The organism is Pseudomonas sp. FDAARGOS_380 (genome assembly GCF_002591235.1).
GTDB classification, from domain to species: domain Bacteria; phylum Pseudomonadota; class Gammaproteobacteria; order Pseudomonadales; family Pseudomonadaceae; genus Aquipseudomonas; species Aquipseudomonas salmasensis.
The window spans coordinates 3540001-3597303 of sequence record NZ_CP023969.1 but is presented as its reverse complement, the minus strand read 5'-3'; the positions used below and the strand labels follow the sequence as shown (position 1 = coordinate 3597303).

Annotated in this window: 49 protein-coding genes, 2 tRNA genes and 3 rRNA genes (2 of these 54 cut by a window edge); 24 read left to right on the top strand and 30 right to left on the bottom strand. The window is 59.3% G+C overall.

Going from position 1 to position 57303, the window contains the following annotated elements:
- From CRN80_RS16830 to CRN80_RS31245, 7 genes are all read right to left on the bottom strand, one after another.
- Nucleotides 1-160, bottom strand: the beginning of a protein-coding gene (locus CRN80_RS16830) for a cytosine permease (RefSeq protein WP_098950628.1). The gene continues 1307 nt to the left of window position 1, outside the view; the window shows 160 of its 1467 coding nt (coding positions 1-160); it begins with the start codon at nt 158-160; its stop codon lies beyond the left edge, outside the window.
- Nucleotides 161-348: 188 nt separating this feature from the next.
- The gene (locus CRN80_RS16825; protein ID WP_098950627.1) at nt 349-1350 is read right to left on the bottom strand and encodes an ADP-ribosylglycohydrolase family protein; all 1002 of its coding nucleotides are present in this window, start codon (nt 1348-1350) and stop codon (nt 349-351) included.
- Complete coding sequence (locus CRN80_RS16820) at nt 1347-2060, bottom strand: GntR family transcriptional regulator (protein ID WP_098950626.1); 714 nt, start codon at nt 2058-2060, stop codon at nt 1347-1349. The genes CRN80_RS16825 and CRN80_RS16820 overlap by 4 nt, the downstream gene beginning before the upstream one ends.
- A gap of 70 nt (nt 2061-2130) precedes the next feature.
- A complete protein-coding gene (locus CRN80_RS16815) occupies nt 2131-2691 on the bottom strand; it encodes a DUF1285 domain-containing protein (protein ID WP_003193512.1) in 561 nt (186 codons plus the stop codon).
- Between the two features lie 15 nt (nt 2692-2706).
- A complete protein-coding gene (locus CRN80_RS16810) occupies nt 2707-3312 on the bottom strand; it encodes a DUF4823 domain-containing protein (protein ID WP_003193513.1) in 606 nt (201 codons plus the stop codon).
- A gap of 242 nt (nt 3313-3554) precedes the next feature.
- On the bottom strand, nt 3555-3671 hold the full coding sequence (gene ccoM / locus CRN80_RS31985) for a cytochrome c oxidase subunit CcoM (protein WP_019817835.1): 117 nt from the start codon (nt 3669-3671) through the stop codon (nt 3555-3557).
- A gap of 143 nt (nt 3672-3814) precedes the next feature.
- Nucleotides 3815-3976 carry a hypothetical protein gene (locus CRN80_RS31245; protein ID WP_003193515.1) on the bottom strand — a complete coding sequence of 54 codons (162 nt, stop codon included), beginning with the start codon at nt 3974-3976 and terminating at the stop codon, nt 3815-3817.
- Between the two features lie 133 nt (nt 3977-4109).
- Here CRN80_RS31245 and CRN80_RS16800 point away from each other — a divergent pair, with 133 nt between their 5' ends.
- The 3 genes from CRN80_RS16800 to CRN80_RS16790 all read left to right on the top strand — a co-directional run bounded on the left by CRN80_RS16800 (nt 4110) and on the right by CRN80_RS16790 (nt 6722).
- Nucleotides 4110-4982: a LysR substrate-binding domain-containing protein gene (locus CRN80_RS16800; RefSeq protein WP_098950625.1), complete on the top strand. Its 873-nt coding sequence runs from the start codon at nt 4110-4112 to the stop codon at nt 4980-4982.
- Nucleotides 4983-5073: 91 nt separating this feature from the next.
- Nucleotides 5074-5544, top strand: coding sequence for a RidA family protein (locus CRN80_RS16795; RefSeq protein WP_098950624.1), 471 nt, complete (start codon nt 5074-5076; stop codon nt 5542-5544).
- On the top strand, nt 5541-6722 hold the full coding sequence (locus CRN80_RS16790; protein ID WP_098950623.1) for an aminotransferase class V-fold PLP-dependent enzyme: 1182 nt from the start codon (nt 5541-5543) through the stop codon (nt 6720-6722). The genes CRN80_RS16795 and CRN80_RS16790 overlap by 4 nt, the downstream gene beginning before the upstream one ends.
- Here the strand turns inward: CRN80_RS16790 and CRN80_RS16785 are convergent.
- A complete protein-coding gene (locus CRN80_RS16785; RefSeq protein ID WP_032895681.1) occupies nt 6719-7060 on the bottom strand; it encodes a hypothetical protein in 342 nt (113 codons plus the stop codon). The genes CRN80_RS16790 and CRN80_RS16785 overlap by 4 nt on opposite strands.
- Nucleotides 7061-7279: 219 nt before the next feature.
- Here CRN80_RS16785 and rapA point away from each other — a divergent pair, with 219 nt between their 5' ends.
- Nucleotides 7280-10126: an RNA polymerase-associated protein RapA gene (gene rapA, locus CRN80_RS16780; RefSeq protein WP_098950622.1), complete on the top strand. Its 2847-nt coding sequence runs from the start codon at nt 7280-7282 to the stop codon at nt 10124-10126.
- Between the two features lie 977 nt (nt 10127-11103).
- Here the strand turns inward: rapA and CRN80_RS16770 are convergent.
- Nucleotides 11104-12450: an MFS transporter gene (locus CRN80_RS16770; RefSeq protein WP_032895679.1), complete on the bottom strand. Its 1347-nt coding sequence runs from the start codon at nt 12448-12450 to the stop codon at nt 11104-11106.
- A 253-nt stretch (nt 12451-12703) separates the two neighbouring features.
- Here CRN80_RS16770 and CRN80_RS16765 point away from each other — a divergent pair, with 253 nt between their 5' ends.
- The gene (locus CRN80_RS16765; RefSeq protein ID WP_098950621.1) at nt 12704-13072 is read left to right on the top strand and encodes a YkgJ family cysteine cluster protein; all 369 of its coding nucleotides are present in this window, start codon (nt 12704-12706) and stop codon (nt 13070-13072) included.
- A gap of 139 nt (nt 13073-13211) precedes the next feature.
- Nucleotides 13212-15476 carry a bifunctional diguanylate cyclase/phosphodiesterase gene (locus tag CRN80_RS16760; protein WP_098950620.1) on the top strand — a complete coding sequence of 755 codons (2265 nt, stop codon included), beginning with the start codon at nt 13212-13214 and terminating at the stop codon, nt 15474-15476.
- Nucleotides 15477-15531: 55 nt separating this feature from the next.
- Here CRN80_RS16760 and CRN80_RS16755 read toward each other — a convergent pair whose 3' ends face one another.
- Together CRN80_RS16755 and CRN80_RS16750 are read right to left on the bottom strand one after the other, a co-directional pair.
- Nucleotides 15532-19749, bottom strand: a complete 4218-nt coding sequence (locus CRN80_RS16755; protein WP_098950619.1) for a dermonecrotic toxin domain-containing protein — start codon at nt 19747-19749, stop codon at nt 15532-15534.
- A gap of 250 nt (nt 19750-19999) precedes the next feature.
- On the bottom strand, nt 20000-20305 hold the full coding sequence (locus CRN80_RS16750) for a DUF2288 domain-containing protein (RefSeq protein ID WP_032895676.1): 306 nt from the start codon (nt 20303-20305) through the stop codon (nt 20000-20002).
- A 341-nt stretch (nt 20306-20646) separates the two neighbouring features.
- Here CRN80_RS16750 and CRN80_RS16745 point away from each other — a divergent pair, with 341 nt between their 5' ends.
- The 9 genes from CRN80_RS16745 (at nt 20647) to CRN80_RS16705 (ending at nt 28342) form a co-directional block, all read left to right on the top strand.
- Nucleotides 20647-21774, top strand: a complete 1128-nt coding sequence (locus tag CRN80_RS16745) for a branched-chain amino acid ABC transporter substrate-binding protein (protein ID WP_032895675.1) — start codon at nt 20647-20649, stop codon at nt 21772-21774.
- Between the two features lie 227 nt (nt 21775-22001).
- Complete coding sequence (livH, locus tag CRN80_RS16740; RefSeq protein WP_003193535.1) at nt 22002-22925, top strand: high-affinity branched-chain amino acid ABC transporter permease LivH; 924 nt, start codon at nt 22002-22004, stop codon at nt 22923-22925.
- Nucleotides 22922-24175, top strand: coding sequence for a high-affinity branched-chain amino acid ABC transporter permease LivM (locus CRN80_RS16735; RefSeq protein WP_003193536.1), 1254 nt, complete (start codon nt 22922-22924; stop codon nt 24173-24175). Before livH ends, CRN80_RS16735 begins: the two co-directional genes overlap by 4 nt.
- Complete coding sequence (livG, locus tag CRN80_RS16730; protein WP_003193538.1) at nt 24172-24939, top strand: high-affinity branched-chain amino acid ABC transporter ATP-binding protein LivG; 768 nt, start codon at nt 24172-24174, stop codon at nt 24937-24939. The genes CRN80_RS16735 and livG overlap by 4 nt, the downstream gene beginning before the upstream one ends.
- 1 nt (nt 24940) lies before the next feature.
- Nucleotides 24941-25642: an ABC transporter ATP-binding protein gene (locus CRN80_RS16725; RefSeq protein WP_003193540.1), complete on the top strand. Its 702-nt coding sequence runs from the start codon at nt 24941-24943 to the stop codon at nt 25640-25642.
- 247 nt (nt 25643-25889) lie between these two features.
- Nucleotides 25890-26186: a DUF2282 domain-containing protein gene (locus CRN80_RS16720; RefSeq protein WP_014717277.1), complete on the top strand. Its 297-nt coding sequence runs from the start codon at nt 25890-25892 to the stop codon at nt 26184-26186.
- Between the two features lie 22 nt (nt 26187-26208).
- Nucleotides 26209-27087: a DUF692 domain-containing protein gene (locus CRN80_RS16715; protein WP_098950618.1), complete on the top strand. Its 879-nt coding sequence runs from the start codon at nt 26209-26211 to the stop codon at nt 27085-27087.
- Nucleotides 27084-27860, top strand: coding sequence for a DUF2063 domain-containing protein (locus tag CRN80_RS16710; RefSeq protein WP_098950617.1), 777 nt, complete (start codon nt 27084-27086; stop codon nt 27858-27860). The genes CRN80_RS16715 and CRN80_RS16710 overlap by 4 nt, the downstream gene beginning before the upstream one ends.
- Entirely contained in the window at nt 27857-28342 is a 486-nt protein-coding gene (locus tag CRN80_RS16705) for a DoxX family protein (RefSeq protein WP_032895670.1), read from the top strand. The genes CRN80_RS16710 and CRN80_RS16705 overlap by 4 nt, the downstream gene beginning before the upstream one ends.
- Here CRN80_RS16705 and CRN80_RS16700 read toward each other — a convergent pair.
- Nucleotides 28333-29247: a LysR family transcriptional regulator gene (locus CRN80_RS16700; RefSeq protein ID WP_098950616.1), complete on the bottom strand. Its 915-nt coding sequence runs from the start codon at nt 29245-29247 to the stop codon at nt 28333-28335. The two genes, CRN80_RS16705 and CRN80_RS16700, sit on opposite strands and share 10 nt — an antisense overlap.
- A gap of 217 nt (nt 29248-29464) precedes the next feature.
- On the opposite strand from CRN80_RS16700, the gene CRN80_RS16695 reads away from it, so the two are divergent.
- The 3 genes from CRN80_RS16695 (at nt 29465) to CRN80_RS16685 (ending at nt 32531) form a co-directional block, all read left to right on the top strand.
- Nucleotides 29465-30064, top strand: a complete 600-nt coding sequence (locus CRN80_RS16695; protein WP_032895667.1) for a short chain dehydrogenase — start codon at nt 29465-29467, stop codon at nt 30062-30064.
- A gap of 96 nt (nt 30065-30160) precedes the next feature.
- On the top strand, nt 30161-30832 hold the full coding sequence (locus CRN80_RS16690) for a COG3650 family protein (protein ID WP_032895666.1): 672 nt from the start codon (nt 30161-30163) through the stop codon (nt 30830-30832).
- An 85-nt stretch (nt 30833-30917) separates the two neighbouring features.
- Nucleotides 30918-32531 carry an NAD(P)/FAD-dependent oxidoreductase gene (locus CRN80_RS16685; RefSeq protein WP_019817841.1) on the top strand — a complete coding sequence of 538 codons (1614 nt, stop codon included), beginning with the start codon at nt 30918-30920 and terminating at the stop codon, nt 32529-32531.
- Nucleotides 32532-33137: 606 nt separating this feature from the next.
- Here CRN80_RS16685 and CRN80_RS16680 read toward each other — a convergent pair.
- Genes CRN80_RS16680 through CRN80_RS16670 form a run of 3 tightly spaced genes read right to left on the bottom strand, consistent with a single transcriptional unit; the run spans nt 33138 to nt 35485 of the window.
- Entirely contained in the window at nt 33138-34484 is a 1347-nt protein-coding gene (locus tag CRN80_RS16680) for an ATP-binding protein (protein ID WP_098950615.1), read from the bottom strand.
- A complete protein-coding gene (locus CRN80_RS16675; protein WP_003193559.1) occupies nt 34481-35158 on the bottom strand; it encodes a response regulator in 678 nt (225 codons plus the stop codon). Before CRN80_RS16675 ends, CRN80_RS16680 begins: the two co-directional genes overlap by 4 nt.
- A gap of 18 nt (nt 35159-35176) precedes the next feature.
- The gene (locus tag CRN80_RS16670) at nt 35177-35485 is read right to left on the bottom strand and encodes a hypothetical protein (protein WP_032895663.1); all 309 of its coding nucleotides are present in this window, start codon (nt 35483-35485) and stop codon (nt 35177-35179) included.
- A gap of 138 nt (nt 35486-35623) precedes the next feature.
- Here CRN80_RS16670 and CRN80_RS16665 point away from each other — a divergent pair, with 138 nt between their 5' ends.
- A complete protein-coding gene (locus CRN80_RS16665; protein ID WP_098950614.1) occupies nt 35624-36340 on the top strand; it encodes a 4'-phosphopantetheinyl transferase in 717 nt (238 codons plus the stop codon).
- 103 nt (nt 36341-36443) lie between these two features.
- Here the strand turns inward: CRN80_RS16665 and CRN80_RS16660 are convergent, their stop codons facing one another.
- Entirely contained in the window at nt 36444-38054 is a 1611-nt protein-coding gene (locus tag CRN80_RS16660; protein WP_098950613.1) for an ATP-binding protein, read from the bottom strand.
- Entirely contained in the window at nt 38051-38776 is a 726-nt protein-coding gene (locus CRN80_RS16655; RefSeq protein WP_032895658.1) for a response regulator, read from the bottom strand. Before CRN80_RS16655 ends, CRN80_RS16660 begins: the two co-directional genes overlap by 4 nt.
- A gap of 779 nt (nt 38777-39555) precedes the next feature.
- Between CRN80_RS16655 and CRN80_RS16645 the strand changes: the two genes are divergently transcribed.
- Nucleotides 39556-42450: a ribonucleoside-diphosphate reductase subunit alpha gene (locus CRN80_RS16645; protein ID WP_032879843.1), complete on the top strand. Its 2895-nt coding sequence runs from the start codon at nt 39556-39558 to the stop codon at nt 42448-42450.
- A gap of 92 nt (nt 42451-42542) precedes the next feature.
- Here CRN80_RS16645 and CRN80_RS16640 read toward each other — a convergent pair whose 3' ends face one another.
- The 7 genes from CRN80_RS16640 to CRN80_RS16610 form a co-directional block, all read right to left on the bottom strand.
- Nucleotides 42543-43643: a hypothetical protein gene (locus CRN80_RS16640; protein WP_169918221.1), complete on the bottom strand. Its 1101-nt coding sequence runs from the start codon at nt 43641-43643 to the stop codon at nt 42543-42545.
- 177 nt (nt 43644-43820) lie between these two features.
- A complete protein-coding gene (gene flgE / locus CRN80_RS16635; RefSeq protein ID WP_047711608.1) occupies nt 43821-45131 on the bottom strand; it encodes a flagellar hook protein FlgE in 1311 nt (436 codons plus the stop codon).
- A gap of 31 nt (nt 45132-45162) precedes the next feature.
- Nucleotides 45163-45888 carry a flagellar hook assembly protein FlgD gene (gene flgD / locus CRN80_RS16630; RefSeq protein ID WP_032895651.1) on the bottom strand — a complete coding sequence of 242 codons (726 nt, stop codon included), beginning with the start codon at nt 45886-45888 and terminating at the stop codon, nt 45163-45165.
- 16 nt (nt 45889-45904) lie between these two features.
- Nucleotides 45905-46348 (bottom strand): flagellar basal body rod protein FlgC, encoded by a 444-nt coding sequence (gene flgC, locus CRN80_RS16625; RefSeq protein WP_044267590.1) that lies wholly within the window; start codon nt 46346-46348, stop codon nt 45905-45907.
- Nucleotides 46349-46351: 3 nt separating this feature from the next.
- Nucleotides 46352-46759, bottom strand: coding sequence for a flagellar basal body rod protein FlgB (gene flgB, locus CRN80_RS16620; RefSeq protein ID WP_003193573.1), 408 nt, complete (start codon nt 46757-46759; stop codon nt 46352-46354).
- 308 nt (nt 46760-47067) lie between these two features.
- Nucleotides 47068-47895 (bottom strand): protein-glutamate O-methyltransferase CheR, encoded by an 828-nt coding sequence (cheR, locus tag CRN80_RS16615; RefSeq protein WP_014719581.1) that lies wholly within the window; start codon nt 47893-47895, stop codon nt 47068-47070.
- 42 nt (nt 47896-47937) lie between these two features.
- The gene (locus CRN80_RS16610; protein WP_003193578.1) at nt 47938-48870 is read right to left on the bottom strand and encodes a chemotaxis protein CheV; all 933 of its coding nucleotides are present in this window, start codon (nt 48868-48870) and stop codon (nt 47938-47940) included.
- 74 nt (nt 48871-48944) lie between these two features.
- Here CRN80_RS16610 and flgA point away from each other — a divergent pair, with 74 nt between their 5' ends.
- The 4 genes from flgA to CRN80_RS16590 all read left to right on the top strand — a co-directional run bounded on the left by flgA (nt 48945) and on the right by CRN80_RS16590 (nt 51539).
- A complete protein-coding gene (flgA, locus tag CRN80_RS16605; protein WP_032895647.1) occupies nt 48945-49709 on the top strand; it encodes a flagellar basal body P-ring formation chaperone FlgA in 765 nt (254 codons plus the stop codon).
- A gap of 141 nt (nt 49710-49850) precedes the next feature.
- Nucleotides 49851-50174, top strand: a complete 324-nt coding sequence (gene flgM / locus CRN80_RS16600) for a flagellar biosynthesis anti-sigma factor FlgM (RefSeq protein WP_098950612.1) — start codon at nt 49851-49853, stop codon at nt 50172-50174.
- Between the two features lie 48 nt (nt 50175-50222).
- The gene (locus CRN80_RS16595) at nt 50223-50693 is read left to right on the top strand and encodes a flagella synthesis protein FlgN (protein ID WP_014719584.1); all 471 of its coding nucleotides are present in this window, start codon (nt 50223-50225) and stop codon (nt 50691-50693) included.
- A 96-nt stretch (nt 50694-50789) separates the two neighbouring features.
- Nucleotides 50790-51539 (top strand): flagellar brake protein, encoded by a 750-nt coding sequence (locus CRN80_RS16590; RefSeq protein WP_014719585.1) that lies wholly within the window; start codon nt 50790-50792, stop codon nt 51537-51539.
- Between the two features lie 58 nt (nt 51540-51597).
- On the opposite strand, the gene CRN80_RS16585 is transcribed toward CRN80_RS16590, so the two are convergent.
- The 6 genes from CRN80_RS16585 to CRN80_RS16560 all read right to left on the bottom strand — a co-directional run.
- On the bottom strand, nt 51598-52971 hold the full coding sequence (locus CRN80_RS16585) for an MFS transporter (protein ID WP_098950611.1): 1374 nt from the start codon (nt 52969-52971) through the stop codon (nt 51598-51600).
- Between the two features lie 334 nt (nt 52972-53305).
- Nucleotides 53306-53421 (bottom strand): 5S ribosomal RNA (rrf, locus tag CRN80_RS16580).
- Nucleotides 53422-53579: 158 nt separating this feature from the next.
- Nucleotides 53580-56469: ribosomal RNA gene (locus CRN80_RS16575) — 23S ribosomal RNA — on the bottom strand.
- A gap of 247 nt (nt 56470-56716) precedes the next feature.
- Nucleotides 56717-56792: transfer RNA gene (locus tag CRN80_RS16570), tRNA-Ala, on the bottom strand.
- Nucleotides 56793-56822: 30 nt separating this feature from the next.
- Nucleotides 56823-56899, bottom strand: a tRNA-Ile gene (locus CRN80_RS16565).
- Between the two features lie 160 nt (nt 56900-57059).
- Nucleotides 57060-57303: ribosomal RNA gene (locus CRN80_RS16560) — 16S ribosomal RNA — on the bottom strand (it continues 1293 nt past the right edge of the window).
- The 16S, 23S and 5S rRNA genes sit together here with 2 tRNA genes alongside, the layout of an rRNA operon.

Below are 57303 nucleotides of genomic sequence, written 5' to 3'. Positions count from 1 at the left end.
CCAGCGTCGCACCAAGGGGCAAGCCGAGGATGCTGATATTGGCGGCGAACCATACCCAGAACAGTTGCAGCGGATGGCCGTTGCACTCGCCTTCCGGGACCGGCTCGATGCCGCGTGTTTCCAATTGCCCAGCGCTTTGGCCGGAAGAAGGGCTGCTCATGAAAGGGTGCTCCTGGTGCCTGTATTGTTGTGGTTGTGGCAGCGAGTCGAATCTTTATCCGGTCTTCCTGACCCAACGCTTTTTAATGTGGGAGCTGGCTTGCCTGCGATTGCGGTGGGTCAACCAGCCCCGCAGCCACTGGAAAACCGCTATCGCAGGCAAGCCAGCTCCCACAGTTAGTCCCGTATTTATCGCAAGGCCAATAACCCCTGGACCAGCGGCTGCAAGTCCAGGCCATTGACCCGTTTGATCTGTTCAACCATCACCTCAGGCCAGCACTGCATGCCAAGGCACGCCCCCAGCATAGCGCCGAGGATCGCGGCAATGGTGTCGGTGTCGCCGCCCAGACTGGCTGCCAGGCACAGGGCTTCGAAGGCGTTCATGTCGCCCGATGCCACTTGCTGCGCCAGGGCAAACGACACCACTACCGATTCCTGGGAAGCCACCGAAGTACCAATCAACTCGTAAAGCAGGTCGGCAAACAACGCTTTATCGCCGCTGCCGACGCTTAGAGTGCGAGCCCAACTGATGCGGGTAGAAATGCGCCCGCCCGCGATCCAGTGACCATGGCTTTCGGCCTGTCGGGCAATCTGAGTGCCGATATTCAGGGCTTCCCCCAGGTCCACGCCATTGATGCCAGCCGAGACCACTGCCGCCACGGCCGCAGCGCTGGAAATGCCCAGGCTGGTGTTATGGGTGACCTGGCACGCCTGGATCACTGCCTGGATAAACCGCATCGGGTCACTGACATCGGCGGCGATGCCCACCGGGGTGATGCGCATGGCCGCGCCATTGGTGGTGCCGTAGCGCCCGGATTCTTCCGGGGTATGGCCGGCGAGGATCATGTCGATCGCGCGTTTGGTGGACGGCCCGAGCAAGTCCTGGGAGCCCTTGGCGCGCATCTCCGCTTCCCAATCGATCAAGCGTTGGGCAAGCACGGTGGGCTCGATCTGGCCCTGGCCTTGCACCAGTAACTCGGCGACCAGGATGGCTTGCTCGGTGTCATCGGTGATGGAACCGGCAGGCATGTTCGGTGCAATAGGCTGGTCGTCGTCGGCGTCTTCCAGAGCGGTGATGGCACCGAAGCGCTTTTGTACCTGCTCGCGGCTCAAGGATTGGGTGGGCATGCCCAAAGCATCGCCCAGGGCCAGGCCATAGAAGGCGCCAAGGGCGCGATTTTCGCGGGTCATTTCGACGCTCCAAACTGCAGATGCAGGCGAAAGTGCAGCGGGTCGAGCAGGCTTTCGACATGCTCCATGAAACGCTCGCGACGATCATAGGTGGTGCGCGACGCCTTGAGAAATACCGTGCCGCTAGGGCGCCCGAGTAACTCGGCGTCTTCATCACTCAGGGGTTCGGCACCGATCCACTGATCGCCGTCGGCCCCGACGTAGCCGTAGGCGGCCAGGGTGATGGTCAGGGAGTTGTCGATCAGGCCAATGCGCGGCAGGCTTTCCAGGTCGCCAACGGCCGGCATCAGCGAGCGTTCCAGGGACACCGCTGTGCCGTCTGCGGTGCGCCGGAGGCGGTCGAGGGTAATGAACTGGTCGGTGCCGAAACGGCTGAACAAATCCGGGCGCGTGACGGCCTCGAAACGCAGGATGTCGGTGCTTACCTGGGCGCCCGTATCGGCCAAGGCCTGGGCCCAACCGCTGCGTTGGTCCAACACCATGCCGTCAAAGGTGACAATCGAGCCGACCCCACTCTGGGTGGCGATGTAGTTGCGACGCTTGAGCTCGGCCAGCGCCTCGCGCAGCGTACCGCGGCTGACCGCAAACTCCTCGGCCAGTTGATGCTCGCCCGGCAACAGGAAGCCGTCGGCCATGACCCCACCCTCGATACGGCGGATGAGCTCGTCGACGACGCGTTTTTTCTTATCAAATCGAACATGTCTAATCATGTACAAATTGATAACCGAAAGCGGGCGTTTACCGCAAGAGGATTATTTCAGGCTGAAGACAAAAACCGCCTCAGGGCTCCAGGCCGATGGGGAAAAACTCCCCGCTGCTCCATACGCCAAGCCAGTTCTGACCGTTGATCGGACGGCTCACGGCCAGCTCCACCAACTGGTAAAAAGCGTTGCGATGCACGAGGGCTTCAAGATTGGTGCGAACGCGCACGTAGGGTGCGGGTTCCTGGGTGACGGGGTCGATCACCACCCGCAGCGGGTGTTCGAGGCCTGCCTCGACCTGTTCATCGACGTTGGTGGTAAAGCGCAAAACCTGGCTTTCGCCCTGCCCTTGCACGTCCAGGGTCACGGCGACAAAGGGCGCATCATCGACCTGGATGCCGACCTTCTCCACGGGTGTCACCAGGAAATAATCATCGCCATCGCGGCGGATGATGTTGGAGAACAGCTTGACCATCGGCTTTCGCCCGATGGGCGTGCCCTGATAAAACCAGGTGCCATCGCGGGCGATGCGCATGTCGATATTGCCGCAGAAAGCCGGGTTCCACAGATGCACCGGTGCCGGCCCCTTGCCCTTGGGCAGTTGGGCCAATAAATCATTGGCCTTGGCGGAATCGGTCATGACGGGCTCCTCTGTTTACTGATTGCTCATACCCAGCAAACCTCGGGCATATTGCGCCAGGGGGCGGGCAATCAAATCTTGTGGCGATGTGTCGTGGAACGTCAGTAAACCGCCACGACTGCGAATACGTGCAGTATCGATCAAATACTGGGTGCTGGTCTCGATCAACATGACTTGGATTACGCCGCTGTCCAGGCCAAGGCGGTCCAGAGCTTGTTGGTCGGTCCACTCGTCGGCGTTGCCGATACGGTCATCGGCTGCCGCAAAGCGGCAATACAGCAGGTAGTGGGCACCGGCGTCGCGGGCTTCGGCCATGGCCTGTTCCAGCCCTTCCGGCTGACGGGCGCGACGCACCATGGGGAAATATTCGACGAAGCCATTGAATGCTTCCTCGGCCACCACATTGGGCCGCGGGTAAGCGCTGCCCGGCGGCACGAAGGCGCCTTGGGCGATAAACACAAAGGAGTCCGGCTGTATGCGCACCGAGGCAGTACGCCGCGTATCGCTGTGGTCGAGCAGCCCGGCATCGCTCATCTGATAGCGGGTGCCTTCGGCCATATCGCTGACGGTCATGCAACCGCCCAGGGCCAATGACGCCAGCAGCAAAACCAGACTACGCATCCTAATCCTCCAGAAGCCGGTGACAGGAAACCGGCGAATGGGGCGTGGGATGCAGGTTCTACGCCAGTTCGAGCAGCGCATGACAAATGTGGGGCTTGCCTGCGATGCGCATAGGTATCTTCACAACGTCGCTACGACGCTGGACCTGTGGCGAGGGCTCTTCATCCTTCAATTGACAGCCAAAAAAAAGGGCGACCGAAGTCGCCCAAAATGCCTTGCGTGCTCATGTAACCCGGAAAAACTTAAGGTTTTTTACGCTTGTTCGCGTCTTTCCAGATAAAAAATCCAAACCCTACAAAAAACAGCACCATGAGGCTAACAGTCAGCACTCCGGCAAAAACCACATTATCGAAAAACATGACCGGCCTCCTGCACTTGCCCTGTTGCGATAGGGCTAAGTTAATGGAGAAGGCGCGGTGGGAAATTGACCAGGATCAATGTCGCCCACAACGGGGCGTAAAGAAGGGGAATAACTGACCTGCATCAACGGATGCAGGGCGTTTCAACGCTTTTTCGGCTTGTTCTTGGGCTTTTTCTTGGGTTTGCCCAGGGGCATGGCTTGTTCGAAGGCTTGGCGCACTTCATTCAGGCGTTTGTCATTGAGGTCGTGCACGCGCTTGGCGCGTTCGGCGTTCAGGTCGATCAGCTTGTCGTCATCACTCATGGCTTGGCTTACGTCGTGGCGGTAATGCCTCAATAATGCGGCCTGCCTCGCCCGACGGCAATTAAGCGGGCGACAAAATGCAGGCCATCGACCAGAATCGGCGCTTTCTACCCTGCCCAGGAGGCGCATCCAGGTGGCCTTGCACAACGACCTTCCGCCACTGCTGGCCCTGCGCGCCTTCGAAGCCGTGGCGCGGCACTTGAGTTTTATCAAGGCGGCCAACGAGTTGTCGGTGACCCAAAGTGCGCTGAGCCACCAGGTGCATAAGCTCGAACACCACTTGGGCAAGCCGCTGTTTATCCGGCGAACCCGTGCGATTGACCTGACGTTGGCCGGGCAAGCGTACTACGAGCAGATCCGCCCTGCCCTGGACGCTATCGCCGCTGCAACGCGCAACCAACGGGGTGCGCCCAGCGCCAATGTGTTGCGTATCGGCTTGCTGGCGTCCTTTGCCACGCTGTGGCTGGCGCCGCGCCTGGCCGAGTTTCTACAGCGCTACCCGCATATCCAGGTGGAGTTGCTGCCCGCGATTCAATTGGCCAATGTCGCCACAGCCGAGGTTGACCTGGCTATCCGCTACGGCAAGGGCGACTGGCCGGACGTGCACGCCACGCGCCTGATGGCCGAAACCCTGTCACCGGTGTGCAGCCCCGCGTTCAAAGCCCGGCAGGTCGCCAGTGGCCCGCTGTTGATGGCAACTTCGCACCGCCCTTTCGAGTGGACCGATTGGTCGGCCCATTACCAAGTCAACCTCGAGCCCCACCCCCGCGTGATGCTGCATGACTACAACATCGTGGTCGAAGCGACCGTGGCCGGCCAGGGGATCGCCATGGGCCGCCACCGCCTGATCGAACGCAGGCTCCAGGACGGCAGCCTGGTGGAGGCTTTTGACTGGCCGCCCTATCACAGCGACATCGGCTATTGGCTGATCGCCCCCCAGGGCCCGCTCAATGAGGCGGCGGAATGCTTCAGCCAGTGGTTGAAGCAGGCGTGTGCCGACGCGTGAGTTTTTTCGATACGTCGAGTGAGATCTATCCGTTTGTCGCCCCTCGCCACCGCCAACATGCTGGAACCTTCTGACACCAGAGGGTTTCACCATGACCGACTCCATCCGCCAGCGCGTACACGCCCTCGGCCTGACACTGCCCACGCCCAGCCAACCCGCGGCCAACTACATCAATCATGTGAGCAGCCAGCATCAACTGTTCATCTCCGGGCAAATTCCCCTGCTCGATGGCAAACCCGCCTACCTTGGCCGCCTGGGTGACTCCCTCAGCGACGAAGACGGCGCCCAAGCGGCAGAACTGGCGGCGCTGGGCCTGCTGGGGCAACTAAGCGATGCGCTGGGCGATGACCTGTCGCGGGTGGTGCGTATCCTGCGTCTGGGTGTGTTCATTGCCAGCAGCGCCGATTTCCAGCGCCAAAGCCTGGTCGCCAATGGCGCCTCGAACCTGCTGGTCAACGCCCTCGACGACAAGGGCCGGCACGTGCGCACCGCCGTAGGGGTCAGCAGTTTGCCGGCTGGCGTCGCCGTGGAGGTGGATGCCATTTTCGAGCTGCAGCCATGAGCCCGCTGCAAGTGCAGCACTTGCGAGAGGCCACGCCCGGTTGCCAGTCGGGCATCGTGCACTTCAACCACGCCGGGGCGTCCTTGCCCAGCCAGGCGACGCTCGACGCCATCATCGAACAGTTGCAACGCGAAGCGCACGACGGCCCGATGGAGGCCGGAGAACAAGGTGCCGTCTTAGTGGAAAAGGCCCGCCGCGCCGCCGGGCAACTGCTCAATGCGCCCGCCTCAGCGATTGCCTTCGCCAGCAGTGGCTCCACGGCCTGGAGCATGGCCTTCCAGGCGCTGGGGCCGTGGCAGCCGGGCGATCGAATTCTGGTGGGGCGCCACGAATGGGGCGGCAACCTGGCGAGCATGGAACTGGCCGTTCAAGCCGGGGCGCGGGTGGAGGTCATCCCGTGCGATGCCAGCGGCGCCGCCTGCCCGGTGGCACTGGAGGCGATGCTCGATGCCAGGGTGAAGCTGATCGACCTCACCTGGCTGCCGGCCAACGGTGGTTTGATCAACCCAGCCCAGGCCATCGGCGATGTGGCCAGGCGGCATGCCATTCCCTACTTCATCGACGCGGGCCAAGCCGTCGGCCAACTGCCGGTGGATGTGCAAGCGTTGCAGTGCGATGTGCTCAAGTCCGCCGGCCGCAAACACCTGCGCGGGCCTCGCGGTACCGCACTGCTGTACATCCGACCGGAGTTTCTCCCGCACCTGAACCCGGCCCAACGCGACGTGTTTTCAGCGCCCTGGACCGCCGAAGGCTTCGACCTGCGTAACGACGCGCGACGCTTTGAAACCAGCGAAGTGTCCCTCGCCCTGCTGGCCGGCCTGGGCAATGCGTTGCACGAGATCAATCAACTGGGGATTGAGCGGGTATGGCAAAGAGTCTTGCAGACCAGCGCGCGAATCCGCGAAGCACTGCGTCAGATACCGGGGATCAGCTTGCACGACTTGGGCAACACGCATTCAGGCTTGATCGCGTTCAACCTGGCCGGCTGGGATAGTTTTGAACTCAAGCAACGCCTGGGGTTAAAGCGCATCAACATCGGCGCCAATGGCGTGGCCTACACCCCGCTGGACATGCAAGCGCGTGGGTTGAGCAGCGTTGCGCGCATCTCCGTCAGCCCGCTTAACACCGATGACGAGATTGAGTGGCTGGTGAAGGCCTTGCGCGAACTGAAGGGTTAAACCTCGATATCCACCCACAGGCCCTGGCGCGGCGCGTCTTCGATCAGCGGCGCCACGGGCACGGTGTTATCAGCGTTGAGCAAGTCGCCGGGAATCGGCAAATGCTGCTGCTCGTCGTCGTCAGCTTCGCGCCGCCGCTTCTGTTGCTCCTGCTGGCGCCGCTGCTCTTCGCGCAACAGAAAGGTCGATTGCTCGGCATCGCCTTTTTTCAGGTCGATCGTGCTCTCGTTGGAGCCCGCTTGAACGGGCACCACCGGCGGAATATCCGGCTTCTGGCGTGCCGGGTCGAGTTGCGACGTGACCGGCACAACACTGACGGGCAGCATGGGTGGCAGCATGATAATTATTCTCCTGATCAACAGGCTGTCGGCGGGTGGCAGGGTGACTTGAGCACCCGCGTGCCAAGCTGTGACTCAGTCGACACTCTCAAGTGCCCGCCATCCGTCGATTCAATTTCCGCCGGCCCGTACAAACAGCGTAGTTTTTGTCAGAGTTCTTGGGCGCCGGGCCGTGTTCCGTTAACATAGTCGGCTTTTTCACGGCGGGAGTCAGGCAGCATGGCGCAGCAGTATCAACCGGGGCAACGCTGGATTAGTGACAGCGAAGCAGAGCTGGGGTTAGGCACCGTTCTGGCACAGGACGGCCGCTTGTTGACCGTGCTCTATCCGGCCACTGGCGACACACGCCAGTATGCGCTACGGAATGCGCCCCTCACTCGCGTGAGGTTTTCGCCGGGTGACACCATCACCCATTTCGAAGGCTGGAAAATGACCGTACAGGAAGTCGACGACGTCGATGGCCTGCTGGTCTACCACGGCCTCAATGGGCAGAACGAGCGGGTCACCCTGCCCGAAACCCAACTGTCCAACTTCATCCAGTTCCGCCTGGCCAGTGACCGTCTGTTCGCCGGGCAGATTGACCCGCTGGCGTGGTTCTCGCTGCGCTACCACACCCTGGAGCACACCAGCCGCCAGTTGCAGTCCTCGCTGTGGGGCCTGGGTGGCGTACGCGCCCAACCGATTGCCCACCAACTGCACATCGCCCGCGAAGTCGCGGACCGTATCGCGCCACGGGTGTTGCTGGCGGACGAAGTGGGCTTGGGCAAGACCATCGAAGCGGGCCTGGTGATCCATCGCCAACTGCTCTCGGGCCGTGCCAGCCGCGTACTGATCCTGGTCCCGGAAAACCTGCAGCACCAATGGCTGGTGGAAATGCGCCGCCGCTTCAACCTGCAGGTTGCGCTGTTCGATGAAGAGCGCTTTATCGAAAGCGATGCCACCAACCCGTTCGAAGACACCCAGCTTGCACTCGTTGCCCTGGAATGGCTGGTGGACGACGAGAAGGCCCAGGATGCGCTGTTCGCCGCCGGTTGGGACTTGCTGGTGGTCGACGAAGCCCACCACCTGGTGTGGCACGAAGACAAGGCCAGCGCCGAATACTCGCTGGTCGAACAACTGGCCGAGGTGATTCCCGGCGTGCTGTTGCTGACCGCTACCCCAGAGCAACTGGGCCAGGACAGCCACTTTGCGCGCCTGCGCCTGCTGGACCCGAACCGCTTCCACGACCTGCAAGCCTTCCGCGCCGAGAGCGAAAACTATCGCCCGGTGGCCGAAGCTGTGCAGGAGCTGCTGGACAAGGGCCGCCTGTCGCCGACCGCACACAAGACCATTCAAGGCTTCCTCGGCGACGAAGGTGAAGCCCTGCTCACCGCCGTCAACGATGGCGACACCGAAGCCAGTGCCCGCCTGGTCCGTGAGCTGCTGGACCGCCACGGCACCGGCCGCGTGCTGTTCCGTAACACCCGTGCCGCGGTGCAAGGCTTCCCCGAGCGCAAACTGCACGCCTACCCGCTGCCGAACCCGGACGAATACCTCGAACTGCCCCTGGGCGAACACGCCGAGCTGTACCCGGAAGTCAGCTTCCAGGCGCAACCGGACATCGAGGAAGAGAACCGCTGGTGGCGCTTCGACCCACGGGTCGAGTGGCTGATCGACCAGTTGAAAATGCTCAAGCGCACCAAGGTCCTGGTGATCTGCGCCCACGCCGAAACCGCCATGGACCTGGAAGACGCCCTGCGCGTGCGCTCCGGCATTCCGGCCACGGTGTTCCACGAAGGCATGAACATTCTGGAGCGTGACCGCGCGGCGGCTTATTTTGCCGATGAAGAGTTCGGTGCCCAGGTGCTGATCTGCTCGGAAATCGGCAGTGAAGGCCGCAACTTCCAGTTTTCCCATCACCTGGTGCTGTTCGACCTGCCGTCCCACCCCGACCTGCTGGAACAGCGTATCGGGCGTCTGGACCGGATCGGCCAGAAACACGTGATCGAACTGCACGTGCCCTACCTGGAAACCAGCCCGCAAGAGCGCCTGTTCCAGTGGTACCACGAAGCGCTCAATGCCTTCCTCAACACCTGCCCAACCGGCAACGCCTTGCAGCATCAGTTCGGCCCACGCCTGCTGCCGTTGCTGGAAGCCGCCGACGACGGCGAGTGGCAAGCGCTGATCGACGAAGCGCGTGCCGAGCGTGAGCGCCTGGAGCAGGAGCTGCACACCGGTCGCGACCGTTTGCTGGAACTTAATTCCGGCGGCGCCGGCGAAGGCGATGCGCTGGTCGAGGACATCCTCGAACAAGACGACCAGTTCGCCCTCCCGATCTATATGGAAACCCTGTTCGACGCGTTCGGCATCGACAGCGAAGACCATTCGGAAAACGCGCTGATCCTCAAGCCCAGCGAAAAAATGCTCGACGCCAGCTTCCCCCTGGGCGACGACGAAGGTGTAACCATCACCTACGACCGTAACCAGGCGCTGTCGCGCGAAGACATGCAGTTCATCACCTGGGAGCACCCGATGGTGCAAGGCGGCATGGACCTGGTGCTGTCCGGCTCCATGGGCAACACCGCCGTGGCGCTGATCAAGAACAAGGCGCTCAAGCCAGGCACCGTATTGCTTGAGCTGCTGTATGTCAGCGAAGTAGTCGCCCCGCGCTCCCTGCAACTGGGCCGCTACCTGCCACCGGCCGCCTTGCGCTGCCTGCTGGATGCCAACGGCAATGACCTGTCGGGCCGCGTGTCGTTCGTGACCTTGAATGACCAGCTGGAAAGCGTGCCACGGGCCAGCGCGAACAAATTCGTACAGGCCCAGCGCGACCAACTCACACCGCGCATCAACGCCGGTGAAGAGAAGATCGCTCCACGTCACGCCGAACGCGTTGCCGAAGCCAAGCGTCGCCTGGCGGCAGACACCGACGAAGAACTGGCACGCCTGACCGCGTTGCAAGCGGTCAACCCGACCGTGCGCGACAGCGAGCTGGTAGCCCTGCGCAACCAACGCGAGCAAGGCCTGGCCATGCTCGATAAAGCCGCGTTGCGACTGGAAGCGATTCGAGTGTTGGTGGCAGGTTGATAATCCGCTGAACATAAAAGGCCCGCGCAATGCGGGCTTTTTTATTGGCCTTGCAGGCGTCATCGCGGCATAGGTATCTGAAGCGATCCACGGTAACCACGATGCGAAGCGAGCCGCTCTTGCTCTTGCTCTGCTTGTGATCTTGATCTCAGGCGCCCCGTTAAACCACGCTGGCCGAACGCAGGCTTGAATTCGTGGGTAACCCGGCAGGACGCCGGGTTAGCCGCCCCGCGCCATGGATGGCGCGTGGCGGCGGCCCACGGATTCAAGCCTGTGTTCGGGCACACCGAGCCTAAGCGAGGTGCCGAGTGGTGGGGCAAGAGCGTTTTGCTTACTTTTGCGCTTTTCAAAAGTGAGCCGCCGTCAGGGCGGAACCCCAAGTGGCCGTTACCTAAATAACGGATATATACCCGGTCCAACTGTGTTGACTGTTAGGCCGCCTTCGCGAGCAAGCCCGCTCCCACAGGTTGATCGGGGGGTGCCAGGTAGATGGGTGCCAACTATCCGGCCGTCATCGCAGGCAAGCCAGCTCCCACATTTTCAGATCGCGGCGCGTCAGTTAGAACAGCGTCGGCTGTCAGGCCGTCACGGGCAAGCCCGGCGCCCACAACTGACCACACAAGGTTCAGTCAACTCGGTCAAAGGTGGGAGCCGCCGTCAGGGCGGAACCCTAAGTGGCCGTTACCTAAATAACGGATATGTACCCGGTCCAACTGTGTTGACTGCCAGGCCGCCTTCGCGAGCAAGCCCGCTCCCACAGGTGGATTGTGGGGTGTCAGGTAGAGAGATGTCGGCTGGCAGGCCGTCTTCGCAGGCAAGCCAGCTCCCACATTTTTTAGATCGCGGCGCGTCAGTTAGAACAGCGTCGGCTATCCGGCCGTCACGGGCAAGCCCAGCGCCCACAGTTGACCGAGCAAGGTTCAGTCAACTCAGTCAAAGGTGGGAGCTGGCTTGCCTGCGAAAGGGTCACCTCGATCTCAAGCTGTAGCCGCAGCCGCCGGCACCTCAACCGCACTCAACCCTTCCTTCATCCGCTTGGCATCGCGCACAAAACTGCGCGAGGCCTGGAACAGAAACAGCATGGTCAAGAACAGCGCCACCGGAATCAGGTACATGGCGTCATGCAAGCCCACTGCTTTATAAGCCTCGGTCATCTGCTGCGCCCCGTCCGCATACATCGCCGAATGAGCAAAGTGATCGGACAATGCCCCGACCACCACCGGCCCCATGCCACCGCCGAGCAAATACAGCCCAGCAAAAAACAGCGCCATCGCTGTCGCGCGCAAACGCGGTTCGACCACGTCTTGGATCGCGGTATACACGCAGGTGTAGAAGTTGTAGGCAAACAACCAGCCCACACTGAACAGCGCAACAAACACCCCGATCTCAACACGCCCGGCGTGCAATGCCCAGGCGGTGGTGACCGTGGAGATGATCAAGCTGAACGCAGCAAACAACAATCGACCATTGGCGACCCGTTGATGAATCTTGTCGGCAATCCAGCCACCCAGCGTCAATCCCACCAGGCCGGTCAGGCCGACGATGACGCCGGTTGCGACGGCCGCGTCCTGCAACGGCATGAGGAAATAGCGTTGCAGCATCGGCACCAGGAATGAGTTGCACGCATAGGTAGCAAAGTTAAAGCACAACCCGGCCAGCACCAGCCACAGAAAAGTCGGCACAGCCAGCACGCGGCGGATCGGGCGGTCAACGCGCTCCTGGGAAACTTGCACGGTTTCCGCTGCCCCCCGCTTGGGTTCTTTTATGTAGAACATGAACACCGCCAGGATCAGCCCCGGCACCGCCGCGATAAAGAAGGGCGCGCGCCAGCTGTCGAACGCCTTGACCATCGCACCGATGGTGAAGAACGCCAGCAACAGGCCCAACGGCAGGCCGAGCATGAAAATCCCCATGGCCCGGGCGCGGCGGTGGGCGGGAAACAGGTCGCCAATCAGCGAATTGGCCGCCGGTGCATAGCTGGCTTCGCCGATGCCAATGCCCATGCGCACCAACAGAAAGGTCCAGAAACTGCCGACCATGCCATTGACCGCCGTCAGCCCGCTCCAGGCGAACAAGCCCCAGCCCATCAACTTGCTGCGTGAGCCGGTGTCGGCCAGGCGCCCCAGCGGCAGCCCGGCAATGGCGTAGACGATGGTAAAGGCGGTGCCGATGATACCGAGCTGAAAATCGCTCAAGTGCCATTCCATGCGGATGGGCTCGATGATGATCGCGGGAATGGTACGGTCAAAGAAATTGAACAGGTTGGCGAGGAACAGCAGGAACAGAATGCGCCAGGCATTCGCCGCTTGGGTCGAGTTCTGCATGGGTCCGTCTCTTTTATTGTTATGAGAGCTGCGATGCCCGATGCATCCTGCTCAGGTCACTGCAACATAGTCAGGCTGGCGGTGATTGTCTGTAATGATTCGTAAAGCTGATAGGGCATGATTTCACCCAGGCAACCGGGGATTTTGCCCACGAAAATATAAGTGCGTGCCCCTCTTCCCAACGGCCATGGCACGGATAGAATGGCGAGCCTTTCGCAGCACCCTCCTCCTACTTTTCTTATTGATGACGCCCATGTCCGAAGCCAGTCCGTGTCTGAATTGCGGTGCCTGCTGTTCACACTTTCGCGTGTCTTTCTTTTGGGGTGAGTGCGCCTCGTCCGGGGGCACGGTGCCCGATGAGCTGGTGGTGCAGATCAACCCCAGCCGCGTGGCGATGATCGGCACCGACCGCAAGCCGGCACGGTGCGCCAGCCTTGAAGGTGAAGTCGGACAAGCCACCAGTTGCTCTATTTATGAACAACGCTCCAGTGTCTGCCGTGAGTTCGAGGCGTCCTGGAGCCAGGGCGTGCAAAATGTCGATTGCGACGCCGCCCGTGCCGCATTTGGCCTGGCCCCGCTGGAGGCTCCGCACTTCGAACTCGACCTGTCCATCAGCGCTTAGCACCAAACGCTATGGAAGGCATATCAAAATAATTTGAGATCAAAACGCCATTACTGATGGCAAAGCTCGAGAGACTCCTATACTCGAGCTCATAGGTCATCGCCGCTGGCAGTGACAGGGCTCTGTGACGGGATAAGCTATGGAATGGCTGGGGCAGCATTTTTTTACCGACCTTCCAGACAGCGGGCATTTATTGCTCAATTGCAGTCATAACCCGTTTCTGGTGCTGCTGGCGTACCTGGTCGCCTGCGCGGCGGGTTTCGGTACGCTGGACATGGCCGAACGTGTCGGCCATGTCGAAGACCCCACCGCCCGCCGCCATTGGCGCTGGCTGGGTGCGGGATGCCTGGCAGGTGGCATCTGGTCGACCCACTTCATCAGCATGTTGGCCTTCCAGGCCCCCATTGCCATTCACTACGAATTGATCTTGACCTTCGCCTCGCTGCTGATCGCCCTGATCGCTTCGTTGCTCGCCATGCAGACCCTCAGTCATACCCACCTGCGTTTTCATCAGTACCTGGTGGCTTCGGTGTGGATGGGGCTGGGTATCGCGCTGATGCACTACGTGGGCATGTCAGCCATGCGTTCCCAGGCCCAGGTGTACTTCGAAACACGGCTGTTTTTGGCCTCGGTGGCGATTGCCATGGGCGCCAGCCTGGCGGCGTTGTTGCTGTCCAGTTACCTGCGCAATGGGGCCGGCGTGTTTCACCAACTGCTCAAATACGCCGCCAGCCTGGTGCTGGGTGCCGGGATCCTGAGCATGCACTTCACCGGCATGGCGGCCATGCAAATGCTGGTGCCCAGCGGCACGGACCTGTCGTTGCGGGCCGATGACAACCCGATTCAACTGGGCCTTTCAGTCGCGATGATCACCTTGCTGGTGATCGGCAGCAGCGTCAGCGCAGCCCTGGCCGACAAGAAGCTGCAACACAAGGAGCGCGACCTGCGCCGGGTCAACGCGCTGCTCAGCGAACTCGACCAGGCCCGCGCCTCGCTGCAGCAAGTGGCCCATTTCGACGCGTTGACCAGCCTGCTCAACCGCCGTGGTTTCAATCAGATCTTCGCGGAGAAAGTCGCGGAAAAAACCCGCACTCAGGGCATGATGGCGGTGATCTTCCTCGATATAGATCACTTCAAACGTATCAATGACAGCCTGGGCCATGATGCGGGCGACCAGCTGCTCACGGTGCTGGCCGGGCATATCAAGGGTTCGATACGCAGCCATGAAGATGTGGTGGCACGCTTTGGCGGCGATGAGTTCTGCATCCTGGTCAATATTCATCACCGCGACGAAGCCCGAAACATGGCCCAGCGCATCATGCAGAAGATGAAAGAGCCCATCGAACTGGCCGGCCGGCGCATGGTGATGACCACCAGCATCGGCATCAGCCTGTTTCCCGAAGACGGCCACACCTGCGAAGAACTGCTTAAAACCGCCGACCTGGCGCTGTACCAATCCAAGGATGCCGGGCGCAATTGTCTGAACTTCTTCAGTTCCAATCTTAAAACCCGTGCCTTTCTTGAGCTGCAACTGGAAGAAGAACTGCGCGCCGCCTTGCGTACGCGCAGCCAGTTGGTGCTGTTTTACCAACCCATCTTCGACATGAAGCTGGGCAAGGTCACGCGCCTGGAAGCCCTGGTGCGCTGGCAACACCCCCAACACGGGCTGCTGGCCCCGGACCGCTTTATCGGCATTGCCGAGAACAACGGGCTGATCGCCGAACTGGACCACTGGGTATTGCGCCAGGCCTGTCACGACCTGAGCCTGTTGTCTGACCGAGGCTACACCGAGTTGATCATGGCGGTGAACTGCTCGGCGTTGAACCTGGCGCGTGACGAACTGGCCGATGAAATCGAAGACGCCCTGCGCTTCGCCGGCATCGGCACCAACCGCCTGGAACTGGAAGTCACTGAAAACGCGTTGATGGGCAATATCAGCAGCACCCTGGCCCTGTTGCGGCAGATTCGCGCCCTGGGTGTGTCACTGGCCATCGATGACTTCGGCACCGGCTATTCGTCGCTGGCTTACCTCAAGCGCTTGCCGCTCAACACCTTGAAGATCGACCGCTCGTTTATCCAGGACATCCCCAAATCCACCGCAGACAGTGAAATTGTCCAGGCGATTATTGGCATGGCCCACACCCTGCACTTGCAGGTGGTCACCGAAGGCGTGGAAACCCAGGCGCAGTTCGAGCTGTTGCTCAAGCATGGCTGTGACTACATCCAGGGCTACCTGCTCAGCCCGGCGGTGCCCTTCGACGCCATCATCGGCGTGATGCAGGGGATTGCCATGCGCAATCCGCTGTACCCGCTCAGCGTGGAAACCAACAGCGAAACCCCTGCCCCCAAGGATCCTGCTACGGAACGAATGGGTTCGCAGTCTATTGTCAGGCCGATTCGCTGATAGCGTCTGCTGCCCAAAACAAGCCGTGTGCAGGGGAGACACCTAGAACCAAGCGCTAGGTATCCAACCTGATAATGAACAGCTGGGAGGGCTGGACGCTACGCCTGTTGTGTTGGAGTCCGCCAATCAGATTCATGACCTTTTGGTGATGCAGCGCCGTACCGAAGTCCGTATTTGTGAAACTGGTGTACTGCAGCCCAAATTGCCCCCTATTCACCCCCCGATAGTCCAGGGATCGATGTAAGGTTCTTCGGAACGCCCGGTCAGCGATAAACGCCCCCGACGTATCGACCAGGTGCAAACAATACAACCTATCGTCCCCTGCTCGCCTGAACAGCAGTTTGGTGCCTGACACCTCCAGAAGCTCTCCATGGGCAACCTTGGCCATTACTTCGGTCATCAATGCCCGCAGCGTCACCGGCCCCGGACGCGTGACGGCGTGATTGAAGTGCGGTTCAAAGCGATCCGAAGCAAAATCCACACGCCGCCAGGCTGCTGGCTGCGTACCTTCGTGCGCGCGCCCCAGAGGAATCCTCGGGTTCGATCCTATCGTGTGCCGCGTCGGTTCGAGCAGTGACAAAGGGGTATCCAAGGCTGTCTGCCCAGTACGCCATACCCGCAGCATGTCCACATACTTGTAGTCCTTGCGATACTTATTGAATACAGCCCGAGCGATCTGCGTGTGGCTCACTGAAGTCAAGTCTGGAAACGCCTCTTGAACATAGGCCGTGATGGTTTTCTCAAACGGTCTTCTTTCGATGACCTCCCAGCTTTGTGCTCCCCGTAAGTAGGCGGCCCGATCATAGGTGGCGATCATCGGTTGTTCGGTGGGGTTGTTGCGCAACATCAGTTCAAAGCTGTCAAAGTCGTCATAGGTGGTACCCGGCTTGTAGATACTTACATTGTCGGCAAACCACAGCGGATTCTCATGGGTGCGATAGTAAAGATCATCGATTTTAATAAAGTTGCCTTCGAGCTGAGACCAACCCGATTGCTGGCTGTAAACCGGTTTGTACTCCCAGATACTGAACATATCAGACTTACGTTGCAGCAAGGCAGGATCAATCTTCGTGCCCCAGGACTTCCATTGCTGAGTCACGATGACACTCGCGCGCGCCGCCGGCAGGGCAACAGGGGCGGTACGCCCTGGGTCTATACCCTGTAGCCGCAGCCTGGCCTGATCGAGCGTCGTGGTCGCATTGAGGTATTGACGAAATTCGACAGGAATATCGCGCAGCCCAATGGCTTGCAATTCCAGCGGGCCATCCCCCAGACGCCGCACCAGACGAAGCTCCATGGCCCGTTCCCGCCCGGCGGGAAACTCGAACGAATCCAGGACCCGTGCCGCTTGCACATCACCCAGGTCTGGGTAGAGCCGCATCAGGTCATCACGTGCCATACGCGAGTGATAACCGCCCCTCAGGCCACTCTCGGGCGAGCGTATGATCCATTCGTTAGCCGTGTTGCGAGTAATAGGCGGCAGGTGATAGTGATGCCGACCCTCTCGACGAGGGCTCTGCAAACGCCAGGTTCCGATTGACGTCGTCTCGTCATAGATGACCTTGAACCACTGGTCCTTTTCCTTGAGGAAATGCTGTCCGGGCGTCGAGCCTTTTCCCGCGCGGGTATAAAACCCTTGGCTTTCCCAGCCGGCCAATGGCGTGACGTCCTTGGGCGCCGCGTTGAGCGCCATCTGGTGCGGCAAGCCTGGCCGCGCCGAAGGAAGGCGCACAGGCGCGAACCCCACCGCACCGTCAATCAACGCCCCCACCATATAGCCGAATGCCCTGACAAACTCATGAGTCGCCCCCACGCTGTCATCATTTTGCAAAGCATCCAGGGCGGCACTCAACGCCATTGCGCTGCGCACCAAGCCAATGACAAACGTCACCTTGACCGGGGAAATCGCTAACGCCACTTCAACCAACCCTTCGATTACCGTCCAGGTGCTGCGCACATTTGACTCATGGGTACTGGTGGTCTTGCGGTCAGCCTGAGCGATGGCAGCGCGGGCCTCGAAATCGTAGGCCCGCTCCAGAAAATTGCCCTTGATCCCCCACAGAGAGATCTCGCTTCGGAAAATCCCTCTTCTGAATGTGGTTCGCAGTCGTGGCAGCGCAGAACCATCCATGCGCTCAAATAAATAATCCTGCCACGCATTGTTATTGACGAATTGATCCAACAGTTGCGTCATACCGGTGTATTCGCGAAAGGCGCGCCCATCCGGGGACCGTGGGGTATACAAGGCGATCACATTGTTTTTCGGGTTGGCGCAGGTTACCGCCAGGACACCGCGCACGTGAATATCACGTATATAAAGCGCCGAAACGCTGACTTCATAGCCCCCCACCTTGGCCCGCTCCGCAGTCTCGGTGGGGTGGTCAAGCACGCTTTTGACCCGTGCATAACTGTCGCTCGTAAAGTCCTTGGCAATCTTGGCTTCAATCCCATCGACCCTGAGCTGCTTGCACATGACGTCGACGAAACTCTGCTTGAGCTGCTTGGCTTCGGCCGATGTCAGAAGACGTTTATTGAGAAACTCAATGTAGGAGCCGCCAATATCCACGTCACGTACCAGGTCCTTGACCTGTTGCGTGGTCAACGCCGTGTAGGGCTCCCCGTACAGGCTCAATTGGGACTTGGCCACAAACACCTCGTCCAGATAGTCGACATTTTCCAGGGCCAGCGCCGCCAGGCTTTTAGTGTCAGTGGAATAGTGCGGCTGGCCACTCTGCGGATTGGGCCTGGCGCCGGGAAAATAAAGACCAGACGCGGGGTTGGGCCGACGAACAGTGACCTGAATATCGCACGGGTCCGTCTCGATGCCGTACTGGTTTTCCAGCGCCTGGGCCAGTTGCTCACTGCTGTAGGCCAATAGCGTCTGCTGGTCACCATACTGTAAAACCGAGGGCAACCCCTCCCCGGTATAAGCACGTTCAAGTTCGCCCAGGTAGTCACGCGCGGCCGCTGCCCAGGCCTGTTTATCGGCCTCTGAGGCCGCGCTTAAAAACTGCTCGAGTTCGGCCTTGGAGCGTTTGGTTTCACGAGCGCGCAACACCTCGCTGACGCCGAAGCACTTTTGCATGTCCATGGTTCGATCCAGGCTGACTGGCAGCTGGCTGAAGTCTTCATCGGTGCCCCTTCGCTGATACCGACTCACCATGAACGCAAAATCATCGACCAGCTTTTCATACTGCGCCGCCACGCTGGCGCTGAAGACTGATTCAAGGATTTCTTGGTAGTCAAAGCAACCGGTGGTCTGTGCCTTATCACGCAGGGCCGTCGCCGGCTCGTAGTGTTTGTCCGCAAGCAGGGAGAATAGGCCATCGAACTCGTAGTCGGTGTTTAATCGCCGATGCAGTTCCTGATCCAGAAGCGCCAAGGACTGGAACGCCTCGAGGCCGCGATTAGGTGTAAACAAAACGACGATACCCACATTGACGCTGGTTGTTACCGGGCGAGCCACGAGCGGTGCAAGCGGCTTACTCCTGTTGGAGGACGAATCGAAAGGATCCCTAGCGGTCAGCATCACCGCACCCTGCAAAGGCATATCAGCGCCAGTACCTGCGCCCTTCAACACCACTGCGTAGGCCGCTGGCCTGTTGGGCCTTGCTTGCCGTGCGACCGCATCGGGATATGCCACGAACGTCTCGACCAGGCGCAAGCCGTTGGTGTTCAGCGTCCCATCGGCCCTGAGCAAGGAAGCTTCCACGCTGATCTGTTTGCTACGTGCCGAGATCACAGAATCCTGGGGCAAGCGCGGGTCGGTCGTACTGACTGCCTGTTTCCAGAAAGTATCCAGGCACGCCCGGTAGGCCGTCTGCAGCGAAGCCGACAGTTCATCGAGAAACGTGTCAAATGCAGCCGGTGTCAGCGATGAGGGCAACTGCTCGTCGGCTTCCTCGTCGCGGTCAAAGGTAAAAGTAGTGCTGCGGCTGGCAAAAGACGCGGGTTGCTGGTCAACGATTCGTCTGATGACAGCATCCATCACGCTAGGAAGCAGCCGAGTCGCCTGAACGGCGTCCTGCGCAACCACAACGTCGCTCGGATCGCTTTTGATAAATACCCGAGACGCGTCCAGGTTTGCGGTGGACGTGAACGTCGCATTTACCCGTTCATTGATAAAAGCCGAGAAGGTGGGGCGAGACCGCAGGAACTGCAGTGTGGTGTCGATGCCCTGGAGTTGGTCGCGGTAATGGGTCTTGTATTCGTTGTCCTGCGTCGCCGCAAGGCTTGCGGCAGGCGTGGAGGACAATCGGTAAGTCGGTTGCATGGTCGAGCCCTGAGTCAATGATTTCAGGGCTGAGAATTACGGATGTGTCGCTGGAAACAGCGTTACATACTTACCGGGAAGATCCTGACATACCCTATAACAATTAAAACGGCGTGGCAGAAGGCATACAACTGTGCCCGTGACGTTAACGTCACCCTGGCGTGTGACGTTTCTTCACGGCAAAGAGCCATCACGCTACTCGATTACACACTTTAACCTTCTTCAGTTCGCGCCAAATAAGTGCAGCGCCTCAGAGTCGTGCCCTTTCCTGGATCAGGATCCAGGGCGAGACCACCACCGCCCATAAACTCGGATCCCGTTCAACCAGGTCCAATGCCCGCGTCGCAGACACTTCGCCAAGGCTCCCGGCGGCTAGCCAGGCGGCGACTTTGTCCCGGTTGTCTTCGGCCATTCCCTCGGCTGCCTCGATCAAATCCAGGCTGGCATCGACCCACAATAGGGCACCCTTGGCAAAGAACGGCTCAAGCTCCTTCCAGGAAATTTCGGCGGTTTCACCGAGCAGCTTGGCATAGAGGGTGCTTGGTTCTTGCGTCATGGGAATTCACCTGAGTAAAAAATCGGCGCAATCATAGCCCCGTCGCTCAGGCAGAAAAACCCAGTAGCAAATGAAGTAACGATTGAAAGTGCCAGGAAAGCCAAGGAATGCCTTGAAAGCTGTTCGCATCCCGCCGCGATTCTGTCTTTTTCTTTCATTTAAGCGACATACCCAGGTTTTGCCCCCAGCTGCCAGCTTTTCAAGCCATCAGCCAGCGCTCTACACTGTACCGGTACAGTTGCCAGGGCAATGCCGGGGGGATATCCGCGATATCTGATCCGGTTCTGCAGCTCACAAGGCCGCTAGAACTATAAAAAATACAACAGTAAGAGTGGAGCACTATGAATAAGGCTACTAAGCAGATTTCCAAACTGTTTGCCGCTATGGTCCTGGCTGGGGTTGCCGGCCATTCGTTCGCAGCCGACACCATCAAGATCGGCATCGCCGGTCCCAAGACCGGTCCGGTGACGCAATACGGCGACATGCAATTCATGGGTGCCAAGCAAGCCATCAAAGACATCAACGCCAAGGGCGGCGTAGACGGCAAGATGCTTGAAGCCAAGGAGTACGACGACGCTTGCGATCCAAAACAAGCCGTGGCCGTTGCCAACAAAGTGGTCAATGATGGCGTCAAGTTCGTCGTCGGCCACCTCTGCTCCAGCTCCACTCAGCCAGCGTCGGATATTTATGAAGACGAAGGCGTCATCATGATTACCCCGGCTGCCACCAGCCCTGAAATCACGTCCCGTGGCTACAAGCTGATCTTCCGCACCATTGGTCTGGACAGCGCACAAGGCCCAGCGGCCGGCAACTACATCGCCGACCACGTGAAGCCGAAAATCGTTGCCGTACTGCACGACAAGCAGCAATACGGTGAAGGCATCGCTACCGCCGTCAAGCAGACCCTCGAGAAGAAAGGCACCAAGGTTGCCGTCTTCGAAGGCCTGAACGCCGGCGACAAAGACTTCTCCTCGATCATCCAGAAACTCAAGCAAGCCAACGTCGACTTCGTCTATTACGGCGGCTACCACCCTGAGCTGGGCCTGATCCTGCGCCAAGCCAAGGAAAAAGGCCTGAACGCCAAGTTCATGGGCCCAGAAGGCGTGGGTAACGACTCCATCTCGCAAATCGCCCAGGTCGCTTCCGAAGGCCTGCTGGTGACCTTGCCGAAATCCTTCGACACCGACCCTGCCAACAAAGCCATCGTTGAAGAGTTCGCCAAGAACAAGCAGGACCCAACCGGTCCGTTCGTGTTCCCGGCCTACTCGGCAGTTGAAGTGATTGCCGGTGGTATTGCTGCGGCCAAAAGCGAAGACACCGCCAAAGTGGCCGAGGCCATCCACGCCGGTACCTTCAAGACCCCTACGGGCGACCTGAGCTTCGACGCCAAGGGCGACCTGAAGGACTTCAAGTTCGTGGTCTACGAATGGCACTTCGGTAAACCAAAAACCGAAGTTTCCCCTCAGTAAGCCAGGCGTTACTGGTCAACAAGCCCACTGTGCAAGCAGTGGGCTTTGTTTTACGAGGTTTATGGGCCATGTCACCCGCGATCCGGGCGCTGGCTCACCTGAAAATCTTAAAACCGTCACCAGCGGTTCGCTGGCAAACGCTTTGTGCAACCTGGTCACAGAACAGGGCACCGAGCCGGAAATGACTCCACCAGTGAAATGCGTATCGGGTTTTTAGGAGCGCTGTAATGCCTGAGATCTATCATTTTTTCCAACAGCTGGTTAATGGCCTGACCATTGGCAGCACCTATGCCTTGATAGCCATTGGCTACACAATGGTTTACGGCATCATTGGAATGATCAACTTCGCCCATGGCGAGGTGTACATGATTGGTTCCTACGTGGCCTTCATCGCCCTTGCCGGGCTGGCCATGATGGGGATCCACTCCCTGCCGCTGTTGATGACCGCTGCGTTTTTGGCGTCGATCATCGTAACCAGTGCCTATGGCTACAGCATCGAGCGGGTTGCCTACCGTCCCCTGCGGGGCAGCAACCGTTTGATCCCGCTGATTTCTGCCATCGGCATGTCGATTTTCCTGCAGAACACCGTATTGCTGTCCCAGGACTCCAAGGACAAGTCCATTCCCAACCTGATTCCGGGGAGCATCTCCTTCGGCCCGGGTGGCGCACAAGAAGTGCTGATTTCGTACATGCAGATTCTGGTTTTCGTGGTCACCCTGGTGGCCATGCTGGGCCTGACGCTGTTCATCTCCCGCTCCCGTCTGGGGCGCGCCTGCCGGGCCTGCGCCGAAGACATCAAGATGGCCAACCTGCTGGGCATCAACACCAACAACATCATCGCCCTGACCTTCGTCATTGGTGCTGCGCTGGCGGCCGTGGCGGCCGTGTTGCTGAGCATGCAATACGGCGTGATCAACCCCAACGCCGGATTCCTGGTGGGCCTCAAGGCCTTTACCGCAGCGGTATTGGGGGGCATCGGCAGCATTCCGGGCGCCATGCTCGGCGGGCTGGTGCTGGGTGTGGCCGAAGCCTTTGGTGCCGATATCTTCGGTGACCAGTACAAGGACGTCGTCGCGTTCGGCCTGTTGGTTCTGGTGTTGTTGTTCCGTCCGACCGGCATCCTGGGCCGTCCGGAGGTTGAGAAAGTATGAGCAGATATCTTAAATCGGCGTTTTTCAGCGCCTTGCTGGTCTGGGCCGTGGCCTTTCCGGTACTCGGTCTCAAGCTGAGCATTGTCGGCATCAACCTGGAAGTGCATGGCACCGGGCCCGTCACCCTGACCGTCATCGCGCTGTGTTCGGTGCTGATGTTCCTGCGTGTACTGTTCACCCAGCAGGTCGGTGCCTTGTTCAAGGGCAACCGTGGCCCGTTGGTGTCGCCCAAGGTCAGCCAATTTCTGACCCTGCCGCGCACCCAGCGCTACATCATCATCGGGCTGATCATCGCAGCACTGATCTGGCCGTTCTTTGGCTCGCGCGGCGCGGTCGACATTGCCACCCTGATCCTGATCTACGTGTTGCTGGGCCTGGGCCTGAACATCGTGGTGGGCCTGGCCGGCCTGCTCGACCTGGGTTATGTGGGCTTCTACGCCGTGGGTGCCTACACCTACGCGCTGCTCTCGCATTACCTGGGCTGGAGCTTCTGGATCTGCCTGCCACTGGCCGGTATGGCAGCGGCCACGTTCGGCTTCCTGCTGGGCTTCCCGGTGCTGCGCCTGCGCGGTGACTACCTGGCGATCGTGACCCTGGGCTTCGGCGAAATCATTCGCCTGTTCCTGCGTAACCTTACCGACATCACCGGTGGGCCCAACGGCATCAGCAGCATCCCCAAGCCGACGTTCTTCGGGCTGTCGTTCGACCGCAGCGCCGCCGAAGGCATGCAGACCTTCCACGAGTACTTCGGGATTGCCTACAACCCGGTGAGCAAAGTGGTGTTCCTGTACCTGGTCGCGCTGTTGCTGGCATTGGCGGCCCTGTTCGTGATCAACCGCCTGCTGCGCATGCCCATCGGGCGCGCCTGGGAAGCGTTGCGCGAAGATGAAATCGCCTGCCGCGCCCTGGGCCTGAACCCGACCATCATCAAGCTTTCCGCATTCACCCTGGGCGCTGCGTTCGCAGGTTTCGCCGGCAGCTTCTTCGCCGCTCGCCAAGGCCTGGTGACGCCGGAATCGTTCACCTTTATCGAGTCGGCGATCATTCTCGCCATCGTGGTATTGGGTGGCATGGGCTCGCAACTGGGCGTGATCCTGGCGGCCATCGTGATGATCCTGCTGCCGGAAATGATGCGTGAGTTCAGCGAATACCGCATGTTGATGTTCGGCGCCATGATGGTGCTGATGATGATCTGGCGCCCTCAAGGCCTGCTGCCCATGCAACGTCCACACATGGAGCTGCGCAAATGAGCCGCGAGATCCTGAAAGTCGAAAACCTGAGCATGCGCTTCGGCGGTTTGCTGGCGGTCAATGGCGTGGCCCTGACCGTCAAAGAGAAGCAAGTGGTAGCGCTGATCGGCCCCAACGGCGCCGGCAAGACCACCGTGTTCAACTGCCTCACCGGTTTCTACAAGCCCAGCGGTGGCAGCATCCTGCTGGACGGCCAGCCGATCCAGGGCCTGGCCGGCCACGAAATCGCGCGCAAAGGCGTGGTGCGGACCTTCCAGAACGTGCGGTTGTTCAAGGACATGACGGCGGTCGAGAACCTGTTGATCGCCCAGCACCGTCACTTGAACACCAACTTCTTCGCCGGCCTGTTCAAGACCCCGGCGTTCCGCAAGAGCGAACGCGAGGCCATGGAATACGCGGCGTATTGGCTGGACAAGGTCAACCTGACCGAGTTCGCCAACCGCCCGGCCGGTACCCTCGCCTACGGCCAGCAACGTCGCCTGGAAATCGCCCGTTGCATGATGACTCGCCCGCGCATCCTGATGCTCGACGAACCCGCTGCCGGCCTGAACCCCAAGGAAACCGAAGACCTCAAGGCGCTGATCAGTGTGCTGCGTGAGGAAAACAACGCCACCGTGCTGTTGATCGAACACGACATGAAACTGGTCATGAGCATCTCCGACCACATCGTGGTGATCAACCAGGGCACGCCACTGGCTAACGGGACGCCGGAGCAGATCCGCGACAATCCTGAAGTGATCAAAGCCTATTTGGGGGAAGCGTAAAATGCTGCAATTCGAAAACGTTTCCACTTTCTACGGCAAGATCCAGGCCCTGCACAGCGTCAATGTGGAAGTGCGCCAGGGTGAGATCGTCACCCTGATCGGCGCCAACGGTGCCGGCAAATCGACCTTGCTGATGACCTTGTGCGGTTCGCCGCAAGCCTACAGTGGCAGCATCCGCTACATGGGTGAAGAACTGGTGGGCAAGCACTCCGCCGAGATCATGCGCAAGAGCATTGCGGTGGTGCCCGAAGGCCGTCGGGTGTTCTCGCGCCTGACCGTCGAAGAGAACCTGGCCATGGGTGGGTTCTTTACCGACAAGGGCGATTACCAGGAGCAGATGGACAAGGTGCTGCACCTGTTCCCCCGCCTCAAGGAGCGCTTCAGCCAGCGCGGCGGCACCATGTCCGGCGGCGAGCAGCAAATGCTCGCCATCGGCCGGGCGCTGATGAGCAAGCCCAAGCTGTTGCTGCTGGACGAGCCTTCCCTGGGCCTGGCACCGATCATCATCCAGCAGATCTTCGACATCATCGAACAGCTGCGCAAGGACGGTGTGACGGTGTTTTTGGTAGAGCAGAACGCCAACCAGGCGCTGAAAATCGCTGACCGCGCCTATGTGCTGGAGAATGGCCGGGTGGTGATGCAGGGCACCGGTGAGCAATTGCTGACCGATCCGAAGGTGCGGGAGGCGTACCTGGGCGGCTAAACAAAGGCTGCCATAGAAACCGGATCAAAAATGTGGGAGCGGGCTTGCTCGCGAATGCGGTGAATCAGCCAGGAAACTGTTGGCTGACACACTGCATTCGCGAGCAAGCCCGCTCCCACATTTGTTTGGTGTGAACCCTAATATTTAATTTATTTCCGAAGTCTGTGTAACGCAATTCGTCGAGCCCTCTCTAGTGGTGCATGCAGGCAATCAAGCCTGCGCATTCAACCACTGCTGGAGACACACCATGACCACCAAACTGTCCGCTGCCACCCTCGTTCTGGCCCTTGGTTCTGCCCTGAGCCTGTCCGCCCTGACCACCACCGCCCACGCAGCCGACGACATGCAGAAATGCTTCGGCGTGGCTGAAGCCGGCAAGAATGATTGCGCCGCAGGCGCCGGTACTTCCTGCGCTGGCACCTCCAAAACCAAAGACCAGGCCAATGCCTGGAAACTGGTCCCTGCCGGCACGTGCACCCAGACCCCAAGCACCACCTCGCCGACCGGTTTTGGCCAGGAAGCGGCCTTCACCGCCAAATCCTGACCCCCGCGCAGCCTGAGTATTGATGATGACGCTTACAGCCCAACACGCGGTCTCACCGGCTCAGGCGCCCGGCCTGCCCTATCGGGCCGGGCTGGGGCTCAAGACCGAGCACTTCACCGAGGTGCTCGAGACCTGCCCCGACATCGGTTTTTTCGAAGTACACGCCGAAAACTACATGGTGGCCGGCGGCCCGTTTCACCACTATCTGGGGTTGATTCGTGCGCAGTACCCCCTGTCACTGCACGGCGTCGGCCTGTCCATCGGCGGCGAAGGCCCTCTGGACCGCGAGCACCTGGCACGCCTGGCCACGCTGATCGAACGCTACCAACCCCAGTCTTTTTCCGAACACCTGGCCTGGTCCAGCCACGGCCCGGTGTTTCTCAACGACCTGCTGCCTCTGGCCTATGACGCCAGCACCCTGGAGCGGGTATGCGCACACGTCGACCAGGTACAAAGCACGCTCAAGCGCCCGATGCTGCTGGAAAACCCGTCCACCTATTTGCAGTTCCAGCGCTCTACCCTGGACGAAACCGACTTCATCAGCGAGATCGTCCGCCGTACGGGTTGCGGCCTGCTGCTCGACGTCAACAACGTCTACGTGTCCTGCATCAATCACCAGCGCGACCCGCTGGCCTACATCGATGCCTTGCCATTACACGCAGTGGGCGAGATTCATCTGGCCGGTTTTGCCGAAGACACCGACAGCTTGGGCGACCGCCTGCTGATCGATGACCACGGCGCGCCGATCGATAACGCCGTGTGGCAGTTGTACGCACAGGTATTGGCACGGACGGGAGCGGTGGCAACACTGATCGAGCGGGACAACCACGTGCCCGCGTTCAGCGTGTTGCAAGCAGAGGCCCGGCAGGCCGAAGGGTATTTGTCAGAGGTGGCCCGATGAGTATTCAGCAGGCATTTGCCCAGGCTTTACTGGCCCCGCAAGCAACCTGCCCCGAGGGCGTGTTCAGCAGCAACGGTGCCGAGCCGGCGAGCCGCTTTGCGGTGTATCGAAACAATGTGCATAGCGCGTTGATCAATGCTTTGGCAGCCGCCTACCCGGTGGCGCGGCAACTGGTCGGCGATGAGTTTTTCCGCGCCATGGCCGGCCTGTATGTCCAAGCCCACCCGCCTATCAGCCCGTTGATCAGTGAGTACGGCGGCACGTTCGCTGACTTTATCCAGGCTTTCGAACCGGCCTCAAGCGTGCCCTACCTGGCCGATGTCGCTCGGCTGGAACGCTTACGGGTTCGCGCTTATCACGCGGCGGATTGCCAGGTCCTGGATCAGCACAGCGTACTTGAGCAACTGCAAGGTTGCGCGCAACTGGGGCAACTGCGTGTACGACTGCATCCGTCACTCGCCACGCTGGAATCGTCCTACGCGGTGGTATCGGTTTGGGCGGCGCACCAGACCGACGGGGCCGTCGCCAACTTGAACCCCTGGCATGCCCAAGGCGCGCTGGTCTTGCGCCAAGGGTTGGCGGTCAAGGTATTCGCCGTCGACAGCGGATCAGTGACCTTTATCAACCGCCTCAACCAAGGCGCTGGGTTGGAGATGGCCATAGCTGATGCCCTGCAAGCCTCCACCGAATTCGATTTGCACCAATGTCTCACGCTGTTGATCAGCCACGACGCCATCACCCATTTGCACCTGCAACCCGAGGTATTGCCATGAACACTTCCGCTCCCTGCCTGGTAAAGCGAACCGTCGCACTGTTTGAAAAAATCCCCTACAGCCTGATCGCCTTTATCGCGCGCTTCTCCATTGCGGCGGTGTTCTGGAAGTCCGGGCAGACCAAGGTCGAAGGCTTTGCCATCGACCTGATCAGCGGCACCTTCCAATGGGGCGAGCCCAAACTTGCCGCCTCGACCCTGTTTTTGTTTCGCAGCGAATACCAGTTGCCTCTGCTGTCGCCGCAGGTGGCAGCGCACTTGGCAACCTTTGCCGAGCACTTTTTTCCGGTATTGATCCTGCTGGGGTTCGCCACGCGCTTTTCGGCCCTGGCCTTGATCGGCATGACCCTGACCATCCAGCTGTTCGTCTACCCGGACGCCTATCCCACTCACGGCACCTGGCTTGCACTGTTATTGCTGTTGCTTGCCAAAGGGCCGGGTTGGCTGTCCATCGACCACCTGATTGCCCGTCGTTATCGCTGAAGTCGGTCCAGTGCCTCGCCGCTGCGCTTGAACCCGTCCACCAGGTAGTCGGCCAACACCTGGGTACGCCGTGGCAGGCCGCCCTGATAGGGATGCACCAGGTACATCGGCATGCTGCGTGTCTGATAGTCGCGCAGCAGCCAGCGCAATCGGCCGTCAGCCAGTTCCGCGGGTAGAACGTAGGACGGCAGGCGGGCAATACCGGCGCCGACCAACGCGGCTTTTTTCAGCAGGTTGTAGTGGTTGGAGGCGAAGGTGCCGCTCACCTTTACCCGCAGCAATTCGTGTTGCTGGTGGTACAACCATTCCTCGCGGCCACTGTAATGGCTGTTGAGCAAACAGCTGTGCGCCGCCAGGTCTGCCGGGGTCTGCGGCTCGCCATGCTGTTCCAGATAAGCCGGGCTGGCGCAGGTCATCTCATGCCAGGCCAGCAAAGGCTTGGCTACCAGGCGTTCATGTTCGATGGCGCCGGAGCGTACGCCCAAGTCAAAGCCATCGCGTGCCAAGTCTCGATAGCTGTTATTGAGCTCCAGTTCGATCTGCACCTGGGGATATTGCTTGGAGAATTCCAGCAACAAACCATCGAAGAAGGTTTCGCCCAACGACACCGGGACGGTCATACGCACAGGGCCGGCCAAATCATCTTTGAGCCGCGCCAAGGCCTGGCGGGCGCGCTCTACCTGCACCACCAACGCTTGTGCCTGGGGCAGCAACGCCGCGCCGGCAGCGGTGAGGCTCAGCTTGCGCGTGGTGCGGTGCAGCAGTACCACGGCGAACTGCGCTTCCAACTGGCTGATGCGCTTGGACAACTGCCCTTTGCTGCAGCCCAATTGTGCAGCCGCCACGGTGAAACTGCCGGCTTCGATCAGCACGGCGAACGCCGTCAGGCCATCCATTTCGCTCATGGATTGTTTCCATTTGAAAACCAAAGGTTGCCTATTAGCGCGTTTATCCAGCTAAAAAGCCACACTAGACTGAATGCGAACCCATACCCCTGTAGGAGCGAGCTTGCTCGCGAAAAACTCAAGATCGCCGCCGTGTAGTCATTTTTACCGCGTGATCGTTGACGTTCTTCGCCAGCAAGCTCGCTCCTACAGGCAATCAGCCCAGAGGAACAGCACGATGAAAATCCTATTGATCGGTGCCAGCGGCACCATCGGTTCAGCGGTCAAGGCGGAACTGGCCCAGCGCCACGAAGTGATCAGCATCGGCCGCACCAGCGGCGACTTTCAGGTGGATATCAGCGATAGCGCCTCGATCCGCAGGCTGTTCGAGCAGACCGGCAAGTTCGACGCCCTGATCTGCGCGGCAGGCAACGTCAACTTCGTGCCCCTGGCAGACATGAACGACAGCGATTTCGAACTGGGCCTGCGTGACAAGCTGATGGGCCAGGTCAACCTGCTGTTGATCGGTCGTGAGTACGCCAACGATGGCGCTTCGTTCACATTCACCAGCGGCATTCTGAACCGTGATCCGATCCGCACCGGCGCTTCGGCTGCTTTGGTCAACGGTGCATTGGACGCCTTCGTCAAAGCGGCGGCCATTGAGTTGCCACGCGGCCTGCGCATCAACTCGGTCAGCCCGACGGTGTTGCTGGAAGCCATGGGCAGCTATGCCCCTTATTTCCGCGGCTACAAACCGGCCCCCGCCGCCGATGTGGCGCTGGCTTACGCGAAAAGCGTCGAGGGCCTGCAAACCGGTCAGACCTTTATCGTAGGTTGAAGGTGATATCTGTAAGAAACGCCTGAAGCTGGCAAGCGGGCTTGTGATGCACGGCCAGCCTGCGTAACGTGGCGGCACTTGCCTGGAGACCCGATAATGCGCGCCGCCCGTACCCTCGCCCTGTTTGCCTTGCTTCCTCTGTTCGCCGCCTGCCAATTGTTTGAAAGCGAGCCGGCCAAGCCATCGACTGTCGGGCTGACCCGTATGCAGGGTGAGTTGACGGCGGTGGACGGCAAACTGCTGTTCCAGCCGTGTGGCGACCAGCGTAGCTACGTGGTCAACGACACCGGCGGCACCAGCGTCCTGCAGGAAGCGGCCTCGCTGGCCGGCCAGCAGGGCATGCTGTTTGCCGACCTGCGTGGCAAGTTTTCCGGGGTCGCCAGCGGCACCCAGGGTTCAGTAGACCTGCAACAGCTGTATCGCGTCGAACGCTCGACCTCAGCCTGCTCCGACCCGGACTTCAAGCGCATGATCCTGCGAGCCAATGGCCATAAACCCGCCTGGGCAATGAATGTCACGGCCAAGGGCATGGTGCTGGAACGCGAGGGCCAGCCACCTTTGGCAGTGCCGTACGTCGAGGAACAACTGGGCGACGGCCGTTTCAACCTGATGACCGAAGCCAATAACCAGCACATCGAACTGTGGGTGGCGCCCCAGCGCTGCGTCGACAGTGTGAGCGGCAGCCTGCAACACATGAGCGCCGAGTTGCGCGTGAACGGCCAGGTGCAGCGTGGTTGCGCGGCGTTCGGCGGCTCGCGGGACGATTAACCTGACGGAAAGTCGCCATTGGGGCTTATAATCGCCGGTTTGCAAAACAGCCGGCCTCCTTGCCCGCCGCCTACCGGATCCTGTCATGTTACGAATCACTGAACTCAAGCTGCCCATCGACCATCCCGAAGAAGACCTGCGCACTGCCATCGTGCAGCGCCTGGGCATCGCCAGTGATGACCTGCTCGATTTCACCCTGTTCAAGCGCAGCTACGATGCGCGTAAAAAGACCTCTGAGCTGTGCTTCATCTACACCGTTGACCTGAATGTGAAGGGCGAAGCCGCCCTGCTGCTCAAGTTTGCCGACGACCGCAACGTCAACCCGGCACCGGACGTCAGCTACAAGGTGGTGGGCCAGGCGCCGGAAGGCCTGGCTGAGCGGCCAATCGTGGTGGGCTTTGGCCCCTGCGGGATTTTCGCCGGGCTGCTGCTGGCACAGATGGGCTTCAAGCCGATCATCCTCGAGCGCGGCAAGGAAGTACGCCAACGCACCAAGGACACCTGGGGCCTGTGGCGCAAAAGCGTGCTCAACCCCGAATCCAACGTGCAATTTGGTGAAGGCGGCGCCGGTACCTTTTCCGACGGCAAGCTGTACAGCCAGATCAAGGACCCGAAATTCCACGGTCGCAAAGTGCTGCACGAGTTCGTCAAGGCCGGCGCGCCGGAAGAAATCCTCTACGTCAGCAAGCCGCACATTGGCACCTTCCGCCTGACCGGCGTGGTGGAAAACATGCGCGAGCAGATCATCGCCCTGGGCGGTGAAGTGCGCTTCGAACAGCGGGTCACCGACGTGCTGATAGAAGACGGCCAGTTGAACGGCGTGGTCATCGACGGCGGCGAGCAGATCCTCTCCAAGCATGTGATTCTTGCATTGGGCCACAGCGCCCGTGACACCTTCCGCATGCTCCACGACCGCGGCGTGTACATGGAAGCCAAGCCGTTCTCGGTGGGTTTCCGTATCGAGCACCCGCAGTCGCTGATCGACGCCGCGCGCCTGGGCAAATACGCTGGCCACCCGAAGCTGGGCGCTGCGGACTACAAGCTGGTGCACCACGCCAAGAATGGCCGTTCGGTCTACAGCTTCTGCATGTGCCCGGGCGGCACCGTCGTGGCCGCGACCTCGGAACCCCATCGCGTCGTGACCAACGGTATGAGCCAGTACTCGCGTAACGAGCGTAATGCCAACTCGGGCATCGTGGTAGGCATCACCCCCGAGGTGGATTACCCGGGCGGCCCGTTGGCCGGTATCGAGTTGCAGGAACGCCTGGAATCCCACGCCTACATCCTCGGCGGCAGTAACTACGAGGCCCCCGCGCAACTGGTGGGCGACTTCATCGCCGGCAAGCCCTCCACCGCGCTAGGCAGTGTGGAGCCGTCCTACAAACCCGGAGTGTCGTTGGGCGACCTGGCCCTGGCCTTGCCGGACTTCGCCATCGAAGCCATCCGCGAAGCCTTGCCGGCGTTCGAGAAGCAGATCAAAGGCTACTCGTTGCACGATGCGGTGTTGACCGGCATCGAGACCCGCACCTCGTCCCCATTGCGCATTACCCGCAATGAGTCGATGCAGAGCCTGAACGTCAAAGGCTTGTTCCCGGCCGGTGAAGGCGCGGGGTATGCCGGTGGGATTCTATCGGCGGGTGTCGACGGGATCCGGATCGCCGAGGCGCTGGCGCGGGATATGCTCGGCATCGAGGCCTAAAGCACACTGGCGGCAAGCATACATCCAATGTGTGGCTTGCCTGCGATGAGCATAGGTATCTACACAACTCTGGTGCGACGCTGGACCTGTGGCGAGGGAGCTTGCTCCCGTGACGGCCCCGGCGGCCAGTGCATATCTACTTGACGCCCGGCGATCCAAATGTGGGAGCGGGCTTGCTCGCGAAGGCGGCCTGACAGCCGTTCAAGATGTTAGGTCTGACCGCGTACATATCCATTATTTAGGTAACGGCCACCTAGGGTTCCGCTCTGACAGCGGCTCACTTTTGAAAAGCGCAAAAGTAAGCAAAACGCTCTTGCCCCACCACTCGGCACCTCGCTTAGGCTCGGTGTGCCCGTAATCCGCCAGTGATTTGGGGGGCCGCCGCCACGCGCCATCCATGGCGCGGGGCGGCTAAACCGGCATCCCTGCCGGTTTACCCCCCAAATCCCTGTCGAATTCCGGCCAGCGTGGTTTAACGGGGCGCCTAAGATCAAAAGCAGGTCAAGAGCAAGATCAAGAGCGGCTCGCTTCGCATCGTGGTTACCGTCGGTGGCTACAACCTAGATAGTTGTGTAGATACCCATGCTGCGATGAGGTCAGTGCAGGTCACAAAGCCGGAAAGTGAATCCTGAACGCCGCCCCACCCAACGCTGAATCCCCCAACGTCAACCGCGCGTGATAGCTTTCGATGATGTCCTTGACCACCGCCAGCCCGATCCCCTGCCCCGGGTGCTGGCGGTCGAGCCGTTCGCCACGCTGCAGGATCCGTGCACGCTGGTCCGATGGCACACCAGGGCCGTCGTCTTCGATACACAGCTCAATGCCATCCAGGTTTTCCACCAGGCTGATACGCACTTGCTTGAGGCACAGGCGGTAGGCGTTTTCCAGCAGGTTGCCGAGCATTTCAAGCAACGCGCCCTTTTCGATGGGCACCTCGCAGGCCTGCGGCAGATCAAACGTCACGGTGACCCGCTTGTCGCGATAAACCTTTTCCAATGTATCGCACAGGCTTTGCACCACCGGTTCCAGGCGTACCTGGTGACGCACCAGGCCACTTTTTCGCAGGCTGGCACGCTGCAACTGGTAACCGATCTGCTGGCTCATGCGTTCGATCTGCGATTGCAGCACCCACGCCTGGCTACGTTCTTCGGGGCGCTGGGCCATGTCTTCACTCACGCCCTGCAACACCGCCAGCGGGGTTTTCAGGCTGTGGGCCAAGTCATCGAGGGAGTCGCGGTAGCGCGCACGTTGTTCGCGCTCGCTGTGCAGCAAGCGGTTCAGGGAGCCGGTCAGGCGCAGCAGTTCGCGGGGGTGTTCTTCGCTGAGGCTTTCGCGGGTGCCGCCTTCGATCTGGTCGAGTTCATGGCTCAGGCGTCGCAGGGCTTGCAGGCCCCAGGTCAGGCCCAGCCACAACAGCGTCAACAACACCAGCAACGCCGCGCCGAACCCGAGGTAGAGGTTCTCGCGCAGACCTTCGAGGGTCAGTTGGTATTCGCGTACCGGCTGCAGGGCGACAATGCTGAACGCCGCGCTCTTGCCTCCCAGCAGCCGCACCTCGACGTCATACACGAAGAATTCCTGGCCATTGGCCTCGCGAATCCGCGCAAACTCGTTGCCGCGCCCGTCGTAACGCGGTTTGTAGTTGATGTTTTCTTCCTGGGTCGCCCGCGAGCGCCATACCAGATGGCCTTCACGGTCGTAGATATAGCCCAACAGCCGACTGTCGGTGAGGTTGAAACGCTCATCGGGCAACTGTGCCGGCATCAGCAGGCGGTTATTGTCGACCCGCGCCGCAGAAATCAGCGTTGTCACATCCGACGCCAGGCGCTGTTCGATGGAATCCTGCAGCGCCAGGCTGAACGCGCCTTGCATGGCCGGCAACAAGCCGAGCATAAACAGCACGGCCAGGGTGGCGGCCGCCAGCATCAGGCGCACACGTAGCGAACGAATCAACGGCAGCGCTCATTGAACAGGTAGCCCAGGCCACGCACGGTATCGATCGGCTTGAACCCAGCCGGGCCTTCCAGCTTGCGGCGCAGACGGCCGACCAGCACTTCGATCACGTTTGGGTCGCGCTCGTCGTCATCCGGGTAGAGTTGCTCCATCAAGCGGTCCTTGGCGACCACTTGCTGATGATGACGCATCAAGTATTCGAGGATCCGATACTCATAGGCGGTCAGTGCCAGGGGTTGCTCGTCCAGGGAGGCTTGCTTGCGGTTGAGGTCCAGCAGCAGCGGCCCGGCAACGATGGTCGACTGGGTAAAACCGCTGGAGCGGCGCAGCAAAGCGTTCATGCGCGCCTCCAGCTCTTCGAACTGGAACGGCTTGACCACGTAGTCGTCGGCCCCGGCCGCCAAGCCTTCAACCTTGTCCTGCCAGTTGCCGCGGGCGGTCAGGATCAGGATCGGGAAAGTCTTGGTCTGGGTGCGCAACTGGCGAATCAGGTCCAGGCCGCCCATGCCGGGCAGGCCAAGGTCGATGATCGCCAGGTCATGGTTGAACTGGCCGGTCTGGTACAGGGCTTCCTCGGCATTGGCCACGGCTTCGACCACATGCCCGCTGTCGGTCAGGCGGGTAAACAGGTGATGACGCAGCAGCGCCTCATCTTCCACCACCAGCAATTTCATAAGGTTCTCCACTGCAATTCAACTAGCCGACAGGGGGATATCATAGCGGCCCTGAAGGTCTTGGGGGCGCAGTTTTATGCCATTGTAGTGGCCGGTCAGGTGCGCGTAGCCGCTGCGATAGTCGGGTTGCGCAGGGGTAGCGCCCAGGGCCTGGCCCCACGGCGCAGCCTGAATGCCAGCATCTTCGAAGCTGACGCGATGGATCAGGTTGCTGGATTTCTTGGTTTTCTCGCTGCCAAAGGCCGCAAAGGCGCCATCGGACGCCTGCACACCGGCAGTGGCGCCGAGCATGGTCAAGGCCAACATCAGCTTTTTGATCGCAGTCATGGTGGTTACCTCATACGCGTTTGGGCTGTGGGGTCCAGACTACGCAGGCGCCCCTGAACTCCCCCTGAACAGGCTCTGAACCGCAGCTGAACCGCACCGGGCTATCCACTGGCGCGCCAACTCGGCAAAATACCGCGCATGACGCCCCTACCCGCTTGCTGCACCCCACTCGATGATCATTGGCCGTTGCCGGTTCCCTTGCCGGGCACGGTGTTTTTGAGCACGCGATTCGACCCGGCTTTATTGAGCCCCGGCGATTTCCAGCGCTGCGATGTGCCGCCGCCCGCGAGCATCCAGCGCTCGGTCGCCAAGCGCCAGGCGGAATTTCTCGCCGGCCGCCTGTGCGCGCGCGAAGCGCTGCAACGACTCGATCATCTGCACTGCATCCCGGCCATCGGCGAAGACCGCGCCCCGGTCTGGCCAGGGCATATCAGTGGTTCCATCACCCACAGCACCGGGCACGCTGCGGCGATTGTCGGGCACAAGGCGCAATGGCACGGGCTGGGCATGGACCTGGAGCATTTGCTGTCACTGGAACGGGCCGAACGCCTGGCCGGGGAAATTTTGACGGCCGATGAGCTGCAGCGCATGGCCGCCCTGCCCCGTGCGCAACAGGCCTTGCTGGTGACGCTGACGTTTTCGGTGAAGGAAAGCCTGTTCAAGGCGCTCTATCCGATCGTGCACAAGCGTTTTTATTTCGAGCATGCCGAGGTGTTGGAGTGGTCAGCGGCTGGGAGGGTGCGGTTGCGGCTGCTGACCGATCTTTCGCAAGAATGGAAACATGGCAAAGAGCTGGAAGGGCAGTTTGTGGTGCAAGGGGAGCAGTTGTTGAGCCTGGTGGCTGTCGCAATGTAGGAGCGAGCTTGCTCGCGAAAAACTCACAGACGCCGCGTTTATTCAGGCAGCACGCGTTATCGTTGAGGTTTTTCGCGAGCAAGCTCGCTCCTACAGTTGGGTTTCAGGGTTTATCTTGATCCCTGGGCCAGCTCAGGCTGAAGCACGCCCCGCCCAGGTTGTTGCTCTTGCTGATCAACGCCCGCCCGCCGTGCCAATAGATAATCCGCCGCACGATCGACAAGCCCAGGCCATGCCCGCCAGAAGCGCGGGTACGGCTGTCATCCAAGCGCAGGAACGGCGTGAAGATCCGCTCCCAGGCGCTTTCCGGCACGCCGGGGCCGTCGTCTTCCACATCGATGCGACAACGCACCTGCCCTACATGATAACTGATCAGCACCTGGCCCTTGGCATGGCGCATGGCGTTACTCACCAGGTTTTGCAGGGCGCGGTGCAAGTAGCGCGGTTCGGCATCGACCCAGGCGTCATCCCAATGCGCCGAGGACAGGCAAATACCCCGGGTAACGGTGACCTGCGGGCGCAATGGCGATAATTCGCCAATCACCTGGTCGAGCAATGCATTAAGGTCCACGCGCTGGAAATTCAGCTCCGGCGCGCCCTGTTCCAAGCGGGCATAAGTGAGCATCTCGTCCACCAAGCCATCGAGGTCCTGGATATCGCCATCCATGCCTTCCAGGTATTTGCGCCGGGCCTCGGGCGTGGCGGCATCACCGATCATCTCCAGGCCAAAGCGCAGGCGCGCGACCGGTGTGCGCAGCTCGTGGGAGACCGCGCGCACCAGCTCGCGCTGAATCGCCAGCAATTGCTGCAAGTGCTCGGCCATGCCATTGAAAGCTGCCGCCAGGCGCCCGACCGAGTCGGCACCGCGAGCGGGTACGCGCACTTCCAGGTTGCCCTTGGCGATACGCGTGGCCGCCGCTTCCAGGCCTTTGAGCCGGCGCTCAAGCTGACGCACCAGCAGATAGACGATCAAGCCGATCAGGGTCAGGCCAATCAAGGTGATCAGGATCAGCCACTGCGCCGGGTAAGGGTTCATCTGGTACAGCGGGCCGATCTCTAGAACCCACGGGGTGCCGACCATGCCGGCAAACACGCGAATCGAATCGCCGCCCTTGCCCAGCGCCATCACCGTATCGCCTTCCGCCACACGACGACGCTGGTCGTCGTCCATGTCGGCCTGGTCAAGGGCCGTCAGGTGCATCTCAAAACCAAAACCCTTGGCGTGTTTAATATCGGCCAGGCGCTGGGGCTGTTCGGCCACCGGGAAACGCACCAGTTCGTCGGCCAGCAGGTAAATAGTCGCACGGGCCAATTGCTCGCTGATCTGCTGCACTTCGCCGGTAAGCACCAATTGCTCTTGCTCGCTGACCAACCGCAGCACCCGCGCCGCGTGGGGGCCGGTCTGTTCCACCAGGACCTGGCCGCGTTGCAGGCGGTTGCGCTGGCCCAGGTCCAATTGCGCGTCGGTGAACGTATGCAGCTCCAGCGGAATACCGAGCAAACGCTCCCATACTGCCAAAGCGCGCTGACGTTCAATGGCGCTCATGGGCTGCAGGTTATCGCCCATCAACGCAAAGGTGCCGTGAGCCAGGCGCTCACGGTACTGGCCGCTGCGCACGTCATTAAGCAGGTGCAGCGCCAGGGCGCCGAGCAACGCCACAAGGATCAGCGCCGCACACATACCGCCGTAAATGCGCAGGAAGATCGAGTTCACAGTGGCATATCGGCAGCGGCTTCGGGGACGAACAGGTAGCCTTTGCTGCGGATGGTCTTGATCAGGCGTGGATGGATCGGATCGTCGCCGATCTTTGGCCGAATGCGCGAAATACGCACGTCAATAGAGCGATCCTGGCCGTCATAACCAATACCGCGCAGGGCGATGAAGATTTCTTCGCGGGACAGAATGCGCCCGGCGTTCGCAACCAGCAGCCACAAGAGGTCGAATTCAGCGCTGGTCAGTTCGATGCTGCCTTCCTGCAACCAGGCTTCGCGCAAGGCATTGTCCACCACCAGCGGGCCAAACTGCAGGCGGCGCTGGGTTTCCACTGCAACGGGCAACACCGGTTCGCTGCGGCGCAGCAGCGCCTGGATACGCGCCAGCAACAAGCGCGGGCGCACGGGTTTGCACACATAGTCGTCGGCGCCCATGTCCAGGCCCAGCACCTGGTCCATGTCGTCGGTGCGCGCGGTGAGCATCAGGATCACGCCGTCATAGCGCTCGCGCACCTTGCGGCAGATGCTCAGGCCGTCTTCGCCGGGCAGCATCAGGTCGAGGATCACCAGGTCCGGCTGCTCGGCGATGATGCGCGCCACGGCCTTAGCACCATCGCCTTCCACCGACACGCGCAGGCCGTTGCTTTCCAGGTACTCACGGGTCAACTCGGCGAGTCGCTCGTCGTCCTCGACGATCAGTATCTGCCAGGCTTCTTGCTCCATGCGCTACCTCGTTGTTATTAGAATTTCTTCTGGCCGACACAATCGAATGTGAAATACGGCCAGCTCCCACATATTGATCTTCAGCAGGCATAGCCTGTTTGTCATGTTTTGAGGGCATAACAAAGGCCGATTGTAGCCATGCACCGGCCCTTGAACACAAGCCGGGAAATCCATTCGGCCATGGCGGTTTTTTGTGGTAGGGTTCGCGCCCTCAAAATTCCCGCCGGCAGTTTCTACCCGGGAATATTCGGTGACAAACGGTGTAATCCAGTAGTAATGCGGCCTACACGGGTGTTCCATGATTCATACACATTTTACCCACAGCGTTATCCACAGGTAGTGCGTTGCTAAGCCCCCCAAAACGCATTATCTTGTACCTCGGCGCTAAAAAAACCCTACATGTAGGGTTTTCAGCGAAAAGACCAAACACATATCCGGCAAGAAACTCAAGCGCTTTCTTGCTCGCGTCTGGTTGAACCAAAGCATTTTTTGAAAGCCCAAACCGCGCACGCGGATGGCAACCGTTTTCCAGCCCGATTGGCAGAAAACGGTACGGGTGTTGCAGGGCTTGAATGGGGCCACTGTCACCCACCAGGAATACGGCGAAGGGCTCCCCGGCCCCAAACCAAAGACTTCGGCATGGAAGCGGCGCGATGAGCTCCCTTCCTCCTGTCCCGAAGTTGTTATGCCAGGCCAAGGCCTGCTGTAAGTGCTTCAGGACGGAACGGTGGGCACCGTGATGGTGCCCAAATAAATATAGAATGTGGAGACACCCCCTCATGCAAACCGACACAACTCGCGAGAACCCGCAAGGCTCCGTGCCGCAGGCCGCTGATTCGAACCTGGATCTGTCCGCCACTGCACCTGGCCAACTGCGCGTGATCAAGCGTAACGGCACTGTCGTTCCTTATACCGATGACAAAATCACCGTCGCCATCACCAAAGCGTTTCTTGCAGTTGAAGGCGGCACCGCTGCCGCTTCGTCGCGCATCCACGATACCGTTGCCCGCCTGACCGAACAGGTCACCGCGACCTTCAAGCGTCGCATGCCATCGGGCGGCACCATCCACATCGAAGAAATCCAGGACCAGGTTGAACTGGCCCTGATGCGTGCCGGCGAGCAGAAAGTGGCCCGCGACTACGTGATCTACCGTGATTCGCGCGCCAAGGAACGTGCCGTACGTTCCCCGGCCGAAGAAGCCGCCGTTCAAGCGCACCCGTCGATCCGCATCACCCTGGCCGACGGCAGCTTCGCACCGCTGGACCTGGGCCGCCTGAACACCATCATCACCGAGGCCTGCGAAGGCCTGGAAGAAGTCGACGGTGACCTGATCCAGCGCGAAACCCTGAAGAACCTGTACGACGGCGTGGCCCTGACCGACGTCAACACCGCCCTGGTGATGACCGCCCGTACCCTGGTCGAGCGTGAGCCGAACTACTCGTTCGTGACCGCGCGCCTGCTGATGGACACCCTGCGCGCCGAAGGCCTGGGCTTCCTGAAAGTCGCCGACAGCGCCACTCACCACGAGATGGCCGACCTGTACGCCAAGGCTCTGCCGGCCTACATCGCCAAAGGTATCGAATTCGAATTGCTGAACCCGATCCTGGCCACCTTCGACCTGGAAAAACTCGGCAAGGCCATCAACCACGAGCGTGACCAGCAGTTCACCTACCTGGGCCTGCAAACCCTGTACGACCGTTACTTCATCCACAAGGACGGTATCCGCTTCGAACTGCCGCAAGTGTTCTTCATGCGCGTGGCCATGGGCCTGGCGATCGAAGAGAAGAACAAAGAAGACCGTGCGATCGAGTTCTACAACCTGCTGTCGTCCTTCGACTACATGTCGTCGACCCCGACCCTGTTCAACGCCGGTACCCTGCGTCCACAGCTGTCGAGCTGCTACCTGACCACCGTGCCGGATGACCTGTCGGGCATCTACCACGCGATCCACGACAACGCCATGCTGTCCAAATTCGCCGGCGGCCTGGGTAACGACTGGACACCGGTGCGCGCACTGGGTTCGTACATCAAGGGCACCAACGGCAAGTCCCAGGGCGTCGTACCGTTCCTGAAAGTGGTGAACGACACCGCCGTTGCCGTGAACCAGGGTGGCAAGCGCAAAGGCGCGGTGTGTGCCTACCTGGAAACCTGGCACATGGACATTGAAGAGTTCATCGAGCTGCGCAAGAACACCGGTGATGACCGTCGTCGTACCCACGACATGAACACCGCCAACTGGATCCCTGACCTGTTCATGAAGCGCGTCTTCGATGACGGCAAGTGGACCCTGTTCTCGCCATCCGAAGTACCGGACCTGCACGACCTGACCGGCAAGGCCTTCGAAGAGCGCTACGAGTACTACGAAGCCCTCACCGAGTACCCAGGCAAGGTCAAGCTGTTCAAGACCATCCAGGCCAAAGACCTGTGGCGCAAAATGCTGTCCATGCTGTTCGAAACCGGCCACCCATGGTTGACCTTCAAGGACCCATGCAACCTGCGCAGCCCGCAGCAGCACGTGGGCGTGGTCCACAGCTCGAACCTGTGCACCGAGATCACCTTGAACACCAACAAGGACGAGATCGCCGTTTGCAACCTGGGCTCGATCAACCTGCCGAACCACATCGTCAACGGCAAGCTGGACACCGCCAAGCTGGAACGCACCGTCAACACCGCCGTACGCATGCTCGATAACGTGATCGACATCAACTACTACTCGGTGCCACAGGCGCAGAACTCCAACTTCAAGCACCGTCCGGTTGGCCTGGGCATCATGGGCTTCCAGGACGCTTTGTACCTGCAGCACATTCCTTACGGTTCGGACGCAGCCGTCGAGTTCGCCGACAAGTCCATGGAAGCGGTCAGCTACTACGCGATCCAGGCTTCCTGCGACCTGGCCGACGAGCGTGGCGCCTACGAGACGTTCCAGGGTTCGCTGTGGTCCAAGGGCATCCTGCCGCTGGATTCGCAACAGATCCTGATCGAAGCCCGTGGCCAGAAGTACATCGACGTTGACCTGAACGAAACCCTGGACTGGGCGCCGGTACGTGCCCGTGTGCAGAAAGGTATTCGTAACTCCAACATCATGGCCATCGCGCCGACCGCCACCATCGCCAACATCACCGGCGTGTCGCAGTCGATCGAACCGACCTACCAGAACCTGTATGTGAAATCGAACCTGTCGGGCGAATTCACCGTGATCAACCCGTACCTGGTTCGCGACCTCAAGGCCCGCGGCCTGTGGGACTCGGTCATGATCAACGACCTGAAGTACTACGACGGTTCCGTGCAGCAGATCGAGCGCATCCCGCAAGAACTCAAAGAGCTCTACGCGACCGCGTTCGAAGTGGACACCAAGTGGATCGTTGACGCCGCCAGCCGTCGTCAGAAGTGGATCGACCAGGCCCAGTCCCTGAACCTGTACATCGCCGGCGCTTCGGGCAAGAAGCTGGACGTGACCTACCGCATGGCGTGGTACCGTGGCTTGAAAACCACTTACTACCTCCGTGCCCTGGCCGCCACCAGCACCGAGAAGTCGACCATCAACACCGGCAAGCTGAACGCAGTGTCCAGCGGCAACCACGGTGATGACTCGGTACTCGCAGCGCCAGCCGGCCCGGCACCTGTGCCAAAGGCCTGCGCGATTGACGAGCCGGATTGCGAAGCTTGCCAATAAGCTGAGCCAGTCCGGGGATATTGTCCCCCTGGATTGAAAAAGCCCGATAGACCCCGACTGCATAGGGTTTATCGGGCTTTTTGCTTATCGTCTTAGAGAAACGCGTACGCAATACCCTGCTTTGGCGCGCCACCTCGGCGCCCCCACAACTCCACGCGCCCGTCGATGACCGCCATCGAATGGCGATCGTAGGCCACAACACCGAGCTTGCCGCTCGCCAGCTCACCGCTTGAAGACTGCCGGTAAAGCCCTTTCAACCCCAGGCGGTCCAATGCTTCGTGGGGCATTTCGCCGTTGTTCAAACTTTGCATCGCATGGGCGAAGCTTCTTTTGGATTGACTCGGGTTGTCGTCCAGGCCATTCCCTTCCATCTGTGCCCGCTTGGCGCTCGCTGCGAACATGAAGTTGGCATCGGTCAGCATGCCCGGATTGTCACCCTTGAACTGTGCATACCTGGCCGCTTGCTTTAATTCATCCTTGGAGAGATTAAGTTCGAAGCCGTCGCGCATCTTCACGTGATAACCGTCTGCGGTTTCTTTTACCTCCTTGAAAACGTCGGTGGGTTTCTGGCCAAACTTCATCATTGCACCCTTTATCGCCGACACCGTGACGCAATTGCCATCGGGCCCCTGGCTGAATCCGCTCCAGATGTTGTCCGGCTTTTTCCCTGGGTTACTTTGATCAGGCTTGTAGTTGAAGTGCTTGGAGCCTTCGGTAATCGGCAGATTACTCATGGGCTCACTGGGCCCGAAATTGCCGGGGCTTGGCCTGCCACCACCGCCTCCGCCACCTCCCCCACCTGGCGACGGGCCAGGAGAAGGTGGCGAAGGTTTGGGTGATGTATCGTCGGTTTCCGGAAACCATTCCCTCATCAGACGCCGCAGCATCTCCAGCCACGAGACGTCCGCCTTCGCGATCAACTCCTGCATGATCTCCTTGAATTTTTCGTCACCCAGTTCTTCGCGCTTCTCGTTCAACTGGTCACGAAGGTATTGGACGGTCTGGCTCTTGGATGTTTTCTCGGCATCCCTCAGTTGATCGAGCAGTTGCCTGACCGACTCAGCATCAGAGGACTTGCCTCCTCCGGGCTCATCCGACTGACTTTTGCGTCCGTATACACCGGCGCTGAAATCATTCGGGACAAACCAATGGCTGCCTGCTGGTACCCCTTCCCACTGCTTGTACATCGCCATGCCTCTCTCCCGCTGGTCGATGGGCGACAGGCGCCCGTGCCCCGTGCGTGGCGCAATGGGCGCTGGGCGTTCCAGCAGCAAGGCGAAATGAAACAGGCGGTAAACTATTAACGCGCGCGCACAAAAAAGCCCCTCGATCGAGGGGCCTTTTTGTGTGCGGGTATTAGCGCGGTGGCATCAGGTCATCTGAATGATGGTCTGCATGATAGTGCTTTGGGTGGAGATGGTCTTGGCGTTCGCCTGGTAGTTGCTCTGGGCCTTGATCAGGTCAACCAGCTCGCTGGTCAGATTGACGTTGGAGTTCTCCAGGGAGTTGGCCACGATCGAACCCAGGGTACCGGCCTGAGGGTTGTCATAACCCGGCTGGCCCGAGGCGAAGGTCTCTTTCCAGGTGGTCGCACCGGCTGGCTGCAGGCCCTGCTCGTTGTTGAAGCTGGCCAGGGAGATCTGGCCGATAGCCTTGCTCTGCTGGTTGCTGAAAGTGGCGAAGAGGACGCCGCTGCCGTCGATCTTCAGGCCGGTGATCTGGCCGGTGGCATAGCCATCGGTGACCGGCGGGTTACGGTAGGTGGCCGAGTTGTACTGGGTAATGTTGGCCATGTTGATGGCGATACCACCCGGGTTGGCATCTGCACCGTTAGCCTTCCATACGCCGTCGGTTACCTTGCCGGGAACCCAACCGGCAACGGTCAGGGTCTTGTCGGACACACCATTGGTGACGACGGTAGTCAGATTGCCAGCGCCGTCAAAGGTCAATGTCGACGGCACAGGTGGCGTCGAAGGGGTGCCGGTCGGTGCCGAACCATCAGGGTTACGACCGTCGATCAGGGTATAGGCATTCCACTTGTTGCCGTCGGTTTTCACCAGGTACTGCACCATCGGGTGCGCGTTACCTTGGGAGTCGTACAAGGTGGTGCTGTACTGGGTAGTGAAGGTGTCGGTCTTGGTTGGATCAAACGGCTTGGCGGTCTGGTCGATCACCGGCTCCGAGGAGTTCAGGTTGCTGGTGGAGTCGACCTTGGTGGACGCCTTCGGCGGCAGGTTCGCCAGGTTCAGTTGCAGGTCGACCAAGCCACCCTTGCTGATCTTGCCATTATCGTCCGCGGCATACCCTTGCAAGCGGGAAGTGCCGGTGTTGTTGGTGATGTAGCCGTCCTTGTCCGCACGGAAAGCGCCGCTACGGGTGTACTCCAGCGAACCGTCGCTGCCCTTCTGTACGAAGAAGCCACCGCCCTGGATCGCCATGTCGAGGATGCCACCGCTGCCGTTGACGTCGCCCTGGGTGAACTGCTGGGACACCGCCGCCAGGTTCACACCGTTGCCGATGCTGTTCTGGCCAGTGCCCAGCTTGGAAGCCGCGTAGATATCGGCGAATTCCGCACGGGATGACTTGAAGCCAGTGGTCGCGACGTTGGCGATGTTGTTGCCGGTCACGTCCAGTTGTTTGTTGGCCGCATAGAGGCCGCTAAGGCCGATATTAAAAGACATGTTTCTCTCCCTCTGCCGTATTTAGCCGGCTCTATGTACCGATAGTCTGAATTTGCGACAGCTTGACGCTGCCCATGCCGCCTGCAAGGTTGAGCAGCATTTCGCCGCCGGTCTTGCTCAGGGTCACGCTGGTGACCGTGGCGGGCAGCGAAGTGGTCAAGGCCACTGCGTCGCCTTTGTCGTTCTTGGTGGTGGCATTGAAGGTGTAGGTGCCTGCTGGGGCAACCTCGCCCTTGTCGTTCTTGCCGTCCCAGATAAAGCTCTGGGCGCCGGCACTCTGGGCACCCATGTCAACGGTGCGCACCACATTGCCGTCTTTGTCGGTGATCTTGACGGAGACATTGCCCACCGCCGCGGTCACATCCACCGAACCGGTCATGCTCTTGCTGGTATCCACCATGGCCTTGTCGGTCTGGATGATGATCGAGCGCCCCACCAGCGACGAAGCCTGCAGCGCCTGCGACGAGCTGAAGTTGCTGGAGATGTTGTTCACCGAGTCGTTCAGGGTGTTGATGCCTTCCAGGCTGCTGAACTGTGCAAGCTGCGCGACGAACGCGCCGTTGTCCTGGGGCGACAGCGGGTTCTGGTTTTTCAGTTGGGTGACGAGCAGTTGCAGGAACGCATCCTTGCCCAGCGACTGGTTGCCCGTCGCCGTCTTGGAAGCGTCGCTGACGCTGCTGTTGTTCGTCGCGGTCTTGACCTTGGAATTGAAAAGGTCCTGAACCGCCGTGTTGTTTGACGTATCAACGATGGCCATTATTTGGCGCCCCTTATCACTGACCCAGGGTCAGAACCTTCTGCATCATGGTTTTGGCGGTGTTCATCATTTCCGCGTTGGTCTGGAACGAGCGACTGGCGGAGATCATGTCAGCCATTTCCTCGACCACGTTGACGTTGGGGTAGTAGACGTAGCCCTTTTCGTTCGCGGCCGGGTGGTTGGGCTCGTAACGGGCCTCCAGGTTGCTCTGGTCTTCGACCACGCCCAACACCTGCACACCGGAGCCGGCGGCGTCCTGGTTCTGGAACAACGAATCGCTGCCGCTTGCCTGCCCCCCTTGGAACATGGTGGCGAACACCGGGTGGCGGGCGCGATAGGTCTGGTCAATGCTCGAGGAGACGGTTTCGGCGTTGGCGATGTTACTGGCGACGGTGTTCAAACGCGTGGTCTGCGCGCTCATGCCACTGCCGGCAATATTGAAAACACTGGACAGGGACATGGCTTACTCTCCACGCAGGGCTGACATCAGCCCTTTGAATTTGCTGTTGAGCAGGGTGAAGCTGGCCTGGAAGTTCACCGAGTTTTCGGCGTAGTTCGATTGCTCCAGCTGGGCGTCGACGGTGTTCTGGTCGATCGACGGCTGCATCGGTGTGCGATACAGCAGCGACTCGTCACCCTTGCTCAGGCCTTGCGCTTCAATATGACGGCTGTTGGTCATATTCAAGGCGAAGGTGCCGTTCTTGGTCTTGTCCTGTTGTGCGGCGAGCACAGCGGAGAAGTCCAAGTCCCGAGCCTTGTAGTTCGGGGTGTCGGCATTGGCAATGTTGTTGGCCAGGACTTCGGCACGCTGGGCGCGGAAGCCCAGGGCTTGTTCGTGGATACCGAGCGCTTTATCGAAGCTGATGCTCATGGCGGAAACCTTTAGGCTGACCTGCTGTTCGTTAGCAGGGTTATAGCAAGGTGCATGCCAATCTTGCGGGAGCCCGTATATCAAGGGTTTCGAGGGGAGTTGCCGGCGACTCTGCCAGAAAAGCGGCAAGCGATTTCCGCGTAGTGCCATTAAAGCGGCAATCGGCAGTTGCCGCTTTCAGTAGGGCTGGCGCATAACAAATGTGGGAGCGGGCTTGCTCGCGAATGCGGTGGGTCAGCCAATTTATCTCTGGCTGACAGAACGCATTCGCGAGCAAGCCCGCTCCCACATTTTTGATCGCGTGCGGCTTACTTGGCCTGGTAGATGATCCCAGGGCTGCATTGCACCATCTGGAAGTGATCCGGCAGCCCATTGAGCGCCTCGGAAGCACCGAGGAACAGATACCCTCCGCGCTTGAGGGTGCCGTGGATGCGCAACAGGATGTCTTTCTTCACTTCAGCCGAGAAATAGATCAGCACGTTGCGGCAGAACACCATGTCGAACTTGCCCAGGCTGGCGTAGCTGTCGAGCAGGTTGAACGAGCGAAATTCGACGCGGTTCTTGATCGGCGCCTTGATCGCCCAACGCCCTGCCCCTTTGGGATCGAAGTAGCGTTGCAGCCGTTCCTGGGACAACCCTCGGCCCAGCGCCAGGCTGTCGTACTCACCGGTCTTGCAGTTGGTGAGCATGGTGCCGGACAAGTCCGTGGCCACAATTTGCGCGCCGGCTTTCAACTGACCCATGTTGGTTCGCTCGAACTCGTCGATGGACATCGAGATCGAGTACGGCTCCTGCCCCGAAGAACAGGCCGCCGACCAGATACGCAGGCGCTGGCCCGGGCTGGCCTTTATGGCTTCCGGCAACACTTTGTTCTTGAGCACTTCAAAGGGATAGGTATCGCGAAACCATAAGGTTTCGTTGGTGGTCATGGCATCGACCACCATTTCCTTGAGCCCACTGCGCGGCTGACCCTGGATCCGCTGGACCAACTCACCCAGGGATTTGATGCCCTGCTGTTCCATCAGCTTGTTGAGGCGGCTGGATACCAGGTACTGCTTGTTTTCACCGAGCAATATGCCACAGGCTTTTTCCAGGAAGACCCGGAACTGTTCGAAATCCAAATTACCCGTAGACAATGATGCCGCCTCTTAAATCGTGTGACCGCCAGGGGACATCCCCTAGCCGTGATCTGCTGCCTTGATCCGGTCGACTACCCGGGATGCGAGGTCATCAGGACGGAATTTGGCCAGAAAGTCATCCGCACCGACCTTCTTGACCATTGCCTGATTGAATACCCCCGACAACGAAGTATGCAGGATGATATGCAATTTTTGCATGCGTGGATCGTTACGTATCTCGGCCGTGAGCGTGTAGCCATCCATTTCCGGCATCTCGATGTCAGAGATCATCATCAAGAATTCTTCTTCAGGCTTCTTGCCTTCGTCCGCCAGCTTGCGCAGGTAATCCAGGGCTTGGCGCCCGTCATTGAGGGCCACCACCTCCACCCCGACGGTTTGCAGGCAACGTGTGACCTGCTTGCGCGCCACGGAAGAGTCGTCCACGGTCAACACGCGCAGCGAAACCGCCTTGTGTGCCGTTTCGGCATCCACCACACCGACGGAAATAGTTTCCGAGGTGGGGGCCACTTCGGCGAGGATCTTCTCCACGTCGATGATTTCCACCAACTGGTTATCGACCCGCGTCACCGCCGTCAGGTAGTGATCGCGCCCTGTGCCCTTGGGCGGCGGATGGATCTCTTCCCAGTTCATATTGACGATGCGCTCCACCGAGCGCACCAGGAAACCCTGGGTCTTGGTGTTGTATTCGGTGATGATCACGAAAGGGTTCTGACGGTCTTGCAAACCCGCAGCCCCCGTGGCCATTGCCAGGTCAAGAATCGGAATGGTCGCGCCACGAATGTTGGCCACGCCACACACTACCGGACTGGACTTGGGCATGATCGTCAATTTGGGACATTGCAGCACTTCACGCACTTTAAACACGTTGATGCCATACAACTGATTGCCATCCAGGCGGAAAAGCAACAACTCCAGGCGATTCTGCCCTACCAGCTGTGTGCGCTGGTTTACTGAATCCATTACACCTGCCATGCCCAGACTCCTAAATCCTAGGGGTACGACGCGTACCCAACACTAAACGGCACGAGCTTTGCTATTTACTGAGTATGGATATTAAAACGACAGTTTCCCGACACCCTGGCCGCTCACGCTACCGCAGACTGCTCTGCGCCGCGATGGCGCTGCTTGTCTCGGGCCTGGGCGTCACGGCCCGCGCCGACAACGTTACCCTGCCTGATCTACTTATCGGCGTCACCCAAGGCTTTCTTGAGTTCACTGTAGAAGATTATCTGGCGACCACCCAGACGCCGGGGCGTTATGAAATCCAGGTCAACCAGTTGGACCCACGCTTGCGCATGCCACTGTGCGACAAGGAATTGACAGCCACCCTGGAAAGCCCCGCCCAGCCCATCGGCCGTGTGACCGTAAAGGTGCGCTGTGAGGGCGCCTCGCCCTGGACGGTTTTCGTACCGGCTCAGGTCAAGCTGTTTCGCGATGTAGTGGTGGTGGCGCGACCGTTGAAGCGCACCGGCATCATCGGCTACGACGATGTGGCGTTGCGCGAGCGGGACATCAGCCTGATCAACCAGGGCTACCTGACGTCGCTGGACCAGGCCGTCGGGCAAAAACTCACGCGACCGGTGGTCACCGACCAAGTCCTCACGCTGGTTCATCTGGAACAGGCCGAGGTCATTCGCAAGGGTGACCAGGTGGTGATTTCCGCCAGCAGTGGCGGTCTGAACGTCAGGATGCCGGGCGAGGCGTTGTCCAACGGCGGCATGAGCGAACAGATCCGCGTCAAGAACCTCAACTCCAATCGCGTGATCAAAGCACGGGTCACGGCGCCGGGCCAGGTCGAGGTGGCGCTATAGATGACTGGAATCAAATGCCAGCTTTTCCTACACTGTGTGCTGGATATTGAGCCGAACATGTTTATTGTCAATCGAGCCTAAAGTTTGCCCGGGTATGGCCGAAAACATGGCAAGCGTCCAAATACCCAGAGGTTTTTCAACATGGTCATTGATTTCAATCGTTTGAATAACGCCCCGGCCTTGCCCGGCAATACGCGCACCGGCGGTGCCAAGGACAGCGTAGAAACCAAGGCGCAGCCCTTGCCTGCCAAAACAGAGCAGGCCGCCGTCAGCCAGAGTGGGGAATCGGTACACCTGAGCAATGAGGCTCAACAGTTGCAGAAGGTCACTGACTCGCTGCGCGATCAACCCGTCGTCAACAAAGCCCGCGTGGCCGAGTTGAAACAGGCGATCGCCGATGGCAGCTATAAAGTCGACAGCAACCGTGTAGCCAGCAAGCTGCTCAACTTCGAAGCCGAGCGCTAGGCAAAGGCCTGCGCAGGGCTTTTGGACGCTTAAAACCCAAGGCCAGCCATGCACCACGACGAACATTTGCTCCAACTGATCATTGATGATCTGGCACCGACGCAACAATTGCTCGAGCTGCTTAAGGAAGAATCTCTGGCCTTGTACGGCCGAGATATGCCCTTGCTGGAAGAAATCCTGGCGCGCAAACAATCGCTGATTGTCTTGCTCGAACAGCATGGCAAGAAGCGTAGTGAGATTCTGATCAGCCTGGGCCTGCCTGCCGATCATGATGGCCTGGCACAACTGGCCAGCCACTCTTCAGTGGGCGATCAACTGCTGGCACAAAGCAAAGAGCTCAATCATTTGCTTGCCCAGTGCCAGGAAGCCAACCTGCTCAACGGTCAGTCGATCCAGCTCCAGCAAGCCACCACCGCCAATCAGCTGCGCATACTGCACGGCGGAGAGCCTCCGGCCCTTTACAACGCCCAAGGCTCCACCTCACGCCTGGTCAAGCCAAGCACCCGCAGCCAAGCCTGACGCCGGTTTACAGCGTGACCTATCCAAGGCGCGCTACATACTGGCAAAATGCCGGTTCTTGCGTGTAGTCGTATTTTGCCTGGAGATGGAAGAACCGTGTTCAACGCCCTTAATGCGGAAGATGCACCGCAGCCACCCAAGGTGCTCACCACGCCTCTGGAAATCGCCAGCACGTTGCGGATGCTGCAAGAAAGTCATGACCCGCTGATCATCACTTTCCACGAACGCAGCCAGCGCTTCCAGAGCTACCTGGTGGACATCGACCGGGACAGCAAGACGCTGGTACTGGACGAAATGATCCCCCGTGACGGTGAACGCTATCTTGAGAATGGCGAAGCTTTCCGTATCGAAGGTTTCCATGAGGGTGTGCGGGTTGCCTGGGAAAGCAATGGCACCTTGACCATCAGCGAAAAAGGCGGCCACCGTATCTACAGCGGCAGCCTGCCCGGCGAAGTGGTTTACCATCAACGACGTAATGCCTTCCGCGCCGCCCTCAAGCTCGCGCAATTGGTGGACATTCAGTTGGGTGGCGAGAAGCTCAAGGCGCCTATCAGCGGTAAGCTGCTGGATATCTCGGCAACCGGCTGCAAATTGCGCTTTGAAGGCGATATCTCCGAGCGTCTGCAGTTGGGCCAGGTCTATGACCGCTTTATCGCTGCCCTGCCCTTCGGCAGCATGACCACCTCTGTGGAACTGCGCTACCTGCACTTTGAAGACAAGATCAACACCACCTTTGCCGGCGTGCGCTTTCACAACATGAGTGGTTTGGTACAGCGCCAAGTGGAGCGCTTTGTCTACCAATTACAACGTGAAGCTCGGCGCTTCGATAAAGACGACGATCTTTAAGCATTAAACGCTGAGATAAAAAACGGGCAGATCCTGATGGGATCTGCCCGTTTTCCGTTCAGGGGCGCGCCCTGCTCAAATCATGGGGATGTTCGTCCGGGTCGGGTGGCTCGTGCGGTTCTTCGCTCGTCGGCTCCTCGATTTCAGGGGCAGGCTCTGGATCAGGCACAGTGACTTGCATCTGCTCCTGTACCACCTGCTCATCCACCCGCGGATCAAGGGCAGCCACCAAGGGCGAACTGGACATGCTGTCGGGCATCGCCACGTGATGCAGCGGTGCGTCGTCGACCTGATGCAGGTTGGTCACAGCCTTGGGTCGAATGCGCCACACCAGGATCAACGCACACAGGCTGAAAAACGCATAGAGCATCTGGCTGCCGAATAGCTTCATCACCACACCGGCCAACAGCGGCCCCACGCTGGCGCCGATCCCGTAGGTCACCAGCAACATGGCCGTCAGTGATACCCGACGATCACCTTCCACATGGTCGTTGGAAAAGGCCACAGCCAAAGGGTAAAGACAGAACTGCACCAGCGAACAGAAGAAGCCTGCCACGAACAGTACTTCCAACGGTACCTGCGTCATGATTGCCAACGGCAAAGCCGTTATCGCCAGGCACAAGGCAAAGCAGCGAATCAGCAGTGCGCGGTCATAGCGGTCCGACAACCAGCCCAGCGGCCACTGCACGACCAATCCAGCAAAAATGCAGCTACCCATGAACAGGCCGACTTGCTCAGTCGTCAGGCCCTGCTGAGAGGCGTAGAGCGGTGCCAAGCCGTAGAACGAACCGACGATCAACCCGGCGCCCAACACGGTGCTGAGCGACTGCGGCACGCGCTTGATAAAGAAGCGCGGCTCCATCGGGGCCGGGTGCAGTGGGGCCGGGTGAATGCGTCGAGTCATCGCCACCGGGACCAGGCACAGCGCGAAGCACAGCGCCACGAGCATTAACAGCTCAAGCCCCAGATGGGGATGCATGACCAGGATCAACTGGCCCAGTACCAGCCCAAGGTAGGACGCAATCATGTAGCCGCTGAACACTACGCCACGCTGCTTGGCATCCGCCTGCTCATTGAGCCAACTCTCGATAACCATGTACTGGCACATCATCCCCAGGCCCACGATCATCCGCAGCACAATCCAGGCTGGCAGCCAATCAACCAAACCGTGACCCAGCACTGCTGCGCCGACGATCCCCGCGCAGGTGGCGTAGGCACGAATATGCCCCACCCGGGCAATCAGGCGGTGCCCGAGCTTGCCGCCCAGCACCAAGCCAAAATAGTTGGCAGCCATCAGTGCACCCACCCACAGGCTGTCGACATTGTCTGCTGCCAGGCGCAAAGCCAGATAAGTACTAAGCAGGCCGGAGCCGATCAGCATCATCAAGGAGGCGAAATAAAGGGCTCGAAAAGATTTCCAGATCTGGCGCATCGGCGTTCCGAGCGGCTCCTTGCGGTAAGGGGTAGGGCTATCAGCATGATAGTCCGGGGCAGTTGAATCCGGACAGGCGGCAGGGCCTGTTTACGGGGATTATTTTGTTTCACAGCTCAGACGCTACGTGAGTGTCTGTGAGGTACATAACCGTGGAGATAAATACACGGCGCACCACCTGTGAACCTTGATCACACGCAAGGTTCGACTGGTATTCGGGTATCTGTACAAAAGGCTTCAATGGAACGCTATGCAGGCTTTGGAAGTTGGCGTTCTTTTCGAGCGCCCAAAACAAAACCCCAACTGCTTTCGCAATTGGGGTTTCGGAATTTAATCTTGACGATGACCTACTCTCACATGGGGAAACCCCACACTACCATCGGCGATGCATCGTTTCACTGCTGAGTTCGGGATGGGATCAGGTGGTTCCAATGCTCTATGGTCGTCAAGAAATTCGGGTACTGAGTCGCGGCCAGTTGGCCTCGCTTCAGCAAATTGGGTAAGTGATAGATCTCGGTGTTTTGTGAGCGTCGAACTTTCGGTTCATTTTCGTCTTCACACACCGCAATCTGATGCTCGTTAGAGTAGTCAAATTGCTTGGGTGTTATATGGTCAAGCCTCACGGGCAATTAGTATTGGTTAGCTCAACGCCTCACAGCGCTTACACACCCAACCTATCAACGTCGTAGTCTTCGACGGCCCTTCAGGGAACTCAAGGTTCCAGTGAGATCTCATCTTGAGGCTAGTTTCCCGCTTAGATGCTTTCAGCGGTTATCTATTCCGAACATAGCTACCCGGCAATGCCACTGGCGTGACAACCGGAACACCAGAGGTTCGTCCACTCCGGTCCTCTCGTACTAGGAGCAGCCCCTCTCAAATCTCAAACGTCCACGGCAGATAGGGACCGAACTGTCTCACGACGTTCTAAACCCAGCTCGCGTACCACTTTAAATGGCGAACAGCCATACCCTTGGGACCGGCTTCAGCCCCAGGATGTGATGAGCCGACATCGAGGTGCCAAACACCGCCGTCGATATGAACTCTTGGGCGGTATCAGCCTGTTATCCCGGAGTACCTTTTATCCGTTGAGCGATGGCCCTTCCATACAGAACCACCGGATCACTAAGACCTACTTTCGTACCTGCTCGACGTGTCTGTCTCGCAGTCAAGCGCGCTTTTGCCTTTATACTCTACGACCGATTTCCGACCGGTCTGAGCGCACCTTCGTACTCCTCCGTTACTCTTTAGGAGGAGACCGCCCCAGTCAAACTACCCACCATACACTGTCCTCGATCCGGATAACGGACCTGAGTTAGAACCTCAAAGTTGCCAGGGTGGTATTTCAAGGATGGCTCCACGCAGACTGGCGTCCACGCTTCAAAGCCTCCCACCTATCCTACACAAGCAAATTCAAAGTCCAGTGCAAAGCTATAGTAAAGGTTCACGGGGTCTTTCCGTCTAGCCGCGGATACACTGCATCTTCACAGCGATTTCAATTTCACTGAGTCTCGGGTGGAGACAGCGCCGCCATCGTTACGCCATTCGTGCAGGTCGGAACTTACCCGACAAGGAATTTCGCTACCTTAGGACCGTTATAGTTACGGCCGCCGTTTACCGGGGCTTCGATCAAGAGCTTCGCGTTAGCTAACCCCATCAATTAACCTTCCGGCACCGGGCAGGCGTCACACCCTATACGTCCACTTTCGTGTTTGCAGAGTGCTGTGTTTTTAATAAACAGTCGCAGCGGCCTGGTATCTTCGACCGGCATGAGCTTACGGAGCAAGTCCTTCACCCTCACCGGCGCACCTTCTCCCGAAGTTACGGTGCCATTTTGCCTAGTTCCTTCACCCGAGTTCTCTCAAGCGCCTTGGTATTCTCTACCCAACCACCTGTGTCGGTTTGGGGTACGGTTCCTGGTTACCTGAAGCTTAGAAGCTTTTCTTGGAAGCATGGCATCAACCACTTCGTTAACTAAAAGTTAACTCGTCATCAGCTCTCGGCCTTAGAATCCCGGATTTACCTAAGATTCCAGCCTACCACCTTAAACTTGGACAACCAACGCCAAGCTGGCCTAGCCTTCTCCGTCCCTCCATCGCAATAACCAGAAGTACAGGAATATTAACCTGTTTTCCATCGACTACGCTTTTCAGCCTCGCCTTAGGGACCGACTAACCCTGCGTCGATTAACGTTGCGCAGGAAACCTTGGTCTTTCGGCGTGGGTGTTTTTCACACCCATTATCGTTACTCATGTCAGCATTCGCACTTCTGATACCTCCAGCAAGCTTCTCAACTCACCTTCACAGGCTTACAGAACGCTCCTCTACCGCATCACTTACGTGATACCCGTAGCTTCGGTGTATGGTTTGAGCCCCGTTACATCTTCCGCGCAGGCCGACTCGACTAGTGAGCTATTACGCTTTCTTTAAAGGGTGGCTGCTTCTAAGCCAACCTCCTAGCTGTCTAAGCCTTCCCACATCGTTTCCCACTTAACCATAACTTTGGGACCTTAGCTGACGGTCTGGGTTGTTTCCCTTTTCACGACGGACGTTAGCACCCGCCGTGTGTCTCCCATGCTCGGCACTTGTAGGTATTCGGAGTTTGCATCGGTTTGGTAAGTCGGGATGACCCCCTAGCCGAAACAGTGCTCTACCCCCTACAGTGATACATGAGGCGCTACCTAAATAGCTTTCGAGGAGAACCAGCTATCTCCGAGCTTGATTAGCCTTTCACTCCGATCCACAGGTCATCCGCTAACTTTTCAACGGTAGTCGGTTCGGTCCTCCAGTTAGTGTTACCCAACCTTCAACCTGCCCATGGATAGATCGCCCGGTTTCGGGTCTATTCCCAGCGACTAGACGCCCTATTAAGACTCGCTTTCGCTACGCCTCCCCTATTCGGTTAAGCTCGCCACTGAAAATAAGTCGCTGACCCATTATACAAAAGGTACGCAGTCACCCAACAAAGTGGGCTCCCACTGCTTGTACGCATACGGTTTCAGGATCTATTTCACTCCCCTCTCCGGGGTTCTTTTCGCCTTTCCCTCACGGTACTAGTTCACTATCGGTCAGTCAGTAGTATTTAGCCTTGGAGGATGGTCCCCCATATTCAGACAAAGTTTCTCGTGCTCCGTCCTACTCGATTTCATGACTAAGAGATTTTCGCGTACAGGGCTATCACCCACTATGGCCGCACTTTCCAGAGCGTTCCGCTAATCTCAAAGCCACTTAAGGGCTAGTCCCCGTTCGCTCGCCACTACTAAGGGAATCTCGGTTGATTTCTTTTCCTCAGGGTACTTAGATGTTTCAGTTCCCCTGGTTCGCCTCTTGCACCTATGTATTCAGTACAAGATAACCATCTTATGATGGCTGGGTTCCCCCATTCAGACATCTCCGGATCAAAGTCTGTTTGCCGACTCCCCGAAGCTTTTCGCAGGCTACCACGTCTTTCATCGCCTCTGACTGCCAAGGCATCCACCGTATGCGCTTCTTCACTTGACCATATAACCCCAAGCAATCTGGCTATACTATGAAGACGACATTCGCCGAAAATTCGAATTTCTCAATTAAGAGAACTCACAAATTTTACCTTAGCCTGATCCGTTACCAGTGAAAGTAACGTTCAGTCTATCTTTCTATCACATACCCAAATTTTTAAAGAACGAACTAGTCAAAGACTAGAAATCAACATTCACCATCACAACGATGGAATGCTCATTTCTAAGCTTTATACAAACAGAAGCAGTAGTGGTGGAGCCAAACGGGATCGAACCGTTGACCTCCTGCGTGCAAGGCAGGCGCTCTCCCAGCTGAGCTATGGCCCCGTATTTCTACAGGCGTTTCCCACACAAAATTGGTGGGTCTGGGCAGATTCGAACTGCCGACCTCACCCTTATCAGGGGTGCGCTCTAACCAACTGAGCTACAGACCCAATTTCGAGCTGCTAAGGCCGACCTCACCCTGCTCTTTACCACAGAGCATGGGGTGCGCTCTAACCAACTAAGCTACAACCCTTTAGGCTGCTTCTTTCGTCTTCTTCAATGAATCAAGCAATTCGTGTGGGAACTTATGGAGCAGCTGATGTCGTCGATTAAGGAGGTGATCCAGCCGCAGGTTCCCCTACGGCTACCTTGTTACGACTTCACCCCAGTCATGAATCACACCGTGGTAACCGTCCTCCCGAAGGTTAGACTAGCTACTTCTGGTGCAACCCACTCCCATGGTGTGACGGGCGGTGTGTACAAGGCCCGGGAACGTATTCACCGCGACATTCTGATTCGCGATTACTAGCGATTCCGACTTCACGCAGTCGAGTTGCAGACTGCGATCCGGACT

Bases quoted from the DNA above. Each gene is read 5' to 3' on its own strand.
- CRN80_RS16685 (WP_019817841.1), top strand. From the start codon at position 30,918: ATGTTACGAATCACTGAACTCAAGCTGCCCATCGACCATCCCGAAGAA.
- CRN80_RS16810 (WP_003193513.1), bottom strand. From the start codon at position 3,312: ATGCGTAGTCTGGTTTTGCTGCTGGCGTCATTGGCCCTGGGCGGTTGC.
- CRN80_RS16770 (WP_032895679.1), bottom strand. From the start codon at position 12,450: ATGCAGAACTCGACCCAAGCGGCGAATGCCTGGCGCATTCTGTTCCTG.
- CRN80_RS16820 (WP_098950626.1), bottom strand. From the start codon at position 2,060: ATGATTAGACATGTTCGATTTGATAAGAAAAAACGCGTCGTCGACGAG.
- flgC (WP_044267590.1), bottom strand. From the start codon at position 46,348: ATGTCCCTGTCCAGTGTTTTCAATATTGCCGGCAGTGGCATGAGCGCG.
- CRN80_RS16715 (WP_098950618.1), top strand. From the start codon at position 26,209: ATGATGACGCTTACAGCCCAACACGCGGTCTCACCGGCTCAGGCGCCC.
- flgM (WP_098950612.1), top strand. From the start codon at position 49,851: ATGGTCATTGATTTCAATCGTTTGAATAACGCCCCGGCCTTGCCCGGC.
- CRN80_RS16760 (WP_098950620.1), top strand. From the start codon at position 13,212: ATGGAATGGCTGGGGCAGCATTTTTTTACCGACCTTCCAGACAGCGGG.
- CRN80_RS16690 (WP_032895666.1), top strand. From the start codon at position 30,161: ATGCGCGCCGCCCGTACCCTCGCCCTGTTTGCCTTGCTTCCTCTGTTC.
- CRN80_RS16785 (WP_032895681.1), bottom strand. From the start codon at position 7,060: ATGCTGCCACCCATGCTGCCCGTCAGTGTTGTGCCGGTCACGTCGCAA.
- rapA (WP_098950622.1), top strand. From the start codon at position 7,280: ATGGCGCAGCAGTATCAACCGGGGCAACGCTGGATTAGTGACAGCGAA.
- CRN80_RS16665 (WP_098950614.1), top strand. From the start codon at position 35,624: ATGACGCCCCTACCCGCTTGCTGCACCCCACTCGATGATCATTGGCCG.
- CRN80_RS16645 (WP_032879843.1), top strand. From the start codon at position 39,556: ATGCAAACCGACACAACTCGCGAGAACCCGCAAGGCTCCGTGCCGCAG.
- livH (WP_003193535.1), top strand. From the start codon at position 22,002: ATGCCTGAGATCTATCATTTTTTCCAACAGCTGGTTAATGGCCTGACC.
- flgE (WP_047711608.1), bottom strand. From the start codon at position 45,131: ATGTCTTTTAATATCGGCCTTAGCGGCCTCTATGCGGCCAACAAACAA.
- CRN80_RS16755 (WP_098950619.1), bottom strand. From the start codon at position 19,749: ATGCAACCGACTTACCGATTGTCCTCCACGCCTGCCGCAAGCCTTGCG.
- CRN80_RS16670 (WP_032895663.1), bottom strand. From the start codon at position 35,485: ATGACTGCGATCAAAAAGCTGATGTTGGCCTTGACCATGCTCGGCGCC.
- flgB (WP_003193573.1), bottom strand. From the start codon at position 46,759: ATGAGCATCAGCTTCGATAAAGCGCTCGGTATCCACGAACAAGCCCTG.
- CRN80_RS31245 (WP_003193515.1), bottom strand. From the start codon at position 3,976: ATGAGTGATGACGACAAGCTGATCGACCTGAACGCCGAACGCGCCAAG.
- CRN80_RS16710 (WP_098950617.1), top strand. From the start codon at position 27,084: ATGAGTATTCAGCAGGCATTTGCCCAGGCTTTACTGGCCCCGCAAGCA.
- CRN80_RS16790 (WP_098950623.1), top strand. From the start codon at position 5,541: ATGAGCCCGCTGCAAGTGCAGCACTTGCGAGAGGCCACGCCCGGTTGC.
- CRN80_RS16595 (WP_014719584.1), top strand. From the start codon at position 50,223: ATGCACCACGACGAACATTTGCTCCAACTGATCATTGATGATCTGGCA.
- CRN80_RS16745 (WP_032895675.1), top strand. From the start codon at position 20,647: ATGAATAAGGCTACTAAGCAGATTTCCAAACTGTTTGCCGCTATGGTC.
- CRN80_RS16825 (WP_098950627.1), bottom strand. From the start codon at position 1,350: ATGACCCGCGAAAATCGCGCCCTTGGCGCCTTCTATGGCCTGGCCCTG.
- livG (WP_003193538.1), top strand. From the start codon at position 24,172: ATGAGCCGCGAGATCCTGAAAGTCGAAAACCTGAGCATGCGCTTCGGC.
- CRN80_RS16695 (WP_032895667.1), top strand. From the start codon at position 29,465: ATGAAAATCCTATTGATCGGTGCCAGCGGCACCATCGGTTCAGCGGTC.
- CRN80_RS16705 (WP_032895670.1), top strand. From the start codon at position 27,857: ATGAACACTTCCGCTCCCTGCCTGGTAAAGCGAACCGTCGCACTGTTT.
- CRN80_RS16655 (WP_032895658.1), bottom strand. From the start codon at position 38,776: ATGGAGCAAGAAGCCTGGCAGATACTGATCGTCGAGGACGACGAGCGA.
- CRN80_RS16815 (WP_003193512.1), bottom strand. From the start codon at position 2,691: ATGACCGATTCCGCCAAGGCCAATGATTTATTGGCCCAACTGCCCAAG.
- CRN80_RS16700 (WP_098950616.1), bottom strand. From the start codon at position 29,247: ATGAGCGAAATGGATGGCCTGACGGCGTTCGCCGTGCTGATCGAAGCC.
- CRN80_RS16585 (WP_098950611.1), bottom strand. From the start codon at position 52,971: ATGCGCCAGATCTGGAAATCTTTTCGAGCCCTTTATTTCGCCTCCTTG.
- ccoM (WP_019817835.1), bottom strand. From the start codon at position 3,671: ATGTTTTTCGATAATGTGGTTTTTGCCGGAGTGCTGACTGTTAGCCTC.
- CRN80_RS16750 (WP_032895676.1), bottom strand. From the start codon at position 20,305: ATGACGCAAGAACCAAGCACCCTCTATGCCAAGCTGCTCGGTGAAACC.
- CRN80_RS16640 (WP_169918221.1), bottom strand. From the start codon at position 43,643: ATGGCGATGTACAAGCAGTGGGAAGGGGTACCAGCAGGCAGCCATTGG.
- CRN80_RS16675 (WP_003193559.1), bottom strand. From the start codon at position 35,158: ATGAAATTGCTGGTGGTGGAAGATGAGGCGCTGCTGCGTCATCACCTG.
- CRN80_RS16795 (WP_098950624.1), top strand. From the start codon at position 5,074: ATGACCGACTCCATCCGCCAGCGCGTACACGCCCTCGGCCTGACACTG.
- flgA (WP_032895647.1), top strand. From the start codon at position 48,945: ATGGATATTAAAACGACAGTTTCCCGACACCCTGGCCGCTCACGCTAC.
- flgD (WP_032895651.1), bottom strand. From the start codon at position 45,888: ATGGCCATCGTTGATACGTCAAACAACACGGCGGTTCAGGACCTTTTC.
- CRN80_RS16735 (WP_003193536.1), top strand. From the start codon at position 22,922: ATGAGCAGATATCTTAAATCGGCGTTTTTCAGCGCCTTGCTGGTCTGG.
- CRN80_RS16610 (WP_003193578.1), bottom strand. From the start codon at position 48,870: ATGGCAGGTGTAATGGATTCAGTAAACCAGCGCACACAGCTGGTAGGG.
- CRN80_RS16725 (WP_003193540.1), top strand. From the start codon at position 24,941: ATGCTGCAATTCGAAAACGTTTCCACTTTCTACGGCAAGATCCAGGCC.
- CRN80_RS16765 (WP_098950621.1), top strand. From the start codon at position 12,704: ATGTCCGAAGCCAGTCCGTGTCTGAATTGCGGTGCCTGCTGTTCACAC.
- CRN80_RS16720 (WP_014717277.1), top strand. From the start codon at position 25,890: ATGACCACCAAACTGTCCGCTGCCACCCTCGTTCTGGCCCTTGGTTCT.